At 44.4% G+C, this 57,671-nt stretch carries 50 protein-coding genes, 1 other RNA gene and 2 pseudogenes (2 of these 53 cut by a window edge); 29 read left to right on the plus strand and 24 right to left on the minus strand.

Features of this window, described 5'->3' with window-relative positions:
* Positions 1-479, minus strand: partial view of a DUF721 domain-containing protein gene (locus tag AAY47_RS05475; RefSeq protein WP_047767682.1) — the 5' portion only. It extends 58 nt beyond the left edge of the window; only the first 479 of its 537 coding nucleotides appear in the window; it begins with the start codon at positions 477-479; its stop codon lies beyond the left edge, outside the window.
* Between the two features lie 37 nt (positions 480-516).
* On the opposite strand from AAY47_RS05475, the gene secM reads away from it, so the two are divergent.
* Positions 517-1,071, plus strand: a complete 555-nt coding sequence (secM, locus tag AAY47_RS05480) for a secA translation cis-regulator SecM (RefSeq protein ID WP_047767684.1) — start codon at positions 517-519, stop codon at positions 1,069-1,071.
* 94 nt (positions 1,072-1,165) lie between these two features.
* Positions 1,166-3,874 carry a preprotein translocase subunit SecA gene (gene secA, locus AAY47_RS05485; RefSeq protein ID WP_047767686.1) on the plus strand — a complete coding sequence of 903 codons (2,709 nt, stop codon included), beginning with the start codon at positions 1,166-1,168 and terminating at the stop codon, positions 3,872-3,874.
* Between the two features lie 147 nt (positions 3,875-4,021).
* On the opposite strand, the gene AAY47_RS05490 is transcribed toward secA, so the two are convergent.
* A complete protein-coding gene (locus AAY47_RS05490) occupies positions 4,022-5,605 on the minus strand; it encodes an ATP-binding cassette domain-containing protein (RefSeq protein WP_047767688.1) in 1,584 nt (527 codons plus the stop codon).
* Positions 5,606-5,838: 233 nt separating this feature from the next.
* Between AAY47_RS05490 and mutT the strand changes: the two genes are divergently transcribed.
* The gene (gene mutT, locus AAY47_RS05495) at positions 5,839-6,243 is read left to right on the plus strand and encodes an 8-oxo-dGTP diphosphatase MutT (RefSeq protein ID WP_047767690.1); all 405 of its coding nucleotides are present in this window, start codon (positions 5,839-5,841) and stop codon (positions 6,241-6,243) included.
* Between the two features lie 89 nt (positions 6,244-6,332).
* Here the strand turns inward: mutT and yacG are convergent, their stop codons facing one another.
* The 6 genes from yacG to ppdD form a co-directional block, all read right to left on the minus strand.
* Entirely contained in the window at positions 6,333-6,524 is a 192-nt protein-coding gene (yacG, locus tag AAY47_RS05500) for a DNA gyrase inhibitor YacG (RefSeq protein ID WP_047767692.1), read from the minus strand.
* A gap of 75 nt (positions 6,525-6,599) precedes the next feature.
* Positions 6,600-7,358, minus strand: a complete 759-nt coding sequence (gene zapD, locus AAY47_RS05505) for a cell division protein ZapD (protein WP_047767694.1) — start codon at positions 7,356-7,358, stop codon at positions 6,600-6,602.
* The gene (gene coaE, locus AAY47_RS05510; protein WP_047767697.1) at positions 7,351-7,974 is read right to left on the minus strand and encodes a dephospho-CoA kinase; all 624 of its coding nucleotides are present in this window, start codon (positions 7,972-7,974) and stop codon (positions 7,351-7,353) included. The genes zapD and coaE overlap by 8 nt, the downstream gene beginning before the upstream one ends.
* A gap of 132 nt (positions 7,975-8,106) precedes the next feature.
* Positions 8,107-9,306 (minus strand): protein transport protein HofC, encoded by a 1,200-nt coding sequence (hofC, locus tag AAY47_RS05515; RefSeq protein WP_047767698.1) that lies wholly within the window; start codon positions 9,304-9,306, stop codon positions 8,107-8,109.
* Positions 9,303-10,802 carry a type II secretion system protein GspE gene (gene gspE / locus AAY47_RS05520; protein ID WP_047767699.1) on the minus strand — a complete coding sequence of 500 codons (1,500 nt, stop codon included), beginning with the start codon at positions 10,800-10,802 and terminating at the stop codon, positions 9,303-9,305. Before gspE ends, hofC begins: the two co-directional genes overlap by 4 nt.
* A 186-nt stretch (positions 10,803-10,988) precedes the next feature.
* The gene (ppdD, locus tag AAY47_RS05525) at positions 10,989-11,411 is read right to left on the minus strand and encodes a prepilin peptidase-dependent pilin (RefSeq protein WP_047767701.1); all 423 of its coding nucleotides are present in this window, start codon (positions 11,409-11,411) and stop codon (positions 10,989-10,991) included.
* 378 nt (positions 11,412-11,789) lie between these two features.
* On the opposite strand from ppdD, the gene ampD reads away from it, so the two are divergent.
* The 10 genes from ampD to AAY47_RS05575 all read left to right on the plus strand — a co-directional run bounded on the left by ampD (position 11,790) and on the right by AAY47_RS05575 (position 26,119).
* Positions 11,790-12,341, plus strand: a complete 552-nt coding sequence (ampD, locus tag AAY47_RS05530) for a 1,6-anhydro-N-acetylmuramyl-L-alanine amidase AmpD (protein WP_047767702.1) — start codon at positions 11,790-11,792, stop codon at positions 12,339-12,341.
* On the plus strand, positions 12,338-13,192 hold the full coding sequence (gene ampE / locus AAY47_RS05535; protein WP_047767704.1) for a beta-lactamase regulator AmpE: 855 nt from the start codon (positions 12,338-12,340) through the stop codon (positions 13,190-13,192). Before ampD ends, ampE begins: the two co-directional genes overlap by 4 nt.
* A gap of 526 nt (positions 13,193-13,718) precedes the next feature.
* Positions 13,719-14,483, plus strand: coding sequence for a pyruvate dehydrogenase complex transcriptional repressor PdhR (gene pdhR, locus AAY47_RS05540; RefSeq protein ID WP_047767706.1), 765 nt, complete (start codon positions 13,719-13,721; stop codon positions 14,481-14,483).
* Between the two features lie 238 nt (positions 14,484-14,721).
* Complete coding sequence (aceE, locus tag AAY47_RS05545) at positions 14,722-17,385, plus strand: pyruvate dehydrogenase (acetyl-transferring), homodimeric type (RefSeq protein WP_047767708.1); 2,664 nt, start codon at positions 14,722-14,724, stop codon at positions 17,383-17,385.
* A 13-nt stretch (positions 17,386-17,398) separates the two neighbouring features.
* Positions 17,399-18,967 carry a pyruvate dehydrogenase complex dihydrolipoyllysine-residue acetyltransferase gene (gene aceF, locus AAY47_RS05550; RefSeq protein ID WP_047767710.1) on the plus strand — a complete coding sequence of 523 codons (1,569 nt, stop codon included), beginning with the start codon at positions 17,399-17,401 and terminating at the stop codon, positions 18,965-18,967.
* 204 nt (positions 18,968-19,171) lie between these two features.
* Positions 19,172-20,599, plus strand: a complete 1,428-nt coding sequence (gene lpdA / locus AAY47_RS05555; protein ID WP_161803395.1) for a dihydrolipoyl dehydrogenase — start codon at positions 19,172-19,174, stop codon at positions 20,597-20,599.
* A 389-nt stretch (positions 20,600-20,988) separates the two neighbouring features.
* Positions 20,989-23,586: a bifunctional aconitate hydratase 2/2-methylisocitrate dehydratase gene (acnB, locus tag AAY47_RS05560; RefSeq protein WP_047767713.1), complete on the plus strand. Its 2,598-nt coding sequence runs from the start codon at positions 20,989-20,991 to the stop codon at positions 23,584-23,586.
* Positions 23,587-23,779: 193 nt separating this feature from the next.
* Complete coding sequence (locus AAY47_RS05565; RefSeq protein WP_047767715.1) at positions 23,780-24,151, plus strand: YacL family protein; 372 nt, start codon at positions 23,780-23,782, stop codon at positions 24,149-24,151.
* Positions 24,152-24,356: 205 nt separating this feature from the next.
* Entirely contained in the window at positions 24,357-25,229 is an 873-nt protein-coding gene (gene mscS, locus AAY47_RS05570; protein WP_047767717.1) for a small-conductance mechanosensitive channel MscS, read from the plus strand.
* 155 nt (positions 25,230-25,384) lie between these two features.
* Positions 25,385-26,119, plus strand: coding sequence for an oxidative stress defense protein (locus AAY47_RS05575; RefSeq protein ID WP_047767719.1), 735 nt, complete (start codon positions 25,385-25,387; stop codon positions 26,117-26,119).
* On the opposite strand, the gene AAY47_RS05580 is transcribed toward AAY47_RS05575, so the two are convergent.
* Positions 26,116-27,021, minus strand: a complete 906-nt coding sequence (locus tag AAY47_RS05580; protein ID WP_047767721.1) for a LysR family transcriptional regulator ArgP — start codon at positions 27,019-27,021, stop codon at positions 26,116-26,118. The genes AAY47_RS05575 and AAY47_RS05580 overlap by 4 nt on opposite strands.
* Before the next feature lie 163 nt (positions 27,022-27,184).
* Here AAY47_RS05580 and rpiA point away from each other — a divergent pair, with 163 nt between their 5' ends.
* Positions 27,185-27,844 carry a ribose-5-phosphate isomerase RpiA gene (rpiA, locus tag AAY47_RS05585; protein WP_047767723.1) on the plus strand — a complete coding sequence of 220 codons (660 nt, stop codon included), beginning with the start codon at positions 27,185-27,187 and terminating at the stop codon, positions 27,842-27,844.
* Positions 27,845-28,114: 270 nt separating this feature from the next.
* Positions 28,115-29,356, plus strand: coding sequence for a phosphoglycerate dehydrogenase (serA, locus tag AAY47_RS05590; protein ID WP_047767725.1), 1,242 nt, complete (start codon positions 28,115-28,117; stop codon positions 29,354-29,356).
* Between the two features lie 97 nt (positions 29,357-29,453).
* Here the strand turns inward: serA and AAY47_RS05595 are convergent, their stop codons facing one another.
* The 3 genes from AAY47_RS05595 to zapA all read right to left on the minus strand — a co-directional run bounded on the left by AAY47_RS05595 (position 29,454) and on the right by zapA (position 30,741).
* Complete coding sequence (locus AAY47_RS05595; protein ID WP_047767727.1) at positions 29,454-30,050, minus strand: 5-formyltetrahydrofolate cyclo-ligase; 597 nt, start codon at positions 30,048-30,050, stop codon at positions 29,454-29,456.
* A 54-nt stretch (positions 30,051-30,104) separates the two neighbouring features.
* A non-coding RNA gene (ssrS, locus tag AAY47_RS20455) (6S RNA) lies at positions 30,105-30,288 on the minus strand.
* Between the two features lie 147 nt (positions 30,289-30,435).
* Positions 30,436-30,741: a cell division protein ZapA gene (zapA, locus tag AAY47_RS05605; protein ID WP_047767729.1), complete on the minus strand. Its 306-nt coding sequence runs from the start codon at positions 30,739-30,741 to the stop codon at positions 30,436-30,438.
* A gap of 398 nt (positions 30,742-31,139) precedes the next feature.
* Here zapA and AAY47_RS05610 point away from each other — a divergent pair, with 398 nt between their 5' ends.
* From AAY47_RS05610 to gcvP, 7 genes are all read left to right on the plus strand, one after another.
* Positions 31,140-31,715 (plus strand): YecA family protein, encoded by a 576-nt coding sequence (locus AAY47_RS05610; protein ID WP_047767731.1) that lies wholly within the window; start codon positions 31,140-31,142, stop codon positions 31,713-31,715.
* Positions 31,716-31,797: 82 nt separating this feature from the next.
* Positions 31,798-33,114: a Xaa-Pro aminopeptidase gene (gene pepP, locus AAY47_RS05615; RefSeq protein WP_047767733.1), complete on the plus strand. Its 1,317-nt coding sequence runs from the start codon at positions 31,798-31,800 to the stop codon at positions 33,112-33,114.
* Positions 33,115-33,138: 24 nt separating this feature from the next.
* Positions 33,139-34,329 (plus strand): 2-octaprenyl-6-methoxyphenyl hydroxylase, encoded by a 1,191-nt coding sequence (gene ubiH, locus AAY47_RS05620; protein WP_047767734.1) that lies wholly within the window; start codon positions 33,139-33,141, stop codon positions 34,327-34,329.
* Between the two features lie 13 nt (positions 34,330-34,342).
* On the plus strand, positions 34,343-35,575 hold the full coding sequence (ubiI, locus tag AAY47_RS05625) for an FAD-dependent 2-octaprenylphenol hydroxylase (protein WP_047767735.1): 1,233 nt from the start codon (positions 34,343-34,345) through the stop codon (positions 35,573-35,575).
* Between the two features lie 373 nt (positions 35,576-35,948).
* Positions 35,949-37,046 carry a glycine cleavage system aminomethyltransferase GcvT gene (gcvT, locus tag AAY47_RS05630; protein WP_047767736.1) on the plus strand — a complete coding sequence of 366 codons (1,098 nt, stop codon included), beginning with the start codon at positions 35,949-35,951 and terminating at the stop codon, positions 37,044-37,046.
* A 22-nt stretch (positions 37,047-37,068) separates the two neighbouring features.
* Positions 37,069-37,461: a glycine cleavage system protein GcvH gene (gene gcvH, locus AAY47_RS05635; protein ID WP_047767737.1), complete on the plus strand. Its 393-nt coding sequence runs from the start codon at positions 37,069-37,071 to the stop codon at positions 37,459-37,461.
* Between the two features lie 140 nt (positions 37,462-37,601).
* Positions 37,602-40,478: an aminomethyl-transferring glycine dehydrogenase gene (gcvP, locus tag AAY47_RS05640; protein WP_047767738.1), complete on the plus strand. Its 2,877-nt coding sequence runs from the start codon at positions 37,602-37,604 to the stop codon at positions 40,476-40,478.
* Positions 40,479-40,537: 59 nt separating this feature from the next.
* Here the strand turns inward: gcvP and AAY47_RS05645 are convergent.
* The 3 genes and pseudogenes from AAY47_RS05645 to ygfZ all read right to left on the minus strand — a co-directional run.
* Positions 40,538-40,893 (minus strand): annotated as a pseudogene (locus AAY47_RS05645) (IS1 family transposase); the annotation flags it as partial.
* 188 nt (positions 40,894-41,081) lie between these two features.
* Positions 41,082-41,687, minus strand: a complete 606-nt coding sequence (locus AAY47_RS05650) for an HD domain-containing protein (RefSeq protein ID WP_047767741.1) — start codon at positions 41,685-41,687, stop codon at positions 41,082-41,084.
* A 16-nt stretch (positions 41,688-41,703) separates the two neighbouring features.
* Entirely contained in the window at positions 41,704-42,705 is a 1,002-nt protein-coding gene (ygfZ, locus tag AAY47_RS05655; RefSeq protein WP_047767743.1) for a tRNA-modifying protein YgfZ, read from the minus strand.
* 256 nt (positions 42,706-42,961) lie between these two features.
* Here ygfZ and sdhE point away from each other — a divergent pair, with 256 nt between their 5' ends.
* Complete coding sequence (sdhE, locus tag AAY47_RS05660; protein ID WP_047767745.1) at positions 42,962-43,228, plus strand: FAD assembly factor SdhE; 267 nt, start codon at positions 42,962-42,964, stop codon at positions 43,226-43,228.
* Complete coding sequence (locus AAY47_RS20460) at positions 43,209-43,649, plus strand: protein YgfX (RefSeq protein ID WP_047767748.1); 441 nt, start codon at positions 43,209-43,211, stop codon at positions 43,647-43,649. Before sdhE ends, AAY47_RS20460 begins: the two co-directional genes overlap by 20 nt.
* A 6-nt stretch (positions 43,650-43,655) precedes the next feature.
* On the opposite strand, the gene fldB is transcribed toward AAY47_RS20460, so the two are convergent.
* Positions 43,656-44,174, minus strand: coding sequence for a flavodoxin FldB (gene fldB, locus AAY47_RS05670; protein ID WP_047767838.1), 519 nt, complete (start codon positions 44,172-44,174; stop codon positions 43,656-43,658).
* Between the two features lie 191 nt (positions 44,175-44,365).
* On the opposite strand from fldB, the gene xerD reads away from it, so the two are divergent.
* From xerD to lysS, 5 genes are all read left to right on the plus strand, one after another.
* Entirely contained in the window at positions 44,366-45,256 is an 891-nt protein-coding gene (gene xerD, locus AAY47_RS05675; protein ID WP_235428298.1) for a site-specific tyrosine recombinase XerD, read from the plus strand.
* Positions 45,257-45,290: 34 nt separating this feature from the next.
* Positions 45,291-45,992: a bifunctional protein-disulfide isomerase/oxidoreductase DsbC gene (gene dsbC, locus AAY47_RS05680; RefSeq protein WP_047767750.1), complete on the plus strand. Its 702-nt coding sequence runs from the start codon at positions 45,291-45,293 to the stop codon at positions 45,990-45,992.
* Between the two features lie 71 nt (positions 45,993-46,063).
* Positions 46,064-47,797, plus strand: coding sequence for a single-stranded-DNA-specific exonuclease RecJ (gene recJ, locus AAY47_RS05685; protein ID WP_047767752.1), 1,734 nt, complete (start codon positions 46,064-46,066; stop codon positions 47,795-47,797).
* Positions 47,798-47,932: 135 nt separating this feature from the next.
* A protein-coding gene (gene prfB / locus AAY47_RS05690; RefSeq protein ID WP_152669769.1) for a peptide chain release factor 2 occupies positions 47,933-49,031 on the plus strand; the annotation gives its coding sequence in 2 pieces (ribosomal slippage) (positions 47,933-48,007 and positions 48,009-49,031; 1,098 coding nt in all).
* A gap of 9 nt (positions 49,032-49,040) precedes the next feature.
* On the plus strand, positions 49,041-50,561 hold the full coding sequence (lysS, locus tag AAY47_RS05695; protein WP_047767756.1) for a lysine--tRNA ligase: 1,521 nt from the start codon (positions 49,041-49,043) through the stop codon (positions 50,559-50,561).
* Positions 50,562-50,619: 58 nt separating this feature from the next.
* On the opposite strand, the pseudogene AAY47_RS21640 reads toward lysS, so the two are convergent.
* The 8 genes and pseudogenes from AAY47_RS21640 to cobA form a co-directional block, all read right to left on the minus strand.
* A pseudogene (locus tag AAY47_RS21640) lies at positions 50,620-50,718 on the minus strand (DUF817 domain-containing protein); the annotation flags it as partial.
* Between the two features lie 171 nt (positions 50,719-50,889).
* Positions 50,890-51,957 (minus strand): PfkB family carbohydrate kinase, encoded by a 1,068-nt coding sequence (locus AAY47_RS05700; RefSeq protein WP_047767758.1) that lies wholly within the window; start codon positions 51,955-51,957, stop codon positions 50,890-50,892.
* Between the two features lie 412 nt (positions 51,958-52,369).
* Complete coding sequence (locus AAY47_RS05705; protein WP_047767759.1) at positions 52,370-53,647, minus strand: insecticidal delta-endotoxin Cry8Ea1 family protein; 1,278 nt, start codon at positions 53,645-53,647, stop codon at positions 52,370-52,372.
* Between the two features lie 110 nt (positions 53,648-53,757).
* Positions 53,758-54,186 (minus strand): JHE-like toxin PirA, encoded by a 429-nt coding sequence (locus AAY47_RS05710; RefSeq protein ID WP_235428292.1) that lies wholly within the window; start codon positions 54,184-54,186, stop codon positions 53,758-53,760.
* Positions 54,187-54,587: 401 nt separating this feature from the next.
* Positions 54,588-54,989 carry a VOC family protein gene (locus tag AAY47_RS05720; protein WP_047767763.1) on the minus strand — a complete coding sequence of 134 codons (402 nt, stop codon included), beginning with the start codon at positions 54,987-54,989 and terminating at the stop codon, positions 54,588-54,590.
* Positions 54,990-55,138: 149 nt separating this feature from the next.
* Complete coding sequence (locus tag AAY47_RS05725) at positions 55,139-55,999, minus strand: GHMP kinase (RefSeq protein WP_047767765.1); 861 nt, start codon at positions 55,997-55,999, stop codon at positions 55,139-55,141.
* Positions 55,992-57,065 (minus strand): threonine-phosphate decarboxylase CobD, encoded by a 1,074-nt coding sequence (gene cobD / locus AAY47_RS05730; RefSeq protein WP_047767767.1) that lies wholly within the window; start codon positions 57,063-57,065, stop codon positions 55,992-55,994. The genes AAY47_RS05725 and cobD overlap by 8 nt, the downstream gene beginning before the upstream one ends.
* Positions 57,058-57,671, minus strand: the 3' portion of a protein-coding gene (gene cobA / locus AAY47_RS05735; protein WP_047767768.1) for a uroporphyrinogen-III C-methyltransferase. It continues 148 nt past the right edge of the window; only the last 614 of its 762 coding nucleotides appear in the window; its start codon lies off the right edge, out of view; it ends in the stop codon at positions 57,058-57,060. Before cobA ends, cobD begins: the two co-directional genes overlap by 8 nt.

Raw genomic sequence — 57,671 nt, forward strand, 5'->3', positions numbered from 1 at the left:
AGCCTCTTTTTCAATTTTTCAGGGCTATTTTCAGCCAACATCATTAATGTTTTTGCGCTTTCATGAGTGAGCTGGCGCTTTGGTAATTCCTGATTATCATTACTGGATGCTTTGGTTGATAATTTTGAGAATCTTTGTTCATTATTATCACACTTAACCATTAATGATGGGTTAATCCTGATGTCGATTGAGGATAAAGATGGTAGAATTTCGCTTCTCAATGTAGAGAGCAATACAGGAATTTCATAGCGCAGCCGGGTCATCCAGCTGGCATTTCCGGCTTCCAGTACCAGAATTTGTTTGCGATAATTAGCGACCCTGCACCACGGGTGCAATTGTGCAGGAAGCAAACTGAGAACGGCACGGTTGAGTTTCAGTAATGCGATGGCATGTTGTTGGATCATTTGAAGTGGGCTTTTTCCGACAGTTGCCGCGTCTTCAAACAGCTTATCCAGTGATTGTGGGCGGCTATCTCGCATAATAGGGGCAGTTCCAGTATTTATTAATGAAGGATTAATGAGTATTTTAAATCTTTGGCGACAATTTGGTAGGCGTTATTTTTGGTCTCACCTTTTACTGGGCATGGTTGCTACAGGAATTGGTGTTCCTACTGTTTTCGCTGGCGTGGCAGAAAGCCTGCATCATACAAATACTTCTTCTGCCCAGGGAAGCCGTCACCCGGCATTTTCCTCTTTTGATCACTTATTTGAATTACACTTACTCCAATTAAAAAGTGTCCAGCGCCAACCTGCTAATTATTTAAATTATTGGCAGCAACATGCCGTTCGTAATGTGATCCGTCAACTTTCTTTTGCTTTTTCGGTGGCAGAGCCAATCAAGTACGAAGGCGCAAAAGAAAGTACCCGGATTTCTTCTCCCTCCATGCAACGACTTATGCTGGATACGTTGCATGCCATGCTGACACAAGCACCAATGCCATTTGAAGAAATTATCTCAGATGTTGCGATGATTGATGCTGTGCTTCCTGATACCCATACTCCAGCTCTCTGGATCGCAAAAGTTCAGGGAATTAGGGCAGGGCCAACGCCCAATCATCTATTTCTGCTTTAATACTACCGGCTTATTTAACGTTAAGTTTAATAAGCTCATTTTTAAGAAATGATTGATTGGCTACAACAATAGCCCTATCTGAGATGTACTAATTATGCTGACTAAATTACTGACAAAAATTTTTGGTAGCCGCAATGACCGTACCTTGCGCCGTTTACGTAAAGTGGTTGATGAGATCAACCGTATGGAACCGGACTTTGAAAAACTCTCTGATGAAGAGTTGAAAGCGAAAACAGAGCAATTTCGTGCCCGTTTTAACGAGAGAGAATCACTGGATAAAATTCTGCCAGAAGCGTTTGCTACTGTGCGTGAAGCCAGTAAACGTGTATTTGGTATGCGCCACTTTGATGCGCAGTTATTGGGCGGGATGGTCTTGAATGAACGCTGCATAGCGGAAATGCGTACAGGTGAAGGTAAAACACTGACCGCAACATTACCGGCTTATCTTAATGCCCTAAGTGGTAAAGGTGTTCACATTGTTACCGTGAACGATTACCTGGCACAGCGCGATGCTGAAAATAACCGCCCGCTGTTTGAATTCCTTGGCTTAAGTGTCGGTATTAACTTACCGGGTATGCCATCACCGGCAAAACGTGAAGCTTATGCTGCGGATATCACATACGGTACTAACAATGAGTTTGGTTTTGACTATTTGCGCGACAATATGGCATTTAGCCCAGAAGAGCGAGTCCAACGCAAATTGCACTATGCATTGGTGGATGAAGTTGACTCGATTCTGATCGACGAAGCCCGTACACCCCTGATTATTTCAGGACCGGCGGAAGACAGTTCTGAGCTTTATATCAAAGTAGACAAGCTGATCCCGAAACTGGTTCGTCAGGAAAAAGAGGATTCAGAAGCCTTCCAGGGTGAAGGACATTTCTCTGTTGATGAAAAAACACGTCAAGTCAACCTGACAGAGCGTGGCCTGATATTGATTGAAGAGTTATTGGTGGATGCCAAATTGATGGATGAAGGCGAATCCTTGTATTCACCGACCAATATTATGCTGATGCACCATGTAACAGCGGCTCTGCGCGCTCACGCCCTGTTTACCCGCGATGTTGATTATATCGTCAAAGAGGGTGAAGTGATCATCGTTGATGAACATACCGGGCGTACCATGCAAGGGCGTCGTTGGTCTGATGGCTTGCACCAAGCTGTGGAAGCGAAAGAAGGTGTCGAGATCCAGAATGAAAACCAGACGCTGGCTTCAATCACATTCCAGAACTATTTCCGTATATACGAAAAACTGGCGGGGATGACAGGAACAGCGGATACGGAAGCGTTTGAATTCAGCTCCATTTATAAATTAGATACCATTGTTATTCCAACCAATCGCCCAATGATCCGTCAGGATTTACCGGATCTGGTCTATATGACAGAAGCGGAAAAAATTGAGGCAATCATTGAAGACATCAAAGCACGGACAAGCAGTGGTCAGCCTGTTTTGGTGGGGACAATCTCGATTGAGAAATCAGAACTTGTGGCTAACGCATTAACGCAAGCGGGTATTGCACATAACGTTCTGAACGCAAAATTTCATGCATTGGAAGCCGACATCATCGCGCAGGCTGGCCAGTCTGGTACAGTGACGATTGCAACCAACATGGCAGGACGTGGTACAGACATCATGTTGGGGGGCAGTTGGCAGGCGGAAGTCGCTAAATTGGAAGAGCCAACTGAAGCACAAATCGAGAAAATCAAGGCAGAATGGCAAGAACGCCATGATGCAGTATTGGCTGCGGGTGGCTTACATATTATTGGTACGGAGCGTCATGAATCACGGCGTATAGATAATCAGTTACGTGGTCGTGCGGGCCGTCAGGGTGATGCGGGTTCTTCACGTTTCTACCTATCAATGGAAGATTCCTTAATGCGCATTTTTGCTTCCGATCGTGTGACCGGTATGATGCGTAAACTGGGTATGCAGCCAGGGGAAGCCATTGAACACCCATGGGTGACGAAAGCGATTGCGAATGCTCAACGTAAAGTTGAGAGCCGTAACTTTGATATTCGTAAACAGTTGCTGGAATATGATGATGTTGCGAACGATCAGCGTCGGGCTATTTATGCTCAACGTAACGACTTGCTTGATGTGAGTGATGTCAGCGAAACCATCACCAGCATCCGCGAAGATGTCTTCAAGGTAACCATTGATGCTCATATTCCACCGCAATCACTGGAAGAAATGTGGGATATTGAAGGATTGCAAGAACGTTTAATCAACGATTTCGATTTGAATCTGCCAATCAAAGAGTGGTTGGACAAAGAGCCTGAATTGCACGAAGAAACATTGCGTGAACGTATTCTTGAAAAAGCGATCGAAATTTATAAGCAAAAAGAAGAAATTGTCAGTGCAGAAATGATGCGTAACTTTGAAAAAGGCATCATGTTGCAAACCCTGGACACATTGTGGAAAGAGCATTTGGCGGCGATGGATTACCTCCGCCAAGGCATTCACTTGCGTGGTTACGCCCAGAAAGATCCAAAACAGGAGTATAAACGCGAATCTTTTGCCATGTTTGCCAATATGCTGGAATCATTGAAATATGAAGTGATCAGTACCTTGAGCAAGGTCCAGGTTAGAATGCCGGAAGAAGTTGAGGCGCTTGAACAGCAGCGTCGTGAAGAAGCTGAACGTTTGGCAAAACAACAACATTTGAGCCATGAAGTTGAGCAGGGTGCGTTGATGTCAAAGGCCGAGGCTCAAATGGCAACGGGAGAGCGTAAAGTTGGACGCAATGATCCTTGCCCATGTGGTTCTGGCAAAAAATATAAGCATTGCCACGGTCGCTTATAAGTAGAGTGGGTTTATAAGCAAGAAAGCCGTGCCAATGGTGAATTCAGTTACCACTGGCACGGGTTAATTTATCGAAAACCCTTAGATCTTATTCTGCAAAAAAATTCTTCAATGGAACTTACTTAAGAAATAGATTTGAGGGTTTTGTCATAATATTAATTCCTGCATATTGCCTATATTTTCAATGAACTTATCGTCGTGAGAAATAAGTACCATTGCTCCTGTATAATCATGTAGCGCTTTTTGCAGTAGCTCACGAGATTCAATATCCAGATGGTTATCTGGTTCATCTAATAACAGCAGGGCAGGTGCATATGGCCCACAAAACAGGCAAGCCAGCGCGACTTTAAGTTGTTCTCCTCCACTGAGATAACCGACAGGTTTCAAGGCTTCCTCACCGCGTATACGCAATTGTGCCAACTGGGTACGGTAACGATCTTTTGTCCAGCCTGGTGACTGTAATTGAAAGTTATGTAACGCGGATTGGTTTTTATCAAGGAACGAAAAATGCTGATCCATCAGACTGTGTGACGGAGTGATACGACAGATACCCTGTTTCGGAACCCGTGAACCCGTCATTACCTTTAATAAAGTGGATTTTCCGCTACCATTTTTACCAGTGATAGCCAAGCGATCACCATTATTGATGGTTAAACTGATGGGCGTACCGGAGCCGAAAGGCAGAATGACATCCTGAAGATAGAGTAACGGAGAAGTGGCGGTTTGCGGAGTCGCAACAGCGATTGACAGCGGATCGATAATTTCGAGTTTTGTTCTGGCTTCTGTGGCTAATGAAGAGCTGTGTTGCAATCGCTCTTCATTCTGTTTTGCTATCCGTGATAATGTTGCTTCTGAGCGTCCTAATGCGTGATCAAGCAGGATCTTAGCCTGATTGGCATTTTTCCGCCGTTGCTTCCCCTGACTTTGCCTTTTGCTACTCTTTTCATGATCTTTTTGCTTATCACGTAAGGCTTGTTTTAGGCTTTTTTGGGTTTGATCCACTTCACGTTGAATGCCCAGCCGTAGTTGCTCTTTACTTTCCAGCCAGGTTTTCCATCCACCGATACTGCGGGATAACCCTAATCCGCTGAGTTCGTAAACAACCGATACATGCTGTAATAGTTGGGTATCATGGGTAACCAGCAGAACTCCGCCATCAAAAGCACTTAACCACTGACCCAGCCAAAAGCGGCCTTGTCGGTCAAGGTGATTGTTTGGTTCATCCAGGATCATAAAACCTGCGCTTTGACGTTTCAGCGCCAACAACCTGATCCGTGTTTGTTCTCCACCGCTCAAGGAATTAACCGGTTGATTTAATACGCCTGGATTGAGTTCACCTTCTGCCAGTAAAGACTCAGTTTGAAATTGCCAATCCCAGTTTCCTTCCATAGCATCAAAATCTGCTTCATCACCAACGCCAGCAAGGACACGTTCATTGGCGCTCATGATTTTGGTTAACCCCAGCATATCTGCGACATTACCGGAAAAAGGTGTTAAACCTTGTGACAAATAACCCACCCTACAAAAATGTTTTACACTACCTTCTGTGGGACGGATCTGTTGTGCCAGTATTGATGCCAGCCAGGATTTACCAATACCATTGCGCCCAACTAGCGCATATTTTTCTGTATTTAAGAATATATCGATACCAGAAAATAGCGACGTTGTTTCACCAGGAAATTGATAGGCGATTTGCCGTGCTTCGATCAATGATTGAACATCATTTAGCATAAACCGTGCTTCCTTAATGCTTAAAATAGTCGTTTTAATCTATTTGTAAGTTAATTTTTGACACTGTTTACAGTTTGTTTTCACATGATTTGTTTTTTCCAGAGAGGTAATTGGTAATTAAAAGCGATGACATTTTATTGCATGAAATACAGATTTGCAGCTTCAACTCATTCTAATGTAACCTGCAATGGATAGTGACTTAAGTTGAATAATAGACGGTAAGAAAAGCGATTATGGAAAAAAAACATCTGCATATTGCAGCAGGTATTATTAAAAATAGCAATGATGAAATTTTTATCACTCAGCGTAGGGCTGATTCACATATGGGCGGTTTTTGGGAGTTTCCCGGAGGAAAACGCGAACAGGGAGAAACATCCGAACAAGCATTGATCAGAGAATTAAAGGAAGAAGTTGGGATCACAGTAACGCACTGTGAATTAATTGATACCATCAAACATGATTTTCCTGATAGAAGTATTACCCTTGATTTTTTCCTGGTGGATGAATGGGAAAACGAGCCGTTTGGTAAAGAAGGGCAACCTTCCCGCTGGGTTTTACAATCAGAATTAATTGCTGATGAATTTCCTCCAGCAAACCGTAGTATTGTAGGCTTTCTAACCCAAAATAGTTCCTGCTAAAGGATTTTTAGTAAATTAGGGTAGTCAAATCATTCAATATAAGCGGCGCCAAATAAAACAGGCACCGCTATAACATATGTTACGTGATATTAAGGCTCTTCACTCCAGTTATCATTTTCTGGACTGTCACTTTGGCTTGCTATTCGTTTTTCTTCACTGGCCCATTCACCCAAGTCGATTAATTGGCAACGTTTACTGCAAAATGGGCGATGTGGACTAATTTCTCCCCATACTACTGTGTTGTCACACGTTGGACATTCGACAGTCAATACTTCAGACATAATACTTTCTCCCGCTTGATTTGAAGGTCATACCCTCCATTTTCACATCACAGCTTGAAATTTATTGGGCCTATGTTAACAGCAGGCCAATTCAAATGACAAATGGGCAGGTACAACACCATGTTCACTATCCATTGGTAAAAAACGGATAGCGAAACGTGTTTTGTAGCCGGAGACTTGTGGGTAAACCAATGTATCTGGCACCACGTCCAATTTTAATCTCAACAAATCGGCTTCATCAGCATTCCCCTGATAAAATCCGTTATGGCTGACTTTAGGGGTGAAAGCGGCGGAGTGGCGTATGAGTTCCAGAATGTTTTCTAAGGCTTGTTGTAACGGATTAAGGCTGTCCAGCCAGGCTGTGACGGATTTATCCCTGACAGATTGTGGTAAATGTAGCCACAGGTGCAATGTTGGCAGGTCAAAGCTACAACATCCTCCGGGAATGCTGAGACGTTGGCGTACCATGCTGATAATCCGATCTTCTTTGATAAATTGGTTAAGCCGTGGGGCTTGGTTCAAGGCTGTACTGCGTTCTTTAAGTTGCTCTGTCAAACTATGGATCATCGCCGTATCGGCATTCGGAGCGCTGAGCCATTGTTTTAATTTCGCTTGCTGGCGATCCAGCTCTTTCAATAGCTCAGAGCGGACTTCACCGCGTTCCATGATCTCAATTAATTCAGCAATTGTACGAAAAAACGAAAGGCTACTCGTCTGAGAATTCAGATGACGTTGTTTTTCCAACTGTTGTAGTGAAGACTCAATTCTCAACCATGAACGCATTTTTTCATTGAGTGGATGTTCAAAAATAATAGTGGATGGTGCATCACTCATTACGGTTTTCCTGTCTGACTGATTTTGCTTGTTTTAAATACTGTTGATGTAGCTCGACCACACGAGAGGTAAGATCTTGTTCACTGCTGTGGTTAACGATGACATCATCTGCCTTTTCCAGTCTGTCCTGACGGCTGGCCTGTGCAGCCAGAATATTTTCTACTTGCTCACGGCTTACTCCATCACGAGCCATGGTTCGGGTAATCTGTACTTCAACTGGGACATCAACAACTAAAACACGATCTGCCAAATGCATTAAATTGTTTTCAATGAGCAAAGGAACAACCCAGATGACATAGGGGGCAGTCACCTGGGTTAATTGCCGCTGTGTGTCTATTTGGATCAGTGGATGTAAAAGAGCATTGAGCCACTGTTTCTCTTCTGGGGCAGCGAAAATTTTTTGGCGTAACATTGCGCGATTAAGGCTACCATCGGGCGATAATATATTGGTCCCAAAGCGCGTGGTGATTGCTTGTAGTGCGGGGGTGCTAGGAGCGACAACTTCTCTGGCGATAATATCTGCATCAACAAGCGGGACACCAAGGGATGAAAATGCATTAGAGATAGTCGTCTTACCGCTACCAATTCCACCCGTAAGTGCAACAATATAAGTCATTCTATCCCTTTAAATATCTCTGATAGCATAATCGAATTGTAACTCAAGGGACGCTGATGGGCTATAAACAAACACGTACAATTCCTGCTTTGGCCGTCTTGGGAAAAGATAATGAAATATGTAATTACCTTGTTAAGTTAATATTGCACCTAATTGAAAAATAGGCAGGTACATAGCCAGCAATAATAAACCGACAATCAAGGCCATTATTAACATCAACAAAGGTTCTAATGATTGAACCAATCTATCAGCAAGGTTGATTGATTTTTCTTGATACCATTCTGCAAGATTGAATAAAAATAATTCTAATTCTCCTGATTCTTCACCTACCATGACAAATTGTTGGCATAGCGCAGGGAAATATGCTGTTTGTTTTAATGCGTCACTCATTGGTATGCCTTGTTGAATTTGCCTGTGCAGGTTTTTCACGCCAGCAATAAAAACAGGATGCTGAGTTGCTATGAGGGCACATTCAAGCCCCGCCATTAGTGTTAATCCCGCTTTCTGTGTCATAAACAGGATATGAAATATTTGATTAGTCTGTTGATAAATAGTGAGTTGCTTAAAAATAGGGAATCTCAGGAAGAGCATTTTTTCTTTTGCTTTAAAAATGGGAAAACGGTGACGTAGCCATAGATAACTGGTTAATAATATAAATATTATTAACAATAGTAATACGCCATGATGGATCAATAAATCAGATCCTGATAGAACCCACTGTGTTAACAAGGGCAGGGTGGCATTTAGCGAAGAATAGACTTGTCGGAATTCTGGCAGAACAAAGATCAACATCAGAATAATAACCAAAAAGCTCACAAAAGCGACTATCAAGGGATAGTGATAAGCCTTTTGAATTTTCTTCCCCAGCCTATTTTGCTGTTCCAACCGATTAATGATTAACTGGCAGCAGTTTTCAAGCTGGCCGGTTTGTTCTCCTACTGCGATAAGCTGACAGAACAAGGGAGAAAATAGCTTCGGATAGTGTTCGAGTGTGGTGGAGAATGCCTCTCCCTGACGAATTTTCTGAATTATATCCATCAATACACATCGCCAGAGAGCATATTTACACTCTTGCAGTAAAATAGTCAGTCCCTTGAGTAAAGGGATGCCTGAAGTCAGTAACGTACTTAACTGATGAATAAAATGCAGACGATAGGCAATTTCCTTTTTGCTGTAATAAATAATTTTTTTACATTTAATGGTATAGGGTTGAAGATCGAGATGGCTGAGGTATTGGAATACACTTTTTTTATTGTGCCCAATACTCTCCCCTGTTATGGCTTTTCCATGCTTGTTAATTGCCTGCCATTGGTAAATATATTCTATTTTCATACTGTCTCATGGCCTGTAATCTGATAAATCTCTTCAAGAGTGGTGATTCCTTTTTCCGCTAATGTCAGCCCTGCGGAAAAAAGCGTTGCATCTTGTTGTGAGGTAAGTAGATGTGGGAAGCTGGCGTTAGAACACTCAGACAGGGCTTGCTGGAGTTCAGGTTTGATTTCGAGAAATTCATAGATAGCAGTTCTGCCGTAATAGCCAGAAAAGCAGTGATCACAACCGACCGCATTCCATTTTTTTATAGATGCTGAACCAGTAATATTAGGGATCTCTGTGGATATACTGTCTTGTTGTCGGCAATGGGGGCAAAGCTTACGAACCAGTCGCTGAGCAATAATTAGTTTCACACATGAGGCTGTGGTATAGCCAGAAATTCCCAGATTATGCAGGCGAGATAACGTATCAATAGTGGAATTGGTATGCAGGGTTGATAAAACTAAGTGGCCTGTTTGAGCTGCTTTCATTGATATTTCAGCGGTTTCATTGTCACGGATCTCGCCAACCATAATAATATCGGGATCTTGGCGCAATAATGCTCTGAGAACTTTGGCGAAATCCAGACTAATTTTGTTATTAACTGGTGTTTGGTTGATGCCATTTAAAGGAATTTCGACAGGATCTTCGACACTACAGATATTCTTTTTCGCTTGGTTTAAATATTGCAGGCAGCTATACAATGTGACTGTCTTTCCGCTGCCAGTCGGCCCAGTGACTAAAATCATCCCTTGTGGAAAATGGAGTTTTTGTTGTAAAAGTTGTAATTGTGGTTCAGGCAATCCTAACTGTTCCAGAGATAGTTGATGTATGGTATTTAAAATACGCAGGACTATTTTTTCTCCATGTAGTGTGGGGAGTGTTGATATACGAATCGCATAACTGTTTTTGTTATCACTCCAGTCAAATTGCCCATCCTGAGGCTGGCGTTTTTCAGCGATATTGAGTTTTGCCATGATTTTTAAGCGAGCAGGAATACCCGTATTCATTTGAGGAGGAGGTGCCTGCATGGTATGTAATGTACCATCAACTCGAATACGTATTTGGTAACCACGTTGAGATGGTTCAAAATGAATATCTGAAGCTCTTTTTTGTATTGAAGTTAATATTGTCTGATTAACTAATTGAATAACGGGTGTGTCTATTTCTTCATCATGGAGATTGTTGGTTTGTATTGCATCATGATAATGAGTATGGTGGCTATCAAGGTGATTTATACGGTACGGTTCCTCTTCATCACTTTCTGAACAGTAATTTTTTGCTGACATTAATGAATTTTCTTGTGTCAACATCGATTCTATTTTTGCTTGTGGCCAAATATCTACATTAACGATTAAACCTGAAATAAATCTCAGTGCGGCAATGAAATCCTCATTAGGTGGTTTATTACAGGCAATTGTGATTGTATGGAAATCTTTTTTTATAATAATGGCCTGATGTCGTTGACACAGCTCTTTTATTTCTTTTTCCATTAAAAGGTGATCCTTATTTATCATTATCTTTATTCCTTTAATATTGGTGTGACTTATACTCGATAAACTTCAAATTGTAATCCGCAAGACGACGCGAGGCCTTATATCTCCCCGCTGCGCGGGAAAGAAAATATAACACGCATCTTGAAGTTGGATTGGTATAATGGTTTTCTCTTTAATTTAAAGCCTGTCAGGAATGAAAATAACTGTTTAAAATTTCAAGGTTTCCTGACATTTTAGTTTTAACGATTCATTTTCAGATTCACAAATCGCTTCCCATTGAGTGAACCCCGTCTTCGTATCCTGAATAGGTTTTAACGTGGCATGGAGTCCATTAAGGTTTTGCTGACCCACTATCGTTATCTCCCCCTCTTTTACTGAAATGGTGCTGATATAGCGGCTATTGTGGCCTGATGGAATGGAAGGGTGACCAGAGTGACAATTTTTATAATTTGCAGCCTCGAAGCGACACAGTTCCACACCTGATTTATAAGGCACAATAGCTTGTAGCATATCGGTTAATGCGGCTTTTTGGATATATCCCTGATAACTGGGAATGGCAATTGCGCCGAGAATAGACACAATAGCCATAACAACCATTACTTCAATTAAGGTAAATCCTTGTTGTTTCATTTTTTCTCCTTGTATACATATCTGGACTGATTGCCATGTTCAATAGCAGGCATACCCTTCATCTTTTAAGTTGCAATCTATTGGGTATCGGTGCCAATAATCATGGAGAAAAAAGAGAAAAATAAAATATGGTTAATAAAAATTATGAAGCAGGCTCGAAAAAATAACTTTATGTTACATTTTTTTGCACAAATTTTTCGAGTCTGCCCGTAAATAAGAAACCATCCGATATATTGGCCGATTGAAGGTGCTAACATGCTAACTAACTTGTTACACCTTATGCCATAGCATTACGCTTAATGAAGTTGATTGCTATTGGCCATACTGGAAGGGTGATTTGGGCAAGGTGATATTAAATATTAAGGGGGAGGTAAAAGAATGAAACTGCATGAAGGGTGGATTGATGGTGCGAGAAAGGTGATTTCCCCGCATTGTGATCTGCGCCCAGAAGAAGAAACACCCGCATTATTGGTTATTCATAACATCAGTTTACCTCCTGGCAAGTTTGGTGGCCCTTATATTGATCAATTATTTATGGGAACATTAGATCCTAAAGCCGATCCTTTTTTTGATGAAATTAAGCACTTACGTGTTTCTGCTCACTGCTTAATCCGGCGCGATGGTGAGGTTGTACAATATGTTCCTTTCAATAAAAGAGCTTGGCATGCTGGTGTTTCCTGCTACTGTGACCGTGAGAAATGTAATGATTTTTCGATAGGCATTGAACTGGAAGGCACAGATTATGAGGAATTTACTGAAATTCAGTACACTAAATTAGCGGAAGTTACTGAGTTGCTTATTAGCCAATATCCTGATATTCGTGACAATATTACAGGACACAGCGATATCGCACCGGGAAGGAAAACCGATCCTGGACCTTATTTTTATTGGGAACATTACCGTCAATTATTGCAGGAGCGAGTTGGATGACTCTCTTTATTCTATTGTTAATACTGGCATGGGAACGTGTTTTTAAGATGAGGGATCACTGGCAACTGGAACGCTATCTAGCCCCCGCTTTTGCCAGACTCAAATCACATTCACTATGGGGTAGTCTGGGCATGACCTTTCTGGTCGCTTTATTGACATGGAAGCTTATTGATATTTCTAGCTCTGTTGCTTTTGGTATGCTCGCGATTGTGCTGGGTATCATAATCAGTCTGTTATGTATTGGTGCAGGCAGGCTGCGGCATGATTACCGCGGATATCTTCAGGCTGTGCGCCAGGATGATTTTGGGCAGCAGAAAAAGTATCTTGCTCGTCTGACGATGATTCGGGGAATATTACCTGACACCACAAAAGAAGAGCGGTTGCGTGAGATACAAAATTCATTGATTTGGATAAATTTCCGTTATTATCTTGCCCCTATTTTTTGGTTGGCTGTCTTGGGTCAATTCGGTCCGGCGGTTTTGATGGGGTATGGTTGCCTGAGAGCTTATCAACGTTGGTTGGCCCAGCACGCAACGGCAGTGCAGAGAGCACAATCTGGCGTTGACGGGATACTGCATTGGCTGGATTGGCTTCCTGCACGGTTGGCAGGTATTACCTATGCTTTGTTAGGACATGGAGAGAGAGCCTTACCCGCCTGGATTGCATCACTCACTGATTTTCGGTCATCACAATACAAGGTAGTTAGTCAATTAGCACAATTCGCATTAAGTAAAGAACCCCGTCTTGACCCTATAGAAACACCTGTTGCTGCCGTAACGTTAGCGAAAAAAGCGACCTTTACTATTGTGATTATTGTCGCGCTGTTGACGATTTATGGCGCATTAGTTTGACACACAAGAGAGATAGAGGGCCAGGAAGCCCTTTATTTTTCTGCTGGGGAAATTTTAGGGATAGCGGCTTGAACTTACCAGTGGCATCGGGAACCGTTGTTTGAGTCTGGCTATTTTGATTGACTTATGAATTGTCTGTAATGATTTCCTCCTGAATTTCAATTCATATTTTTTGCATAATTCCGAGTTTTTATCTTGCTGTAACGTTTCATTTTGCTCATCTATGCGTTTAAAAAACGTTAAATCTCCCTGATATCTCCGATCTAAAAATCCTCTCTGGTTATAATTTTCTAATAATATTTAAAATATTTTGTTAAAATTTGCAGGTTTTTATGATTTAGCCCAAGGTCTTTATAGACAGCTAGTGAATACTTTGTTACTTTAAGACCCTGTATTCTAAATTGGTATTACCAATTGACTTTGACCTGTTAACTAGGATTTAATGGCTAAGATTTAGTCAGTAAGACTTAGCTGAGTCGGGCATAGTCCAAAGCAACATTTACTTATTGAATGGCTTACAGCAGATATGGCCTATAGCAAGATTCGCCAACCAAAGTTATCAGATGTGATTGAGCAGCGTCTTGAACAGCTCATTCTCGAAGGCTCTCTACGCCCGGGAGAAAAACTGCTGCCTGAGCGTGAGCTGGCAAAGCAGTTTGAAGTATCACGTCCTTCATTACGCGAAGCCATTCAAAAATTGGAAGCCAAAGGCTTTCTTTTCCGTCGTCAAGGGGGCGGAACTTTCGTGCAGAACAATCTGTGGCAAAGTTTCAGCGACCCACTTGCCCAACTTATTGCAGAGAATCAAGAATCCCAGTTCGATCTCCTTGAAGCCCGTCATGCGTTAGAGGGGATTGCAGCTTATTATGCCGCCCTTAGAGGAACTGATGAGGATTTCCAACGCATTGAGCAAAGCCATCTTGCCATTCAAGAAACACAACAACGTGGTGATGTGAATGCGGAATCTGATGCTGTCTTGCAATACCAACTTGTTGTCACGGAGGCTGCCCATAATGTGGTATTGCTGCATTTATTGCGCTGTATGATCCCAATGTTAGAACAAAATATCAGGCGCAATTTTGAAGTTATTTATACCCGTAAAGAAATGTTGGCAGCTGTTAGTAACCACAGGGCTGAAATTTTTCGCTCTATTATGGCGAGAGAACCGGAAAAAGCCCGTGAGGCTTCCCATCGTCATCTGGCCTTTATTGAAGAAGTTTTATTGGATCTGACTCGTGAACGTACTCGCCGTGAGCGTTCATTGAGGCGGCTCCAGCAACATCAGGAATAAGAGCCTGTCCCTTGGAACGTCATAGACAAATCAAATTCCCGAATGGGGCGGATTCTAACTTAACTGTACAGATTTGACTGCTGCGTTTGTACAGTTTGTCAACTCTTTTCAAGAGTTTTAGCAGCAATATACAGCAGGGCCTATCTTCCGGTCATAACAGGCAGTTTCGTCAAAAGGTATGACCAGAAGATAGGCTCCAATAACCATTAGAAAATAGATAACAGATAAGGAATACACCATGTCAGATATTTTGAAAAATGACGTGGATCCGATCGAAACTCGCGATTGGTTACAGGCGATCGAATCGGTCATCCGTGAAGAAGGTGTTGAACGTGCTCAGTTCTTGATTGATCAGGTTTTGAATGAAGCTCGTAAAGGTGGTGTTAACGTTGCTGCAGGTGCTGCAAGCCGCGATTACATCAACACTATTCCTGCTGAGAATGAGCCTGCTTACCCTGGCAACCTGGATTTAGAGCGCCGCATCCGCTCTGCTATTCGCTGGAATGCGGTGATGACCGTTCTGCGTGCATCTAAAAAAGATCTAGAGCTGGGTGGTCACATGGCTTCATTCCAGTCTTCCGCTACCGTTTATGACGTGTGTTTTAACCACTTCTTCCGCGCTCGTAACGAAAATGATGGCGGTGACCTGGTATACTTCCAGGGCCACATTTCCCCTGGCGTTTACGCACGTGCGTTCCTTGAAGGCCGTCTGACAGAAGAGCAGATGAACAACTTCCGTCAGGAAATCGGTGGTAATGGCCTGTCTTCTTACCCGCATCCAAAACTGATGCCTGACTTCTGGCAGTTCCCAACTGTTTCAATGGGTCTGGGACCAATTTCCGCTATTTATCAGGCTAAGTTTCTGAAATATCTGGAAAACCGTGGCCTGAAAGATACTTCTAAACAAACCGTTTACGCTTTCCTGGGCGACGGTGAGATGGATGAACCAGAATCTAAAGGTGCGATCACTATCGCAACTCGTGAAAAACTGGATAATCTGGTATTCGTCATCAACTGTAACTTGCAGCGTCTGGATGGCCCAGTAACCGGTAACGGTAAAATTGTTAACGAACTGGAAGGGATCTTCGAAGGTGCTGGCTGGCAGGTACTGAAAGTCCTGTGGGGTGAGCGTTGGGACGAACTGCTGCGTAAAGACACCAGTGGTAAACTGGTTCAATTAATGAACGAAACGCTGGACGGCGACTATCAGACATTCAAGTCTAAAGATGGTGCTTATGTTCGTGAACACTTCTTCGGTCGTTACCCGGAAACAGCTGCATTAGTCAAAGATATGACTGATGACGAAATTTGGGCTTTGAACCGTGGCGGTCACGATCCGAAGAAAGTTTACGCTGCACTGAAAAAAGCACAGGATACCACGGGCAAACCAACTGTAATCTTGGCTCAGACCATTAAAGGTTACGGTATGGGTGATACCGCCGAAGGTAAGAACATTGCTCACCAAGTTAAGAAAATGAACATGGAAGGCGTTCGTCAGTTCCGTGATCGTTTCAATGTGCCGGTATCTGATGAGCAGATCGAAAACTTGCCATACGTCAATTTCGATAAAGATTCTGAAGAATCTAAGTACCTGCATGAGCGTCGTAACGCACTGGGTGGTTATGTACCAAGCCGTCGCGTTAACTTTGACGAGAAACTGGAAATCCCAGCGCTGGAAGAATTCAGCTCGCTGCTGGAAGAACAATCCAAAGAAATTTCTACCACTATCGCTTTCGTTCGTGCACTGAACGTTATGCTGAAGAACAAGTCGATCAAAGATCGTCTGGTTCCAATTATTGCTGACGAAGCACGTACCTTCGGTATGGAAGGTCTGTTCCGTCAAATCGGTATCTACAGCCCTAATGGTCAGCAGTATACTCCGCAAGACCGTGAGCAAGTTGCATACTATAAAGAAGATGCAAAAGGCCAGATCCTGCAAGAAGGTATCAACGAGCTGGGTGCTGCTTCATCTTGGCTAGCTGCTGCAACTTCTTACAGCACCAATAACCTGCCAATGATCCCGTTCTACATCTACTACTCCATGTTCGGATTCCAGCGTATTGGTGACCTGTGTTGGGCAGCGGGTGACCAGCAAGCGCGTGGCTTCCTGGTTGGTGGTACTTCTGGTCGTACGACTCTGAACGGTGAAGGTTTGCAGCATGAAGATGGCCACAGCCATATTCAGTCCCTGACTATTCCTAACTGTATCTCTTATGATCCCGCATTCGCTTATGAAGTTGCTGTTATCATGCAAGATGGTCTGGAGCGTATGTATGGTGAGCAACAAGAAAATATCTACTACTACATCACCACGCTGAACGAAAACTACCACATGCCAGCCATGCCGGAAGGTGCTGAAGAAGGCATCCGTAAGGGTATCTACAAGCTGGAAAGCCTGGAAGGTGAAAAAGGTAAAGTGCAGTTGCTGGGGTCTGGCTCTATCCTGCGCCACGTTCGTGAAGCCGCGAAGATCCTGTCTGCTGAATACGGCATTGGTTCCGATGTATACAGCGTGACTTCCTTCACCGAACTGGCTCGTGATGGTCAGGATTGTGAGCGTTGGAACATGCTGCACCCATCAGAAGAAGCTCGTGTTCCTTATATTGCTCAGGTCATGAACGAAGCTCCGGCTGTTGCTTCTACTGACTACATGAAACTGTTTGCAGAGCAAGTCCGTAGCTTCGTTCCTGTAAGCGATTACCGTGTATTGGGCACTGACGGTTTTGGTCGTTCTGACAGTCGTGAAAATCTGCGTCATCACTTTGAAGTTGATGCTTCTTATGTGGTTGTTGCGGCTCTGGGTGAACTGGCTAAACGTGGCGAAGTTGATGTGAAAGTCGTTGAAGAAGCTATCAAGAAATACAACATCAACCCAGAAAAAGTTAACCCACGTCTGGCATAAGAGGTAAAGATTCATGTCTATCGAAATTAACGTGCCTGATATTGGTGCAGATGAAGTTGAAGTTACCGAGATTTTGGTGAAAGTAGGTGACACAGTAGAAGCAGAACAGTCACTGATTACGGTTGAAGGTGACAAAGCTTCTATGGAAGTTCCTTCTCCACAGGCGGGTGTAGTTAAAGAAATCAAAGTTGCCGTTGGCGACAAAGTTGCAACCGACAAGCTGATCATGATTTTTGAATCCGCAAACGGTACGGCAGAAGCTGCACCTGCACCGCAAGCGGCGGTAGCTCCAGCAGCGGTAGCAGTAGAAAGCAAAGAAGTGAATGTACCCGATATCGGTGGTGACGAAGTTGAAGTGACCGAAATCATGGTAAAAGTGGGTGATACTGTGACTGAGGAGCAGTCACTGATCACAGTTGAAGGTGACAAGGCCTCAATGGAAGTGCCTGCACCATTTGCGGGTACGGTGAAAGAGATCAAAATCGCGGCTGGCGATAAAGTGAAAACGGGTTCTCTGATCATGGTATTCGAGGTTGCGGGTGCGGCTTCAGCGCCAGCGCCAGCAGTCGCTCCGGCTCCTGCGGCTGAACCTGCGAAAGCAGCACCAGCGCCAGCAGCAAGCAAGCCAGCAGAAGGCAAAAATGAGTTTGCCGAAAATGACGCTTACGTTCACGCGACTCCAGTCATTCGTCGTCTGGCGCGTGAATTTGGCGTAAATCTGGCTAAAGTAAAAGGAACTGGCCGTAAGGGTCGCATCCTGCGCGAAGACGTTCAGGCTTATGTGAAAGAGGCGATCAAACGTGCAGAAGCAGCGCCTGCCGCTGCGGGTGGCGGTCTGCCAGGCATGCTGCCGTGGCCAAAAGTTGATTTCAGCAAATTTGGTGAAATCGAAGAAGTTGAAATGAGCCGTATCCAGAAAATTTCTGGTGCTAACCTCAGCCGTAACTGGGTCATGATCCCTCACGTTAATCTGTTCGATGAAGCGGATATCACTGAAGTTGAAGAGTTCCGTAAGCAACAGAACAAAGAAGCTGAAAAGAAACAGCTTGGCGTGAAAATCACTCCGCTGGTGTTTGTCATGAAAGCCGCTGCGAAAGCATTGGAAGCAATGCCTCGCTTTAACAGCTCCATTTCTGAAGATGGCCAGAAGCTGATCCTGAAAAAATATGTCAACATCGGTATTGCGGTTGATACACCTAACGGTTTGGTGGTTCCTGTATTCAAGGATGTCAACAAGAAAGGCATTATGGAACTGTCCAGAGAACTGGCTGAAGTTTCCAAGAAAGCACGTGCTGGTAAGCTGACTGCTTCCGACATGCAGGGTGGTTGCTTCACTATCTCCAGCCTGGGTGGTATCGGTACTACCGGCTTTGCACCCATTGTGAATGCGCCAGAAGTGGCCATCATGGGTCTGTCTCGTTCTTCCATGAAACCCGTCTGGAATGGCAAAGAATTCGTTCCGCGTCTGATTCTGCCTATGTCTCTGTCTTTCGACCACCGTGTGATCGACGGGGCAGATGGTGCACGTTTCATCACTTATATTAATCAATTGATGAGCGACATCCGCCGTTTGGTGATGTAATGCAAAGGCCGGTAAATATACCGGCCTGATAATGACTACCGTGACAGAGTTTTTCGTCTTGCATCTGGCAGGTTGGGATTTCTGTCACGTTAACGCGCTTTTCAGGTTATTTACAATTCTGTAAACTGCTCGCGGTGTGTACGTCCCGGTGGAATATGGTTTTTTTTTCGTCTGACCCGCCGGACAAACAATTAAGAGGTCATGATGAGTACTGAAATTAAAGCCCAGGTAGTGGTGCTTGGAGCAGGCCCGGCAGGGTATTCTGCTGCTTTCCGTTGTGCGGACTTAGGATTGGATACGGTTCTGGTTGAACGTTACTCCACTTTGGGGGGGGTTTGCCTGAATGTGGGTTGTATTCCATCTAAGGCTCTGCTGCATGTTGCTAAAGTGATTGAAGAAGCAAAAGCACTGGCACAGCATGGTATCGTGTTTGGTGAACCGCAAACTGATATTGATAAGATCCGTCTCTGGAAAGAAAAAGTTATTTCTCAGTTGACAGGGGGTCTGGGCGGCATGGCTAAGGGCCGTAAAGTTAACGTTGTTAACGGTGTTGGTAAATTCACCGGCGCTAACACTCTGGTGGTCGAAGGCGAGAACGGCGCAACAACGATTAATTTTGAGAATGCCATTATCGCAGCGGGTTCACGCCCAATTCAGCTACCATTCATTCCACATAATGATCCTCGTGTATGGGATTCTACCGATGCATTGGAACTGAAAACCGTTCCAGGACGCCTGTTAGTGATGGGCGGTGGTATTATCGGTCTGGAAATGGGGACTGTTTACCACGCTCTGGGTTCTCAGATCGATGTGGTAGAAATGTTCGACCAGGTGATCCCTGCGGCGGATAAAGACGTTGTTAAAGTGTTCACTAAACGCATCAGCAAGAAGTTCAACTTGATGCTGGAAACGAAAGTGACCGCAGTAGAAGCGAAAGAAGATGGCATCTACGTAACAATGGAAGGTAAGAAAGCACCGGCAGAGCCACAGCGTTATGATGCGGTTCTGGTTGCCATCGGTCGTGTACCGAACGGTAAACTGCTCGATGCTGGCAAAGCGGGCGTCGAAGTTGATGAACGTGGCTTTATCCGTGTGGATAAACAAATGCGCACTAACGTGCCTCACATCTTTGCTATCGGTGATATCGTTGGTCAGCCAATGCTGGCACACAAAGGTGTTCACGAAGGTCACGTTGCTGCTGAAGTTATTTCTGGTAAGAAACATTACTTCGATCCAAAAGTTATTCCATCCATTGCTTACACTGAGCCAGAAGTGGCATGGGTTGGCCTGACCGAGAAAGAAGCGAAAGAAAAAGGCATTAGCTACGAAACTGCGACTTTCCCATGGGCAGCCTCCGGTCGTGCAATTGCCTCTGACTGTTCAGATGGCATGACTAAACTGATTTTTGATAAAGAAAGTAACCGTATTATAGGTGGTGCCATTGTGGGTACTAACGGCGGTGAACTGCTGGGTGAAATCGGTCTGGCTATCGAAATGGGTTGTGATGCAGAAGATATCGCTCTGACTATCCACGCTCACCCAACCCTGTACGAATCAATTGGCATGGCTGCGGAAATTTACGAAGGCAGCATCACTGACTTGCCAAATCCTAAGGCAAAGAAAAAGAAATAATTCTTTAGATTTTGCAGTAGGTTAAAAAGAAATTTTAAACGGCTTTCAAACAGGAAAGCCGTTTTTATTTACAGATAGTTGCAGTAGAAGTTAAGGAATTTTCAGGCCAAAATAACAACATATAGCATTAAAAACTTTAATACTCTCTCCAGACTCATTTATCCAGAATTTTATTATGGTTTAATGTTGATTTTATGTGAATGAATTAACATGCTATTCAAATTTTGGTATGCTAAACGCCCGAATCTGGGCATAATTCTGATGTTATGCGAGCAAAATCCTCTGACCTTGCACCCTTAGTGATTGTTTTTAGATGATCATTTTCAATGATCGTTAGCGGGTGCTGACAGCCGGGTATATAAAATGACAATGAGAGCGAGGAGAAAGTCGTGCTAGAAGAATACCGCAAGCACGTAGCCGAGCGTGCAGCTCAAGGCATCGTCCCTAGGCCGTTAGACGCAGCTCAAGCAGCAGCGCTGGTCGAATTACTGAAGAACCCACCTAAAGGTGAAGAAGATTTCCTGGTAGATTTACTGACCCATCGTGTCCCTCCTGGTGTAGATGAAGCTGCTTATGTTAAAGCAGGTTTCCTCGCTGCCGTTGCTAAGGGGGAAACTGATTCTCCTTTGGTGACACAGGAAAAAGCCATTGAATTATTGGGAACCATGCAGGGTGGGTATAATATCCACGCTTTAATTGATGCCCTGGATGATGAAAAGTTGGCTCCGATTGCGGCGAAAGCACTTTCTCATACTTTGCTGATGTTCGACAGCTTCTACGATGTGGAAGAAAAAGTAAAAGCGGGTAATGTCCATGCCAAACAGATTATGCAATCGTGGGCAGATGCAAAATGGTTCCTTGGGCGTCCTGAATTAGCGGAAAAAATCACCGTTACCGTCTTTAAGGTCACGGGGGAAACCAACACCGATGATCTTTCTCCTGCTCCTGATGCGTGGTCACGCCCTGATATCCCCTTACATGCTTTGGCAATGCTCAAGAATGCCCGTGAAGGTATTGAGCCTGATCAAGCCGGTGTCGTAGGCCCGGTTAAGCAAATCGAAGCCCTGAGCAAGAAAGGCTATCCATTGGCCTACGTTGGGGATGTGGTGGGTACAGGCTCTTCCCGTAAATCGGCAACGAACTCCGTATTGTGGTTTATGGGGGAAGATATTCCGTTTGTCCCAAATAAACGTGGTGCCGGCGTGGTCTTGGGCGGAAAAATTGCCCCCATTTTCTTCAACACCATGGAAGATGCAGGGGCGTTGCCCATCGAAGTGGATGTTTCCAAACTGAATATGGGAGATGTGATTGATATCTATCCCTATAAAGGTGAAATCCGCCATCACGAATCCAATAAATTACTGGCTACTTTTGCCCTGAAAACCGATGTATTGATCGATGAAGTCCGTGCCGGTGGCCGTATTCCATTGATTATCGGTCGTGGTTTGACTGGCAAGGCGCGAGAATCACTGGGCTTACCACACAGTGATGTATTCCGTCAGGCAAAAGCGGTTGCGAAAAGCGATCGTGGCTTCTCACTGGCACAGAAAATGGTTGGCCGTGCCTGCGGTAAACGTGGTATCCGTCCGGGGGAATATTGTGAGCCTAAGATGACTTCTGTGGGTTCTCAGGATACCACGGGACCAATGACGCGGGATGAATTGAAAGATTTGGCCTGTCTGGGCTTCTCTGCGGATCTGGTCATGCAATCATTCTGCCATACGGCTGCCTATCCAAAACCGGTTGATGTGACGACACACCATACTTTGCCTGATTTCATTATGAACCGTGGTGGCGTATCGTTGCGTCCGGGAGATGGCATTATCCACTCATGGTTGAACCGCATGTTATTGCCGGATACGGTGGGTACAGGCGGAGATTCCCATACCCGTTTCCCGATTGGTATTTCTTTCCCGGCGGGTTCAGGTTTGGTGGCATTTGCTGCGGCAACAGGCGTCATGCCGTTGGATATGCCAGAATCTGTACTGGTTCGCTTTAAAGGAAAAATGCAGCCTGGAATCACGTTGCGTGATCTGGTTCATGCCATTCCTTATTATGCGATTCAGCAAGGTTTGCTGACCGTCGAGAAGAAAGGCAAGAAAAACATCTTCTCTGGTCGTATTCTTGAGATTGAAGGTTTGCCTGAACTCAAAGTCGAACAGGCATTCGAGTTGGCTGATGCGTCTGCCGAACGTTCTGCGGCAGGATGCACTATCAAGCTGGATAAAGAGCCAATCATTGAATACTTGCAATCGAACATTGTTTTGCTGAAATGGATGATTGCGGAAGGTTACGGTGATCGCCGGACATTGGAACGCCGTATTATCGGTATGGAAAACTGGCTGAATGATCCTCAATTGTTGGCAGCGGATGCAGATGCTGAATACGCAGCCGTTATTGAGATCGATCTGGTAGACATTAAAGAGCCTATTTTATGTGCACCTAATGATCCCGATGATGCACGTCTGTTATCTGATGTGGCTAACAGCAAAATTGACGAAGTATTCATTGGCTCTTGCATGACGAATATTGGTCATTTCCGTGCGGCGGGTAAATTACTGGATCAGCATAAAGGCCAGTTACCGACTCGCTTATGGGTTGCTCCTCCGACTAAGATGGACGCTGCTCAATTAACGGAAGAAGGTTATTACAGTGTTTTCGGCAAGAGCGGAGCACGCATTGAGATCCCGGGGTGTTCATTGTGTATGGGGAATCAGGCACGTGTGGCGGATGGTGCAACAGTGGTATCCACTTCCACCCGTAACTTCCCTAACCGCTTAGGTTCCGGTGCCAATGTTTACCTAGCTTCGGCGGAGTTGGCGGCTGTCGCTTCACTGTTGGGGCGCTTGCCAACGCCGGAAGAGTATTTGCAGTTCATGGATAAAGTCGATGAAAGCGCGGCCGATACTTATCGCTACCTCAATTTTGATCAATTGAATCAATACACAGAGAAAGCGGAAGACGTGATCTTCCAAACCGCAGTATAAAAAAGTATATTGCAATGTATGGGGAAGCAAATGCTTCCCCTTTTTTTGTTTTTCGGCCTATCGGTTTATAACAATTTCGTAGTAGTTTTTGTCTCAGTTTGTGGGCGGCTTCAGAGGTGGAAATGGCAGAACTGTTTAAAATCCAAATGGAATTATTTGGCATCTGTAAAAATAGTAGGTGAGGGGGTATGTGATGGAATATGAATTTATGCAGGATATTGCCGGCCAAGTAACAACATCCTTTTCAATGGATCATGAAGCCATTGGTCATTGGTTGAATGAAGAAGTGAAAGGCGATTTGCGTGTATTGGATAAAATCATTGTGGCCTTGCAAGAGATTAAAGGGAGTGAACGCCAGTGGCAGTTGGCGGGTCATGAATATACGCTATTAATGAGTGAAGATGAGATCATGATCAGGGCCAATCAACTTCAATTTGATACAGAGGTTATAGAAGAAGGAATGAGTTACTACGATAACGAGAGTCTGGCTTTTTGTGGGACAGATGATTTTATCAAGATGTTGGGAGACTACAGAGAATTTATTTTGCACAAAAATAAAACATAAGTGGCCGTGTTCAAGCCATGAAGGCTTTCTGCCATAATTTATATTCCACACATTCTTGTGTTGTGATAGTGGCTTTCTATTCTTTGAACGCAAAGTTTTTGGACAAAAAGCTATTTTTGAACGGGAGCCTATCTCTGCGAGTCGTGTTCGTTGTGAATAACGGCATTGAATGGAAATAGGCTCCAACAATCACGGTGGGCTTTGTATGGAAAAGATCAATCTGTCAAATGAGATTGATAAAGCGGCAAACTGGTTTACCAACAATCAGGATCTACTGATTCAGTATGTGGTAAACATCGTATCTGCCTTTTTGATCCTTATCGTTGGCTTATTTGTTGCCAAGTTGGTTAATAAAGCCATTAAGCGTGTTATGTCCCTACGTGGCATTGATGCCACCATTTCTGATTTTCTGGCCGCGATTATTCGTTACGCCATCATCGCGTTTACGATTATTGCTGTTCTTGGGAAATTGGGTATTCAGACTGCTTCTGTGATTGCAGTCATCGGTGCCGCAGGTTTAGCGGTAGGTCTGGCATTGCAAGGCTCACTGTCTAATTTTGCTGCCGGTGTTTTATTGGTGCTTTTCCGCCCACTGCGTACTGGCGAATATGTCAGCATTGGTGCCGTGGAAGGAACTGTCATGCAAGTACAGATTTTCTCGACAACATTGCGCACGGCAGATGGCCGTATCATTGTGATCCCTAACGGTAAGATTATCGCGGACAATATTATCAATATCAGCCGTGAACCAGATCGCCGTACCCAAATTATGGTAGGTGTTGCGTATGATGCGGATATTGATGAAGTGAAAAGAGTGTTGGATGATGTGATTCAGGAAGATAAACGCATTCAACATGAAAAAGGTGTCACTATTCGCCTGCATGAAATGGCACCTTCATCATTGAACTTTATTGTGCGTGTGTGGACCACCAATGGTGACGCCTGGAACGTCTATTGGGATTTGATGGAAAACTTTAAGCGTGCTTTGGATAGGCACAATATCGGCATTCCATTCCCGCAAATGGATGTTTATCTGCATCAGCAAAATGGTGTTTTACAGAAGAAGACGGACGAATAATCAAGATATCGTGGTGTGAGAATTTCTCACATCACCTTTCCTAATGATGTATTAGAATCATTCATTTTTACTAATTTTCTCTATAGATTACTTCTCTCTAGAGAGTGTGCTAATGTTTTTGAAAGCGCCTTATTCATGTAACTTTAGGAGGTTTTGTGAAACGTAGATCACTGGTATTGGCCGCAATGATGGCTTTAGGAAGCCTGCCTTGCATGACAGCTTCCGCTGCTGACTCACTCTCTATTCCACATATTTCCACCTCTGGTAACGCGATAGTTAAAGCGGCACCAGATATGGCTACTCTGGTAATCCATGTGAGTGAAACGCAAAAGGGTGCGGCAGAAGCAAAGAAAAAAGTCGATGAACGAGTGGCGAAATATTTTGATTTCCTGAAAAACAGTGGCATCGAAAAAAAAGATATTGATGCTGCTAATTTGCGCACCCAGCCAGAATATCAATATGAACAAAAGAGTGGAAAATCAAGTATTACAGGTTATCGGGCGTCGCGTTCAGTTGAAGTGCAAGTTAACAAGCTAGAGCAACTGAATGCCTTATTGGATGGTGCCCTGAAAGCAGGGCTGAATGAAATTAACTCGGTTCAGTTTGGTGTCAACAATCCGCAACGTTATCGCGATGAAGCCAGACAAAAAGCCATCGAGAATGCCATTCAACAGGCAACGACATTGGCAAAAGGGTTCAACAGTAAGTTAGGCCCTGTGTATAGCATTAATTATCGTGCGCCTGAAGCTGTGCCTATACCAATGAGTCGTCTGAAATACCAGGCTGATTTGTTGGCAGCGCCCGCTTCTGGCTCTGCCAGCGAAACTTACGAACCACAGAGCATAGAGTTTTCTGATCATGTTGATGCCGTTTTTGAATTACAGCGTTAATGAGCATCATCTTCCTGACGTAACATCTGGCGTCCTCGTTTTAGCAGGGCGTCAGTGACTTTTCTCATCGTTCCGCTTTCAGGGGCAAAACGATGCCAATAAAGCATACGACGTTGGCACAGCCCTGGTGTGAGATCGACTAACTCACCGGCTTTTAGCTCTTTGTCGATTTGCAAGTGTGGGATCATGCAACAAGTCGAACTTTGTTTTGCCAGTTGAACGAATGCTTCGGAAGAATTCACGATATGGCAGGGCACACTTCCCGGCGATAAATCGAAATTCTGTTGTAAAAATGCTTGATGCATATCATCTAAATGGTCAAATGCAACCGCAGGTGCTTTCAGTAATGCTGAACGCGTGACGCCATTCGGGAAAAAACGGTCTGCAAACGCCGGAGAGGCGACAAACAGGTAATCCAGAGCGCCTAATTTATCAACTAAGCAGCTTGGCAGAGGTTGAGACTGAATACTAATTGCCCCGACGACTTCACCACGCCGTAAACGCTCCTGAGTACGGGTTTCATCTTCTACTTGAATATTTAACCGAATAGGTAGATCAGACAAAACCGGATGGAGAGCCGGTAAAAGCCACGTTGCCAGGCTGTCTGCATTAACAGCAAGGGAAAGCAATAACGGGATCTCATTACTATTTTCATCACCCAGCCATTGTGCTTCCAGCATTTCCACCTGATGTAATAGCGCAAGCAACTTTTGCCCTTGCTCTGTCGGGTGGGGAGGAACAGTGCGTACCAATAGTGGCTGACCAAACATATTTTCTAATTGCTTGATTCTCTGGGATACCGCTGATTGAGTAATACAAAGTTTTTGCGCTGCCCGCTCGAAACCACGTTCTTTGATCACTGCGTCTAATGCTTGCAATGATCGGTAATCAGGACGTTTCATTGAAAATAAGATTCTCCGTGTTTGCACTTTTTGTGTTACAGCTCAATAAAAACCATTATGTGGCCTAACCAGCACTATGCCATATTTTTTCATGAGGTGAGCCAATATTGTTTATACTAGACGTCAGATTTTTCCTTGTAACTGATTATAGGCTGTGATCAATATGACTCAGGACGAACTGAAAAAAGCAGTAGGTTGGGCGGCATTGGAATACGTTAAACCAGGTACAATTGTCGGTGTGGGTACAGGTTCTACCGCCGCGCATTTTATTGATGCGTTAGGCACTATCAAAGATAAAATTGAAGGTACTGTGTCAAGTTCAGACGCATCGACTGAGAAATTGAAAAGTCTCGGTATTCCTGTGTTTGACTGCAATGAGGTTGACGCTTTGGATATTTACGTTGATGGTGCTGATGAAATTAATGGTCAAATGCAGATGATCAAAGGCGGCGGTGCAGCGTTGACCAGAGAAAAAATCATCGCGGCGGGTGCGAAGAAATTTATCTGTATTATTGATTCGTCTAAGCAAGTCGATGTGTTAGGCAAATTCCCTCTGCCAGTTGAAGTCATCCCAATGGCACGGGCTTATGTGGCTCGTGAGCTGGTGAAATTGGGCGGAACACCGGTTTATCGTGAAAACGTAGTCACTGACAATGGTAATCATATTCTGGATGTTCACAACCTCTCGATTGTTGATCCCATTGCGTTAGAAAATAAGATCAATGGGATCGCTGGCGTGGTGACAGTGGGCCTTTTTGCTAACCGGGGAGCAAACGTAGTACTGGTAGGGACTGCGGATGGCGTTAAGACGCTCACTGAATAAGCATTTATTGAGGGCAGAATAATCTGCTCTCAAAATATTTTTATTTTTATTCAAAACAGAAAATTTAGTGATATATATCACTTTTATGTCTAAAAAAACCGCAAAACTCTGCCTTTATCCCGTAACGAATTATTTTACTTTGCATAACAACTTATTTACTGTTGCTTATTCTGTGATATAAGCAATCGATTGTATTGCCGTTACTGTTTTTTTTGTTATTTTGGTGGCGTCGATATGCATTATGAAAGTAAGTACAACTAGGGCGGGCAAATGGTTAAGGTATCTTTAGAAAAGGACAAAATTAAATTTCTGCTGCTGGAAGGCGTTCACCAAAGCGCAGTAGATAGCCTGAAAGCGGCAGGGTACAGCAATATTGAATATCACAAAGGGGCATTAGAACCGGAAGAATTGAAAGCCGCGATCCGTGATGCCCGATTTGTCGGTATTCGTTCCCGCACCCAATTGACCGAAGAGATTTTCGCCGCAGCGGAAAAACTGGTTGCAGTTGGGTGTTTTTGTATTGGCACTAATCAGGTTGACCTGAAAGCGGCGGCAAAGCGCGGTATTCCGGTATTTAATGCGCCTTTTTCCAATACGCGTTCGGTCGCTGAAATGGTATTGGGTGAACTGTTGCTGCTGTTACGCCGTATTCCTGAGGCGAATGCCAAAGCCCACAATGGGGTATGGGATAAGCAAGCAAAAGGTTGCTACGAAGCGCGCGGAAAAAAATTAGGCATTATCGGTTACGGGCATATTGGTACACAGCTTGGCATTTTGGCGGAAAATATTGGCCTGAATGTCTATTTCTATGATATTGAAAATAAATTGCCATTAGGTAATGCACAGCAAGTTCATCATTTGTCTGAATTATTGAATATGAGTGATGTTGTGAGCCTACATGTTCCCGAAACTGCTTCAACCAAAAATATGATTGGCGCAGCAGAAATGGAATTGATGAAACCAGGTTCAATTCTGATCAACGCATCACGGGGTACGGTAATTGATATTGAAGCCCTCAGCAATGCGTTGGAAATCGGGCATCTTTCTGGTGCCGCGATTGACGTTTTTCCTCATGAACCCGCAACAAACAATGATCCCTTTATCTCACCATTGAGCCAGTTTGATAACGTACTGCTGACGCCACATATTGGGGGATCGACACAAGAGGCCCAGCAAAATATCGGTTATGAAGTTTCTGGTAAACTGGTCAAATATTCTGATAATGGTTCGACATTATCAGCGGTCAATTTTCCCGAAGTCTCGCTCCCTGTTCATGCCAAGGATACGAACCGATTACTGCATATCCATGAAAACCGCCCGGGTATCTTGACCAGTATTAACCAAGTGTTCACTGAGCAAGAAATCAATATTGATGCTCAATATCTGCGGACTGACAGCGGCATTGGTTATGTAGTAATTGATATCACGACGGAGAATCCAGCTCAGGCTGAATTGGTCTTGCAGAAACTGAAGGACTTGCCGGGCACGATCCGTTCTCGCTTGCTTTACTGAGATATGATTGCTCGTTAACAAGGATCGTGATTGATTAGAAAGTCAGGGGCTATTGAAGACACAATAGCTCCTGTTAATCACTGAGTAGAATCGTCGTTCATATCCATCGCCATACTTTTTCTGGGGTCATGATCTCTGGCAGAGGAATATCCCAACTCGCACTGGGTAGTTTCTCAACTAACTGAAAATTGTGGGCTAATCCAATCGGATAAAAATTCTGTTGTTGCCATTTTGCGAGAGTCCTATCGTAGAATCCCCCCCCCATCCCTAAGCGTTGCCCTGTACAATCGAAAGCGACCAAAGGAATAAACATGACATCAAGTTCAGCGATGGGTAAAACCTGCCGAACATCCAACTGAGGCTCTTCGATATTAAAGCGATTACGAATAAGAGGCATATCGGCGCAATAACGGAGAAACAGCAGGTGATTGCGGCTGAAAGGATGCAATATTGGCAAATAGACCTGTTTGTTTTGCTGCCAAAATTGTTGAATTAGCAGACGCGTATCTAATTCTCCATCAAAGGAGAGATAGAGGGCAATTTTATCAGCTTGCTGGATTTTAGGGTGCGCTATAGCCTGTTTAACGGCTTGTTGAGCAAATTGCGATTGTTGTTCAGGGGATAGATTTTGCCGTAGCTGCCGAATTTTTTTTCTAATGGAATTGCGCAGAGAAAAAGAGGGATCTGATTGCATGATACCTGCCTGTTAATTAACACAGCAAAGGATACAAAACAGATAAAGAATGAGAAGTTCTCCAAGATGCCGTTACAGGTGGTAACCCTTGAACCCTTGGTTCAAGGTGAACGTAGCGTCGTTGCTATTAGGCTTCTTGGTCTGACCAAGCATGCTCACAAGAAACGTAGCACCACATTCTATAGAGATGAAATATCGGCTCAGGGGACTTCCCTGCTCACGAACACCTCAGAGAAAATTTTTTGCTGCTTAAACCAACTAAATAGGCTTTAAGCAATGCTATGAAGCCTATTGTATGGAACTAAACGAAGAAAGCAACTGCTTATATTAATCTATAGTGACTACTGCCTGATTTATCAACAAGATTAAGTTGACGACTGGAGTATCAGGTCACTTTACCTTGCTCTAACAGTGCCTTTTCAATGGATTGCTGGAGCATTTTTATTTTTTGTTCCATATTGTAAGCATAGTCACGGGTTTTCATCTTCTCCTGTGCCAACTCGTGACAGACATTCAGTGCCACAATAAAAACCAGTTGCTCAGTGTTAGTGACTCTGGTGCGTTCTTTAAGGTTATGCAAACGCTGGTCAAGTTCCTCAGCAGCAGCTTGCAACGCTTCAACCTGCTCTGTTGGACAATTGACACGTAATGACCGCCCAAAAATCTGAATATCTACTGGTTGTGCAGACATGACACCTTCCTGATTTATTATTGTGCCGATACCTTGATGTTGATATATATCCCTTATTTCTCAAATTGCGGCTTTGTTGCCAGAGCTGTAATCTGAAATCTATTGGGTATAAAGTAAATTATGGTATAAAACAAGGCCGACACCAATCATTACCGTACAATACCAAAAGCCCCTTTTTCTTCCCTTCATCTTCAAGCCGCTGTTTTTGGGCAATGTTCACTTATCCCAGTCAATGAATTATAGATATAAAGTATCTATGTTTTGGGGATTCGTGCCCTTGCTATCAACGCGGCATCTCGAAATCGATTGGGGATATATCGGTGTGTGCTGTCTGGTATAGCGACTCCCCTTGATGGTAGCATAGCATGAACTTATATCGCCAACGATGATCAATATACATGTCTATACAAAACTCATTACCTAATTATCAATCATTTGATGAAATTTTGCATCAACAGTCCGTTGCCCTGACCGCCGCAGAAATACATGGCTTAATCAGTGGGTTACTATGCAGTGGAAATCACGAGAGTAGTTGGCAGACACTGGTGCATGATCTTGCGAATGATGGACTGGCATTTTCTCAGGTTTTGGCTCTGCCGCTGAAGGAATTGTACGAAACGACGTTTGAATTGCTGGATGACAGTAGTTTCTCGTTCCATCTGTTGCTTCCTGATGAAGAGGCGGGAGTTTTTGAATGCGCAGAAGCGTTGTCGGGATGGGTCAACCACTTTCTGCTCGGATTGGGCGTAGCCAATCCTAAATTGACAGAAAATCCAGAAATTCAGGAGATTATCACCGATTTACGTAACATCGGCATGTTGGGCTATGACGAAAACGAAGATCAGGAAGAGCTATCTCAAGCCCTTGAAGAAGTACTGGAATATGTCCGTGTTGCGGTTCAACTCTGTTATATCGCGTTTGCGACACCTAAAACCGTAGGCAGTGCAAAAAATGAAAAACCAACATTGCACTGATTGGCGGTATTCACCCTATAAATTTCAAGCCTTGGAAGATAAGGGGTATACCAACTAATAATATGGAATTGCAGGAGAGGGTATGACTAAACAAGAATATTTATCCCGTCGTCAGGCATTATTGTCAAAAATGGCCCCGGCCAGTGCGGCTATCATTTTTTCGGCCCCGCTTGCGACACGTAATTCAGATAGTGAATATCCCTACCGTCAGAACAGTGATTTTCTGTATCTGACCGGTTTCAGTGAACCGGAAGCGGTTCTGATACTGATCAAAAGCGATGAGACCCACAATCACAGTGTGTTATTTAATCGTGTTCGCGATTTGACGGCGGAAATTTGGTTTGGTCGTCGTCTTGGACAAGGCGCTGCACTGGAAAAATTGGGGGTGGATCGTGCCTTGCCATTTGGCGATCTCGATGAACAACTCTATTTATTGTTGAATGGCTTGGAAGTGGTTTATCACGCTCAGGGCGAATTTGAATACGCGGATAACCTCTTTTTTAGTGCTTTAGATAAATTGCGCAAAAACAGCCGCCGTAACTTCAAAGCGCCAACGGTCATCGCAGACTGGCGCCCGTGGCTGCACGAAATGCGTCTGTTTAAATCAGACGCTGAATTAGAAACCCTGCGCAAAGCCGGGGAAATCAGCGCACAGGCGCATATCAGGGCGATGCAGGCTTGCCGCCCTGGTATGTTTGAATATCAGCTTGAAGCTGAAATCCACTATGAATTTACCCGTCAAGGCGCACGTTACCCTGCTTATAACACCATTGTTGGCGCGGGAGATAATGCCTGTATCCTGCATTACACTGAAAATGAACGCCGTATGAAAGCGGGTGATTTGGTGTTGATCGATGCGGGATGTGAATATCAGGGATATGCAGGTGACATTACGCGGACATTTCCGGTAAATGGCCAGTTTACGCGCCCTCAACGTGAAATCTACGATATTGTGCTGGAAGCTATTAATTTTTCCCTTGAGCTATATAAGCCGGGGACCAGCATAAGCGAAGTTACCGGACAAGTCGTACGCATCATGGTGAAAGGGTTGGTAAAATTGGGAATTATGCATGGTGAAGTCGAACAATTGATCGAAACCAATGCTTACCGTCAATTTTTCATGCATGGTTTAAGTCACTGGTTGGGGCTGGATGTACATGATGTCGGCGATTACGGTGTTGACCGCGATCGTATTCTGGAACCTGGCATGGTGCTGACTGTAGAACCTGGACTTTACATTGCACCCGATGCGGATGTCCCGCCGGAATACCGGGGTATCGGTATTCGTATTGAAGATGACATTGTGATAACAGAAACAGGAAATGAAAACCTGACTGAGTCTGTCGTGAAAGATCCCGATGAGATAGAAGCTCTGATGGTACAGGCAAAGCACAGTTAAGGTTAACGTGATCAGGAAGTGATAATGAACGTGATTATTGTGGGCGGAGGAATGACAGGAGCGACATTGGCTCTGGCTATTGCTTCGTTGAGTCGGGGGCAATTGCAAGTCTCCTTGATTGAAGCAGCAGAACCTGCCAGAAAACATCCGGGTTTTGATGCAAGATCCATTGCTTTGGCTTATGGTACATGCCAGCGCTTGCATCAGGTCGGTATTTGGCCTGCATTACAACATTGTGTTACCCCAATCACTCACGTTCATGTCAGCGACCGCGGCAATAGTGGTTTCGTCAATATTTGCGCCAGTGACTATGACATTCCGGCATTAGGCAATGTGATTGAATTGCATGATGCCGGAATTCATCTTTTTGAGTTATTAAAACAATCTTCAAATATTAAACTTTACTGTCCGGCTAAAGTGAGTTCCGTAGAACGTTTAGACAGTTCTGTCGTGGTTTCGCTGAATAATGGTGAAAAACTGACAGGAGAACTGCTGGTCGCTGCGGATGGTAGCCATTCTGCGATAGCCCAGGCGTGTAATATACCCTTTCAACGGCGATCTTATGAGCAGACTGCCATTATTGCCAATGTTTTGACTTCCGAACATCCTCAAGGAAGGGCATTCGAGCGTTTTACCAAACATGGGCCATTGGCGTTGTTACCGATGTCGGAAGGGCGTAGTTCACTGGTATGGTGCCACCCACTGGAACAACAATCAGAAGTCAATAACTGGAACCAGCATGAATTCTGCCAACAGCTGCAAAAAGCATTTGGCTGGCGTTTGGGGAAAATGCGGGAAACCGGTCAACGGCATAGTTATCCATTGGCTTTATCGACCGCCAGCCGGCAAATTAGCCATCGTCTGGCGTTGGTCGGTAATGCTTCCCAAACCTTGCATCCGATCGCTGGGCAGGGTTTTAACTTGGGAATGCGTGATGTGATGGCTTTGGCACAAGTCATTTCAGTAGCGGCCACTGCTGGACAGGATATCGGCTCCTATAAAGTACTGGCACAGTATCAGCAACAGCGTCAGGCCGATCGTGACACCACGATTGGACTTACGGATGGGTTGGTCAGATTATTCGCCAATGACTATTTACCGTTAAAAATGGGACGTAATCTTGGCTTGATGACAATGGAAAGATTATCCCCGATGCAGGATCTATTTGCCCGTCAGACATTAGGTTGGGTTGCACAGTCACCATTGGCAGATTAAGAGGAAAGAAAAAATGCAATCATTTGATGTGGTGATCGCAGGGGGTGGAATGGTTGGCCTTGCGCTGGCTTGTGGTTTGCAAGATAGTGGTTTGCGTATTGCGATTGTAGAAGAGCACCCACCGACAACGCCATTTAGTGTCAATGATGAATATGCGTTACGTGTTTCGGCCATCAATGCAGCCAGTGAACGATTACTCACTCACCTTGGTGTCTGGCAAGATATTGTTGCAATGCGGGCCAGCCCTTATCAGGGAATGGCAGTTTGGGAGCGGGATAGCTTCGGGCGTATTCAATTTAATGCGGCGGAAAATGGCCTGACCCATCTGGGCCATATCGTCGAAAACTGTGTGATCCGGCAAGCACTCTGGCAACGTGCGGAAAATCTGCCCGATGTGATGATTTTCACCCCATCCTCTCTTAAGCATGTTGCCCGGGGAGAAAACGAAGCTTTCATCACGTTATCTGATGGAAGCATGCTGACTTCACGGTTGGTCGTTGGTGCAGACGGTGCCCATTCCTGGTTGCGTCAACATGCCGATATTCCACTGACTTTCTGGGATTATGAACACCATGCATTGGTCGCGACAATTCGGACTGAGGAGCCTCATGAAGGTGTTGCACGTCAGGTTTTCCACGGTGATGGAATATTGGCTTTCCTGCCACTGCCCGATCCTGACTTATGTTCGATTGTATGGTCACTACCGGCTGAATCTGCACAACAGCGCAAAACTATGGAATCGGCGCTGTTTAATCGGCAATTAAGCGCGACATTTGATATGCGTCTTGGTCAATGCAGACTGATCAGTGATCGACAAACTATCCCATTGACGGGGCGTTATGCCCGCAATTTTGCCGCTCATCGGTTGGCGCTCTTGGGCGATGCGGCACACACTATCCATCCACTGGCTGGTCAGGGCGTTAATCTTGGATTGATGGATGTGGCAGAACTGACAGGTGAATTGAGCCGCTTAAACCAGCAAGGCAAAGACATCGGTCAGTATCTCTATTTGGGACGTTATGAACGTCGCCGTAAACACAGTGCTGCGGTCATGCTTGCAGGTATGCAGGGTTTTCGTCAGCTATTTGATGGCAATAACCCGGCTAAAAAATTATTGCGTGGAATGGGATTAACACTGGCTGATCACTTACCGGGAATGAAGCCGCAATGGCTTCGTCATGCAATGGGACTCAATGACCTGCCTGATTGGTTGATCGCTCAAACCGCTTCGGTTGAAAAAATCTAATTCAGCCCATGAATTAGAATTAGTTTTTCTCATATCAGGCTAAGGTGTGTTGAGTCGATTTACTTCGCACTTTAGCCTTTTTTCAATCTAAAAAGATTGTTTTTTTGCCATTTGTTAAAAATTTTGAGTATTTTTGTGCAGTAAATCAGACAAAAATTCTGTATGGCAATACGTGCCTTTTCAGATGGCTACAGCAATGCAGCTAATTTATTTTATGGTTCATTTCCTGTTTCAGTGATAACTTCTGATCCCAAGGTATCGTTTGCGTGATTAACCGCTTCTTTGCTTCATGATCCAACACCTGCCGGTTAATGCGCCGTATGTTTTTTCAGGTCACGAATGTTTTCATGTCAAGAACGTAAAGAGGGAAATAATGTCAAAACACACCCCACTATATGATCAACATCTGGCATGCGGAGCACGCATGGTAGATTTTCATGGCTGGATGATGCCCCTGCACTATGGTTCACAAATTGACGAACATCATACAGTGCGTGCTGATGCTGGTATGTTCGACGTTTCCCATATGACCATTGTGGATCTACACGGTCCAGATTGCCGTGATTTTCTCCGTTATCTTCTGGCCAATGACATTGCCAAACTCACCGAACAGGGCAAAGCGCTATATACCGCAATGCTAAATGCATCTGGCGGCGTCATTGATGATCTGATTGTCTATTTTTTCACTGATAATGCTTATCGTATGGTTGTGAATTCGGCGACCCGCGAGAAAGATTTGGCCTGGATTTATCAACATGCTGAGAAATATGACGTTGAAATTACCGTGCGTGATGATTTGGCCTTGATTGCAGTCCAGGGACCAAACGCGCAAGCCAAAGTGCAATCCTTGCTAAGTGATGCGCAAAAACAAGCGGTAACGGGTATGAAACCTTTCTTTGGCGTCCAGTCGGGAAATCTGTTTATTGCAACGACGGGTTATACCGGCGAAGCAGGTTATGAAATTGCACTGCCCAAAGAACAAGCGGCAGACTTTTGGCAACAGTTATTGGCAGTAGGGGTAAATCCCACTGGATTAGGGGCGCGTGACACATTGCGTCTTGAAGCGGGCATGAACCTCTATGGTCAAGAAATGGATGAAACTGTTTCACCTCTGGCCGCCAACATGGGATGGACAATTGCCTGGAAACCGGAAGACCGTCACTTCATAGGTCGTGAAGCATTGGAAAGACAACGCGAAACCGTTACTGATCAGTTGGTTGGACTGGTCATGCGTGAAAAGGGAGTATTGCGTGGTGGCTTAACTGTCAACTTCACGGGTGATTCCGGTGAAATGCGTTCTGGCGTGATTACCAGTGGAACATTCTCCCCAACCTTAGGATTTAGTATAGCCCTTGCACGTGTACCGCAAGGTATTGGTGAACAGGCGGTTGTCCAGATCCGTAATCGTGAAATGCCCGTACAGGTTGTTAAACCGGGCTTTGTGCGGATGGGAAAACCACTTGTAGAGTGATAAAAACAAGGAGAAGGCAACGATGAGTCATGTACCAGCAGAATTGAAATATACCGAATCACATGAATGGGTTCGCTCGGAAGGCAATGGTGAATATACCGTAGGTATTACCGAACATGCCCAGAAGTTATTGGGAGATATGGTATTTGTTGATTTGCCTGAAATAGGCACAGAGGTAAATAGTGGTGATGATTGTGCTGTTGTAGAGTCAGTCAAAGCGGCCTCTGATATTTACGCACCAGTCAGCGGTAAGATTATCGCGGTTAACCCTGACCTGGAAAGTTCTCCCGAATTGGTGAACAGTGAACCCTATAACGAAGGTTGGCTGTTCCGCGTTAAAATAGCTGATGAGAGTGAACTCGCTAATTTGCTTGATGCCGAAAGTTATCGGTCACTCTTGGAAGAAGACGAGTAATTATTTTGAATCGCCCCATATCACATTGTGAATGGGGCTTTTTTTGGTCGTTTTTTATAGCCAATCGACTTCACGTGATAGACAACAAAACTGTCACTTGAAAGATAAAAGGCATAGCGAGTTTCAGGAAATTATCATCAATGACTCAGACATTAATCCAACTTGAATATCAAGGTGAATTCATTCGTCGCCACATTGGTTCTTCTGCTGAACAGCAAACAGAGATGCTGGCGATAGTAGGTGCAAATTCTCTAGAGGATCTGACCAATAAAATCGTTCCCCGTGATATCGCATTATCAGCGGTTCCTGCGGTTGGTGAAGGCGTGACTGAACAACAGGCTTTGGCTGAATTGAAAGCGATAGCGAGCCAGAACCAGCGTTATCAATCGTATATTGGTATGGGTTACTCACCCGCCATTCTTCCCCCCGTTATTTTGCGTAATTTGCTGGAAAATCCGGGCTGGTATACTGCATATACCCCTTATCAACCAGAAGTTTCTCAAGGCCGATTAGAAGCCTTGCTGAACTTTCAGCAAGTCACCATTGATCTGACAGGTTTAGATCTGGCCTCTGCTTCACTACTGGATGAAGCCACAGCAGCCGCAGAAGCGATGGCAATGGCAAAACGGATCAGCAAGCTGAAAAAGGCTGAACGTTTCTTTGTGGCCGATGATATTCATCCACAAACGTTGGATGTCGTACTTACCCGTGCCGAAACATTTGGATTTGAAGTCATTGTTGATAAAGCAGAAAAAGTACTGGAACTGGAAGGGATCTTTGGTGTTTTGCTGCAACAAACAGGCACGACGGGTGAAATCCATGATCACAGTGACCTGATTGCAACACTGAAAGAGCGTAAAATCATTGTCAGCGTTGCCGCAGATTTCATGGCATTGGTCATATTGGCCGCCCCGGGTAAACAAGGTGCTGATATTGTCTTTGGTTCTGCCCAGCGTTTTGGTGTACCGATGGGATATGGCGGCCCTCATGCCGCCTTCTTTGCCTGCAGAGATGAATTCAAACGCTCCATGCCGGGCCGTATTATCGGTGTTTCCCGTGATGCTGCGGGTAACCGGGCATTGCGCATGGCGATGCAAACCCGTGAACAGCATATTCGCCGTGAAAAAGCGAATTCCAATATTTGTACTTCGCAAGTTTTACTGGCCAATATTGCGGGCATGTACGCAGTTTATCACGGTCATGAAGGTTTGAAGCGCATTGCTAATCGTATTCACCGACTGACAGATATTCTGGCTGCGGGTTTGCAAAAGGCGGGTATCACACTACGTCATAAGACATGGTTTGATACATTAGCGATTGAAGTGTCAGATAAGGCTCAGGTACTGGCAAGAGCGGCTAAAGCACAGATTAACTTACGTACTGATATTCTTGGTGCTGTTGGTGTATCGTTGAGTGAAAAAACCCGCCGTGATGATTTGTTAACCTTGTATCAAGTGATAACAGGTTCTGATTCAGTCCTGGATATTGATGCTCTTGATCGTGAAGTTGCGACAGGCAGCCAATCTATCCCAGCCTCCATGTTGCGTAATGACGACATTTTAACCCATGATAATTTCCGTCGTTACCACAGTGAAACCGACATGATGCGTTATATGCACAGTCTGGAGCGTAAAGATCTGGCGCTGAATCAAGCCATGATCCCGCTGGGTTCATGTACCATGAAGCTGAATGCAGCCGCGGAGATCATGCCGATTACCTGGCCTGAATTTACCGATATGCATCCTTTCTGCCCACCAGAACAAGCGCAGGGTTATCACCAGATTATCAGCCAGCTTTCCCATTGGCTGGTATTGCTGACCGGATATGACGCATTCTGTATGCAGCCTAATTCGGGCGCACAAGGAGAATATGCTGGCTTGCTGGCAATTCGCCGCTATTACGCCAGCCGTGGAGAACAACATCGCCATATTTGCCTAATCCCAAGCTCTGCGCATGGCACAAACCCGGCTTCTGCTCATATGGCGGGTATGACGGTTATTGTTGTGAACTGTGATAAAGAAGGCAACATCGACCTGGCTGATTTGCGTGAAAAAGCAGCAAAACACAGTGACAATCTTGCTTGTATCATGGTGACTTACCCATCAACTCACGGTGTTTACGAAGAAACCATCCGTGAGATTTGTGACATTATTCACCAAAACGGGGGTCAGGTTTACCTTGATGGCGCCAACATGAACGCCCAAGTGGGGATTACGACACCTGGCTTTATTGGTGCCGATGTTTCGCACCTGAACCTGCATAAAACCTTCTGTATCCCACACGGCGGTGGTGGTCCAGGTATGGGACCGATTGGCGTGAAAAAACACCTTGCCCCATTTGTGCCGGGTCATTCTGTAGTGGAAATGGATGAAGTGACGACATTAGGTGCAGTATCCGCAGCGCCATTCGGCAGTGCCTCTATCCTGCCGATTAGTTGGATGTATATTCGCATGATGGGGGCACAAGGGCTGAAACAAGCCAGCCAGGTTGCGATCCTGAATGCCAACTACATTGCAAGCCGCCTGAAAGGTGCTTATGAGATCCTCTATACCGGACGTAATGGCTATGTTGCTCACGAATGTATTCTGGACATTCGCCCACTGAAAGAAGAATTCGGCATCAATGAGATGGATATCGCCAAGCGTCTGATTGACTATGGTTTCCATGCACCAACCATGTCATTCCCGGTTGCGGGAACCTTGATGGTTGAACCAACGGAATCAGAGAGCAAAGTTGAAATTGATCGGTTTATTGACGCAATGCTGGCAATTCGGCAGGAAATCAGCAAAGTGGCAAGCGGAGAATGGCCTTTGGGAGACAACCCATTGGTTAATGCGCCACACGTTCAGGCTGAACTGGTTTCTGATTGGGATCATGCATATAGCTGTGAAATTGCCGTTTTCCCAACAGCGGAAACAAAAGCCAATAAATACTGGCCGACGGTTAAACGCCTTGATGATGTTTACGGTGATCGCAATTTACATTGCTCTTGTGCACCGATTGAAGATTATCGTTAATCATAAATAAATTAACGAGACTCAACGAAAGCAGTGTCAGGAAATATGTCTGACACTGTTTTTTTATTCCCGACAAACGACCCCATTTCGTCCACTTCGCAGATAAGCTGGACTTCGACATTATCCAAAGGGAGTGTCGTTACGCATCGCGGTTGGAGTTTTTTAAAACGCGGACAACAGCATTAATACTGATATGTAATGCACGGGCAGTATCACGGATACCTGCATTGTTCATAGCAAGATCAACAACGTGTTCTTTTATGCCCGCCTGGCACGCCCGATAGGCGTATTCAAGTTGAAAGGTTCGTTTGCAAGAGAAACAGCGATAGCGTTGATGCCCTGCATCGCCTTTACCGTGTTTTTTAACGAATTCAACGTGTTGACAAAATCGACATTTTACCTCAGCCGTTGCCATTTAATCTCTCCGAAAAAATGGTGATTATACACAATCATCAACGGATTGAATACGTGACCTAAAATACCCAACAGGGAAATCTGACTAACGTCAGCTTTGCTTAAGAAAGGAGAGTAAGAAAGAATTTTAAAGCTGCCAGTTGTACCTGACAGCCTGATTGAGAAGATTAGAGGAGAAAAGGCGGAAAATTATTGCAACCAGCCTTTTTCTTTTGCTGCTTCCAATTGTGGCAGCAGGTATTTCCATAGTTCAGGATAACTTTCGGCAACAAAGTGGAGCAGGTTGTAAACTTGCTCAAAGCGAATATTATTCTCAACCCAGCTCTGTCCCTGGTTATGCAGGTTCATAAATACCGGCATAATTCTATCGAGCGTTTTAGCAAAACGCGCTTCCGGCGTGATGGCGTCTTCGTATTCGTGCCACAGTTCCAGAAAATATTTTCCCTGGGTTTCCGGCAGTAAGCCAAAAATACGGTTAGCTGCTTTCACTTCATGTTCGTGAATGGCTGCACGGGCAGCCAGATCAAACGCAATAACATCACCCGAATCGATCTCAACAATGTCATGAATCAAAGCCATCTGTACAACGCGGCTAATATCCACATCTCCGGCATAAGGCGCAAAGCCAATGACAGCAACAGCAAAATGCCAGCTATGTTCAGCAGAGTTTTCATGGCGCGTATTATTCAATAACTTCGTCTTGCGATGGACATATTTTAATTGATCCAGTTCCATAATAAACGCGATGACATCGGTGAAAGGGCCGAAATCAACAGGAGGTATAGCTAATGACATACAAAAACCTCAATAGTTATTTTTCTTCGTCTAGTGAATAAGGCAATGTTTGAATGGTGAGAACACTGCCCTCAACTTCACGGATACGGAATACACTCCCTGCTTCCATATCATTATTCATGACCACTTGGACCCAGATTGAACCATCAGCCAGTTTGACCGCCGCCAATACTGAACCGGTTCGCCGCCATTTATCACCCAATTGCCATTCCAAATCATCGCCAACGGCAGGCAGGGAAGCAGCATTACCTGCCAGCCAGTACATGGCTCGCTTATTTGCCCCACGATATTTGGCTCTGGCTACCATTTCCTGACCGGTATAACAGCCTTTCTTGAAGCTGATACCGTTTTCGATTGCCTGGAGGTTGGTTGCTTGTGGAATAAATTGTGCGCTGTTGGCGGCATCAATCACTGGGAACCCCGCTTCAATCTCCAGCGCCAACCATTGCTGGCTGTCATTCAGCTGCGATTGAAACTCTTTGACTAACGTTTCGGTTAATTTAGCGGCAGTTATTTTGTCTGTGACGATAAGGAAACGTTCTGCGGGAAGCGCTAAGTGGAGAAGGGTTGTGGTTTCGTGCTGAATAACAGGGGATTCGGTATCAGGCAGAGTTGGGAAGCGGGTTTTCAGCGCTCTCCGACTTCCTGTGCCGGCGATACCGAGCAAGATATTTTCCTCATCTTTGGCAAACGCCACCTTGGAAAATACCGCATACTTTTTCAATTCAGTTAATTGGGTTTCTAATAATGAACGGCGTTCAATATAGGCAAAACCTTCACCACGCTGAAACAGTCGTAAGTTACTCCACATCTTGCCTTTGGCGTCACAATGGGCAGTTAACACATGCTGGTTATCATTCAGGGAAGTCAGATCGGCTGTAATCTGACCTTGCAGATACTTTTTCGCATCAGCGCCAATGGCTGTCACGATCCCCCAGTCATCAAGGGAAATTAAAGTCAGTGGTAGTGTTGCAGAAGGAGATGGATCTTGTGCAGAAAACGGAGTTTGGTAAGTCATAGCAGCTCCTGCCAGTAAACTAACTAAGAAATAACGCTAATGGTAAAAGAGATGCGGTTTAATGCAAAGGGGTTATTCTTGTTATTTATCGATAAGGCATACAGGGTCAATTTGTTGCGATAGGCTTCGCATCTTGTCGATATATCTCGTGATTTCGCTGATGCAGATGATGAAAAACAGGCCAGAATCGTTAATAATCTTATTACCGTCTCAATGGCACGAATGAAAATGAAAATGATAAAGAGGCTTTTTAAACATGGACATTGATAATAAAGCACGTATTCACTGGGCATGTCGTCGTGGAATGCGTGAACTGGATATTTCTATCATGCCATTTTTTGAATATGAATATGATTCATTGGGTCATGATGACAAACGGATTTTCGTTCGTTTACTGGAGTGTCCAGATCCCGACCTTTTTAATTGGCTTATGAATCATGGACGGCCCGAAGATGATGAGCTTTACCATATGGTGAAATTGATCCAGAGCAGAAACCAAGCCCGTGGTCCTGTGGAACAATAAATTAAGGGAGTCTCGCCATACCCGCCTGTTTTCCACAGGCGTGCATGGTGTAGTTGCCATTGCTGCTTTGGTGGCACCCTGGCCGATTAACAGTGCTTATTTTTGGCTTCCGTTTTTCTGGTTTTCACTGTTTGCCATTATTATAAGCAGTTGGGCATGGAGCCAGAAAAATATCCGGCAGTGTCAGGGCCAGTTGGTACTGTTCGAAAGCAACAAAGTGCATTGGCAAAAAGCTGCCTGGCGTATCGCTCAACCACCGTGGTTCCATCGCTATGGTATGGTCGTTATGCTCCATGCATTTAGTGAGGCAGAAAATAGGCGCTACTCACCGCCAGTTCGGTTATGGATAGCATCAGATAGTATGTCGCCCGCGGCCTGGCGTCATTTGAATCAATTGATGCGCCAATATCCTGGACAGTGAGGATTACTAAAACAACGCGTCCATTTCCGCTAATATCTGCATGCACCATTCGCTTAAACGTTCATCTGTTTGTTCGAATTGGTTCACATCATCCAGAGCCAGCCCGACAAAATGTTTGCCATCTTCGGACAGCGGTTTCGGGCTGGTAAATTCATAACCATCGGTTGGCCAAAACCCGATAAACTGTACACCCGTTGGTAACAGATGGTGATACAGCATTCCCAATGCATCCAGAAACCACTCGCCATAATCGATCTGATCGCCCATTCCATACATGGCAACGATTTTTCCTGCCAGATCTAACGAAGGAAGTTGATCCCAGATAGTCAGCCAATCCTCCTGTAATTCGCCGAAGTCCCAGGTAGGGATACCGAGGATCAGGACAGAATATTCTTCCATCAAGCGGGGATCACAATCCTTGACATCATGTAGTTCGATCAGATCTTCACCGAGTATATCGCGTATTTTTTCTGCTACTATTTCTGTATAGCAGGTACTGGAGCCGTAAAAGAGACCAATTTTCATCATTATTTATCAGGGAATTTCGAATATCAGGATCGGTATTGTAACAGAATAATTGCTTTTTCAGGCATAATAGCCGATTGGAAGGTGCAGATAGGCAGACAGGAGGTGTTGTGCCAAAAAAACATAACCTATCAGACAATCATTCATCGGAAGATGATGTAATTAAACAGCATCCACCGGAACCACATCCACTGGCCAATCCCCTGATAGAGCAATTTCTCGATACCATCTGGCTGGAAAAAGATCTGGCCGAAAACACCCTGGTCTCTTATCGGCTTGATTTACAAGCCTTGAACAATTGGTTGGTGCATTATGGTCATGATTTACTTTCAGTGCAGTCGATAGAATTACAATCATTTTTGGCTGAACGAGTAGATGGCGGTTATAAAGCCAGTAGTTCAGCCCGCTTGCTGAGTGCCATGCGGCGGTTGTTTCAGTATCTATATCGTGAAAGAATGCGGGCAGATGATCCAACAGCACTATTATCTGCGCCTAAGTTGCCTAAACGTCTGCCCAAGGATTTAAGCGAAAAACAAGTTGAAAATTTGCTTAATGCGCCTTCGGTTGACCAACCCCTTGAATTGCGGGATAAAGCCATGCTGGAAGTGCTTTATGCTTGCGGATTGCGAGTGTCAGAACTGGTTGGCCTGACCTTATCTGATGTGAGCTTACGTCAGGGCGTGGTCAGAATTGTGGGTAAGGGAAATAAGGAAAGGTTGGTTCCTTTGGGAGAAGAGGCTGTTTATTGGCTGGAAAAATATCTGGAATATGGACGTCCGTGGTTATTGAATGGTTCTGTATCTGATGTATTTTTTCCCAGTAAGCGGGGAACGCAGATGACACGCCAGACGTTCTGGCACCGAATCAAACACTATGCCATATTGGCAAGCATTGATGTTGAACGCTTGTCACCCCATGTCTTACGCCATGCTTTTGCAACACATTTACTTAATCATGGTGCAGACTTACGTGTTGTGCAGATGTTATTAGGCCATAGTGACCTCTCCACAACCCAGATTTATACCCATGTAGCCACCGAACGTCTCAAAGTGCTGCATCAACAACATCACCCTCGTGGGTAGCTGCGAATGAGGTGAAAAAATAAAGGAACGAATAATGAAGAAGATCTCGTTTTGCCTTTCATTACTGTTGACGGCTGTTGCCAGCAATGCTTTCGCTGATGAGAGTGCTATCAATAACACACTGTCTAAAATGGGAATTAAGGCTGAAAGTATCACGCCATCCCCATTACCAAGTGTGAGTTCAATTTTAACTGAGCATGGCACTATTTATATATCTGATGATGGTAAATACCTGTTACAAGGGCCACTTTATGATATTAGTGGCAAAATACCCAAAAATATCAGTAACCAGGTTCTGGTTAAAAAATTGGAAGCTTTGAAAAATCAAATGATTATTTACAAAGCGCCAAAAGAAAAACATGTTGTTACTGTTTTTACTGATATTACCTGTGGTTATTGCCGTAAATTGCATGAGAGTATGCAAGAATACAACGAATTGGGGATTACTGTCCGTTACCTGGCGTTTCCTCGTCATGGCTTGCAACACCAATCAGCTAAAGATATGCAGTCTATTTGGTGCAGTGCAACCCCGAATAAGTCACTGAACGCTGCTTTTAAAGGCGAAAATGTCTCCCCAATTAAGGCATGTAAGACCGACATCGAAAAACAATATCAGCTGGGCTTACAGTTTGGCGTCCAGGGTACACCAGCGATTGTCCTAAAAAATGGCAAAGTACTCGGTGGGTACTTGTCACCCAAAGATTTGCAGGCTGAATTAGAGCATGACGGTGAATGATCGAAATCGTTCAGGCATTCCATTCAGTGAATACAAAAACGCGTGAATAAAAAATCAGTGAATAAGAAACTGTGAGTAGAGAAATACAACTCCGCCGCCGACCGGTGGCGGATCCTAACCATCTTCCCAAGGATATCCATCCATTATTGCGCCGTTTATATGCTATGCGTGGCATACTTCAAGCTGATGAACTGGAGCGTAGTGCAAAGGGACTTCTCAATTACCAGTCTCTCAATGGCATTGAGCAGGCAGTTGCCTTGTTGATCACTGCATTATATGAACATTGGCGTATTGTCATTGTTGGCGATTTTGATGCAGATGGGGCAACCAGTACCGCTTTGAGTATCCGCGCTTTGCGTGCCATGGGATATCGTAACCTTGATTATCTTGTGCCAAACCGTTTTGAAGATGGTTATGGATTAAGCGTTCAGGTGGTTGATGAAGTTGTCAAAAGAAGCGCAGATCTGATTATCACCGTGGATAATGGGATCTCATCCCATGATGGTGTCGCTGCGGCACATCAACATGGCATCAAGGTGATCGTCACTGATCACCATTTACCGGGCGAAATACTGCCCGCCGCAGATGCCATGATTAATCCTAATTTAGTTGACTGCGCTTTTCCTTCTAAGGCGTTAGCAGGGGTTGGTGTGGCATTTTATCTGATGTCTGCACTCAGGGCTGAATTGCGCAACCTGGCATGGTTTGAGCAACAAGGTATTCCATTACCTAATTTGGCAGAGCTGCTGGATTTAGTGGCATTGGGTACAGTGGCTGACGTGGTTCCTCTCGATACCAATAACCGCATTCTGGTATATCAAGGACTCAATCGCATTCGGGCAGGGCGTTGCTGTGCGGGAATACGGGCGCTGCTCGAAGTTTCCAAACGGGAAGCGACAAAATTGGCCGCCAGTGATTTGGGGTTCGCGTTGGGACCACGATTAAATGCCGCCGGACGTCTGGATGATATGTCCGTTGGGGTGGCGTTATTACTGGCCGATGACATGGCACAAGCCCGTCAGATTGCTTGTGAACTGGATGGCTTAAACCAAACCCGCCGGGAAATCGAACAAGGTATGCAGCAAGAGGCCTTGCTGATTTGCGATAAAATCGAGCGAACCCATACCCAGTTACCTTACGGATTAGCCATTTACCATCCCGAATGGCATCAGGGGGTGGTGGGTATTTTGGCCTCACGTATTAAAGAGCGTTTTCATCGTCCGGTTATTGCTTTTGCTCCGGCGGGCGATGGAACTTTGAAAGGCTCTGGGCGTTCCGTTAATGGCTTACATATGCGGGATGCACTTGAACGTCTTGATACTCTGTCCCCCGGACTGATGTTGAAATTTGGTGGTCATGCGATGGCCGCGGGATTGTCGATTGAACAAGACAAATTTGACCTCTTTCAGCACTCTTTTTCCGAACTGGTCGCAGACTGGATGGATATCGCCCAACTTGAAGGGGTAATCTGGAGCGACGGTGAATTAGCATTGGAAGAATTATCGCTGGAAATTGCTGAAATTCTGCGTGATGGCGGCCCGTGGGGGCAGGCATTTGCGGAACCGGTTTTTGACGGCAAATTCAAGCTACTGCAGCAGCGTATTGTGGGTGGAAAGCACTTGAAAGTCATGCTTGAACCATTAAATGGTGGGCCAATGTTAGATGGCATTGCATTTAATATTGATGTCAGTCGCTGGCCGGATAACAGTATCAAAACGGTAGAATTGGCTTATAAACTGGATATTAACGAATTTCGTGGTAAACGTGATGTTCAGCTTTTGATCCAGCATATTTGGCCCTGGTGAATGAACTTCGGTTTTCCAGTTGCATTTAAAAGATGAAGGCTATAAACCCCTTGATAGATCCGTTACAATACACGGTTCGAAAATATCCATGCGACCATCGTTTATTCATAATACACAACGTATAAGACACGAAATATGTTTGAAATTAATCCGGTAAAAAATCACATTCAGGACCTGTCTGAGCGGACAGCAGTTCTGAGGGGGTATCTTTGACTATGATGCCAAGAAAGAACGTTTAGAAGAAGTCAATGCTGAACTCGAACAGCCTGATGTCTGGAATGAACCGGAACGGGCACAGGCGTTGGGTAAAGAGCGTTCATCACTGGAAAGCATCGTAGAAACTATTGATCAGCTGACCCAGGGATTGGAAGATGTGAACGGCCTGCTGGAATTAGCCGTTGAAGCTGATGACGAAGAAACCTTCAATGAAGCCGTCGTTGAGTTGGAACAGCTGGAAGAGAAGTTAGGCCAACTTGAATTCCGGCGCATGTTTTCTGGTCAATATGACAGCGCAAACTGCTATCTGGATCTTCAGGCGGGATCTGGTGGCACAGAAGCACAGGATTGGGCCAGCATGTTGATGCGTATGTACCTGCGTTGGGCAGAATCCAGAGGCTTCAAGACAGAGATTATTGAAGAGTCTGATGGTGATGTTGCTGGTCTGAAATCTGCCACCATCAAGATCATGGGTGAATATGCTTACGGTTGGTTGCGTACAGAAACGGGCGTCCATCGTTTAGTACGTAAAAGTCCTTTTGATTCAGGTGGTCGCCGCCATACATCATTTAGCTCTGCCTTTATCTATCCAGAAGTGGATGATGATATTGATATCGAGATCAATCCGGCTGATCTACGTATTGATGTATATCGTGCCTCTGGTGCGGGTGGTCAGCACGTTAACAAAACCGAATCTGCAGTACGTATCACCCACGTACCGACGGGTGTTGTCACCCAATGTCAGACAGACCGTTCTCAGCATAAAAACAAAGACCAAGCGATGAAACAGTTGAAAGCGAAACTGTACGAATTGGAAATGCAGAAGAAGAATGCTGATAAACAAGTAATGGAAGATAACAAATCGGACATCGGTTGGGGCAGTCAGATTCGCTCTTACGTTTTGGATGATTCCCGCATTAAAGATTTGCGTACTGGTGTAGAAACCCGCAATACACAATCTGTGCTGGATGGGGATCTGGACAAATTCATTGAAGCAAGCTTAAAAGCTGGCCTATGAGGAACTCAAATGTCACAACAACAACAAGGCGCTGAACAGGCTCCTGATTTAAATAACGAACTGAAAACGCGCCGTGAAAAACTGGTTGCCTTGCGCAGCAATGGCATTGCTTTCCCAAATGATTTTCGTCGTGAAAACATTTCCGCAGATCTGCATGCCAAATATGATGACAAGACTAAGGAAGAACTGGAAGAGCTTGACATCGAAGTGACCGTTGCTGGTCGTATGATGACTCGTCGCATCATGGGTAAGGCCTCTTTTGCCACCCTGCAAGACATGGGGGGACGCATTCAGATCTACGTTTCCCGTGATGATCTGCCGGAGGGTATTTACAACACGCAGTTCAAGAAATGGGATTTGGGTGACATTTTAGGCGCACGCGGTAAGCTGTTCAAAACTCAAACGGGTGAGCTTTCTATCCATTGTACTGAGTTGCGCTTGCTGACTAAGGCATTGCGTCCACTGCCGGATAAATTCCACGGCTTGGCGGATCAGGAAACTCGCTATCGTCAGCGTTATTTGGATCTGATCTCGAACGATGAATCACGCAAGGCATTCCAGATCCGTTCCCGCGTGATGTCGGCATTACGCAGCTTCATGATCCAAAAAGGCTTTATGGAAGTTGAAACGCCGATGATGCAAGCGATCCCTGGGGGGGCAAGTGCGCGTCCATTCATTACGCACCATAACGCGCTGGATATTGACATGTACCTGCGCATTGCGCCAGAACTGTACCTGAAACGTTTGGTAGTCGGTGGTTTTGAGCGCGTTTTCGAAATCAACCGCAACTTCCGTAATGAAGGTGTTTCCCCGCGCCACAATCCAGAGTTCACTATGATGGAACTCTACATGGCTTACGCGGATTATCAGGATCTGATCGTACTGACCGAAGAACTGTTCCGTACCCTGACTCAAGAAGTACTGGGTACAACATCGGTGAAATACGGCGAACAGGCATTTGATTTTGGTCAGCCTTTTACCAAGATGACCATGAAAGAAGCGATTTGCAAATATCGTCCAGAAACCAACATGGCCGATCTGGATGATATGGACAAAGCGGTTGCTATAGCGAAATCCTTGGGCATTGATGTTGAAAAGGGCTGGGGCTTAGGCCGTGTTCAGTGTGAAATCTTTGAAGAAACAGCGGAAAGTCACCTGATCCAGCCGACATTCATTACAGAATATCCGGCAGAAGTTTCTCCGCTGGCACGCCGTAACGATGACAACCCATTCATTACGGATCGTTTTGAATTCTTCATCGGTGGCCGTGAAATTGGTAATGGCTTTTCGGAGCTGAACGACGCGGAAGATCAGGCCGAGCGCTTTGCAGAGCAGGTTCGCCAGAAAGATCAGGGTGATGACGAAGCGATGTTCTACGATGAAGACTATATTACTGCGTTGGAGCACGGCTTGCCGCCAACAGCAGGCTTAGGGATTGGTATCGACCGTATGGTGATGTTGTTTACTGACAGCCACACCATCCGTGATGTTATCCTGTTCCCGGCAATGCGTCCGCATACGCATAAATAATCATTTCTTGATTAAAACCAGTCAAACGCGCTGTCCGGCTAACCGGACAGCGCGTTTTTTAACGGGCAATTGCCACATTCGCTTTGATATGTTTAAGGTGAACAACAATCGTGAAGGTCACAACCACCAATAATGACCATGCCCCCCATTTTCCTGCAAAGTTGATATAAATTTCCAGTGCCACTAAATCCAGTTTCATCTACTCGATAAACGTCAAGTTGCAATCCGCAAGACGACGCGAGGCCTTATATTTCCCCGCTGCGCGGAGAAATATAACACGCATTCTAAAGTTGGATTGGTATATATCAAGTGGTTCTAATTTTGTCATTCAAAAATATATACGGTTCTTAGGAAGTATCTCAATATGTTCCGAAGAGAGTGTTAATGCTGAACATTGCTGTGCAAAGCGGATACTTTCTTTCAGTTCCATGCCTTCTAACCAGCAATGTACAAGGCCAGCCATCATGGCATCACCCGCGCCATTGGCATTAACAATATTGGTATTGATTGCACTTGAACATCCTGATGTATTATCCATTTCACTGTAATAAACACCTTCTGTATCCATACTCAAAATTAAGCGCTGGACGCCATGCTGATGAAACCAGTGTGCCGTATCAGCGGCATCTTTTTGGGTTTCAATTTTTATGCCACTAAGGATTTCTGCTTCAGTTCGATTGGGTTTTAAAGTATGAATATGCGATAGGAAATGGCGAATTTTGGATGCTTTGGATCTTGAAACCGTGTCAACAAAAATTGGGACATTACCGGAATGATTAAATAGCCATTTTAGGGCTTCTTCAGTTAAATTACAGTCAATAACTAACACGTTAGCATGCTGAATTAAAGATTTAGCTTGAGATAATAACGTAGGCGTTAATTTTTCCAGAATGCCCATATCATTAACAGTAACGACACACTTTCCATTTTCATCGATAACAGAATTGCAGATTGAAGTTTTTTCGCCATCTAATTTATAGAAATAGTTAACATTAACACCGGCCGATTTTGTATGATCAAACAGTGCGTTGCCGTTTGAATCGTTACCGATAACGGAAATTAAATAACTTTCATTTTTTAATAATGCAATATTTTGAGCGATATTTCTTCCTACACCCCCTGGTGTAGAAATAATTTTCCCTGGGTTGGAATCTTCATAAATTAATTTGGCTGAGGTATAGCTTGTTAAATCTATATTCGCTGCACCAATAGTCACAGTATAAACATCGTTAGATAAAATATACCCTTTGCCTTTAATATAACCTTTTTTACTTAGGTTCATAATATGCCCTGCAACACATGAGCGACTGATTCCGAGAATATCAGCAATTTCTTGTTGCTGAATGAAAGGATCACGCTTTAGAAGTTGCAATATCTGGTTTTCCCTTTTTGACATATCATACCTTTGGTTGTTTTTTTGCACTGATGTTTTATGTCATATCTGACAGACAGTAAAGGCTATTTTTATATTTCTTTCTCATTATGAGAATATGATCGTAAGATTGGTAAAGCCAGTAAATAACATAAAAATGTGATGTTTGTCTCGAATATTATGCTGAAAAATTGATGAAAATCAGGTAACTAAATACATCAAGTGAGTCAACTATATTTTATTCTGTTAGAATCTCTCTTAAAACAGTGTGTTGGATTGTTCTATGGAAACTGCAAACATATGTTTGGTTTTTATGATTTGTTGATTTTCATGGCGAGGTGAAACTGGAATATATGACGAGAAAAAACGGCCCCCGGCGACATAATTAGCTATGTAACCAGGGGCTTATTTACAACTCAAATTCTATTAGCCGGTATTATTTTTTATCAGCTAACATATGGTATGAAACGGCAATACCTGCGGCCTGACCAGCAAGTGAAGGTTCATCGCTGGCTAAGTACAGCCCTGCAATATAGTGGCCATCAACAGCGTATTTTCTGTATTTTGTCGCGTAGCGTTCACCGACTCTGAGTTGACGCCCATCACTTAACGTAAATAACGCCTCATCAACCGCGCCATTGCCCCATACTTCCAACCTTTCGATAACACTATCATTGAGTTCAATAGAACTCGTTTCTGATGTTACGGTGCCGAGTGTATAGGATGAATCGTTGGCAAATGTGATTTGAATACCACCCACTCTGGGGGCATTGCCGATTCTTCGTACATAGCCAAGCAATGATTTTATTTTATTGTATTTACCGTCGATTAAAGAGGGCTTGAAGGGTTCCTGCATTTGATCGTCTTCTGTCAGAGCCTGAATTCTCGTTTTGTTAGTAGGACGATCAAATACGGTTGAATAACTGATAGTTTTAGGATTAAAACCACTTTCCAGGCTATTATTTTGTAGATGTTCAATTAACTCAATACACTCTAAACCGTGTAATAAACAATACCCTCTTACAGACAATAAATTATTAGTGACACTCTCTGCTGTTGATGTATTTATGGCATTATTATATTCATTAGTATACATCGTATGAATATAGTTTCTGGCTCTGTCAACCAATGTGTCGATAAGTTGTTTTAACTCATTGACTTCAATATCGGTCAGCCCAATATCATTTTTCTTTTCTATCCCCATTTTCCAATAAGGGATCTGTAACATAACCGTGTTAGTGTACATCGGCAGGATCTGGTAGTTTGTTTTATTATCAAAAGACTTGAATCTTTCATCGATACTCACCAGATATCTAGCCAGGAACATATAGGCGTCATGGCTTTCCTGGCTGCCAGGCGAGGTTTCCAGCATGTATTGCACATGTTCCATTTTTCCTTTGATTTCTTGTATATCTCCATTAAGTATTCCTTTAATCGTTTGTAGAGCAGCATTCTCTATCATTTGCTCTACTTTTTGGAGGATTTGCTCCCAGGTATTATCTTTCTGTTGCGGCCAAAATAGCCCTAACAGGAAAGACATTGCGGAACCTACTCCTGGAATAAACCCTACGCCGCCAATAATGGCATCCTTTATTATTGATGACATATCCCATTCATAATCGGGGGTAGAGGTGGTATAAGGCACGATAAGCATGACGTCAGTGAGTACAGGCAATGTGTCATTTTCAGATACATTAATCGGTGTGGTATTCATAATTTTATTTTACCTTAGTTCCTTAGTTAAATAGTGCTTTAGTTAAATAGTGCTTTAGTTAGAGAATAATTAAATTAAACTCTATGAGTTATAAATGTTTTTTCATATTGTTACTTATTATATCCAGTAACAAAGGCGCGTTTATCGGTTTCGTTATAAATGACGACCTTGCTGTAATACACAGAGTTGCTCGGTGATTGTAATATGCCGTCTTCCCCGGCTTTCACTGTGATAGCAGAATATTCGAACCATTCTGATGTGAAAGAGTGAGACCAATAAAAAACGGCTCTAACTGATGATGCGGGGCCAGAATTGGCTACGTAATAATTGGGGCGGGTTTCGGGAATAATTGGCGTATCAATTCTTATTGCCTCAATAGAAGAGTGTGGCTCTATTGTCATATCCCTATAAGGATTGACGGTAAGAGGTTCTGATGCGGGTGTGTCTGTATTGTAAATGAGTGGTTCTGGGTTAGATGGGGTATTGTTTATGATTGTAATGTCACTACTACCACTTATATTTATATTGATTATGCTCATAAGGTATTATCCTATTTTAAATGTTGGTTAAAGTTTAATTTTGTGTTTATTTTTAAAGGGTTAATTTATTTTTGGTTTTTTCTATGATCCACAATATAATTGTGGGGATTTTCTCCTTGTGGTTGAAATTTGTTGTTATTTGGCATGAGTCATATATATGATGACTGCGGCCATTCTAAACACATTGATATGCAGGATAAAATATAAAAAATGTAAGTTTGATTTAAAAATTATACTGCTCATTGAAATAATGTTATACGCGATAAACTTCAAGTTGCCATCCGCAAGACGACGCGAGGCCTTATATTTCCCCGCTGCGCTGGGAAATATAACACGCACCTTGAAATTATATTGGTATAGCCCAATATAATTGGGCTAAGAGTAATATTTATTGATTAACTCTAAACAGTCGCGTTCTGATATAAATCCCAACGGTTCCCATAAATATCTTCAAAAACGACTACCATACCATATTCTTCCTGACGGGGTTCTTCACAGAAATGGACGCCATTTTCTTTCATTTTGTGATAATCACGCCAAAAGTCGTCAGTTTGCAGGAATAAGAACACCCGTCCACCACATTGGTTACCAATAAACGCTTCTTGCCTTTCATTAGAGGCTCTGGCCAGCAGTAAGTTACAGTCACTTTCAGGATTTGGGGTGACAACAACCCATCTTTTTCCTGGCTGTGGCGTATCTTCTACCAACGTAAATCCCAATTTATTAGTGTAATAATCGATAGCCCTATCATAATCATCTACAACGATAGCGACGTAACCCATACATTTTTTCTGTGTTCTCATGGTATTCCTGTTATTTTACAACTCAAAAAATTACACCATTCGGGTGCCTAATTTCACGTTTTTTCCTGGCTGGATAAGGACGGTTCCCTGTTCGTCACAAACGGTTGGGGAAATATAACACGCATCCTGAAGTTGGATTGGTATAGATTTCAGCGAATACCCCCCGCAATCAGTTTAACCTGGTGAATTTTCGGATAGTGCTCAGAAATCTTCTTTTGACACAGCCACCAGCGCAGGTAATTGACGTCATGGCGATGTGAATCGAATAACAGGCCAACGACACTGCCGCTATGGGCAACGTTCAGGCCATAGATACCCGTTTGCTCGACCAAATCCCGCAGTTGATCAAAACAGGGTTTCGGTAATATCGATTGGCTGGCAATAGCGCTTAATGTGCAAGCTTCCCCCAGGCGGTAATAGTCATGCCGTTGGTTCGCTGTATGAAATTGCCGCCAGGCTTGTTGGAATAAAGGGGCATTATCCCGCCATTGTGGATGATGATCCTGTTGGTGATATTCTTCTGTCAAAATAGTTTGTGGGCTTTCCAATAGTAAAATATCGATATCCGGTTGCCAGTCGAAGGGAATTTGAGTTTGGGCGGTGAGATGGTCAAACAAGGTTAATGGTTTGAAGATCGTGCTGTCAGTGGGTTCCAGTTTGACACAGAGTTGCGCAAGCTCGGTGCTTTCCAGTGACTTGCCCAATAATCTGGCAGTGGCCTGGGCGGTAGCGGCAATATCCGCTGTACTACTGGCCATGCCTTTGGCGATCGGAATGGTCGATTGATATTCAATCCGCAAGCCAGCAGTCAATTCTGGTGGCTCCTGCCAGTAATCCAGCAGTACATTGACCATCTGGCGCATACGTGGCCGTTCCTGGGGGATGGGAATACCTTCACTGACAGCAACACAACTGAACCAATTAATCGGGCAGGAGATTAACTTTTCCCCCCCAAACAACCACCCTTGCAGCAGTTCTCCGCAGGAAGCGGGACAAGCGGCTTCAGCCATAGGCAAAAACCTGTTGCATCGCTGCAATTAGGCGCTGATTTTCCCACTCACTGCGCACGGCTATACGATAGTAACGCTCGTCTAATCCGGCATAATTTTCACAATGGCGAATTAACAACCGACGTGTAAGTAAAGCATGCCATAAATCCAGATCGGGTTTATCACAGCGAAAGAACAGAAAATTAGCCGATGGCGGCCAGACAGTCAGTTCAGGGAAAGTTGAAAGCTGAGACGCGAGATAATGTTGCTGCGATGTCAGCCATTGATGTGTTGCAGCAATATAGTCATGTTCATCAAATAAAATCTCACCAACCCGTGCAGCAAAGGCATTCATTGACCACGGTTCACGTCGATTTTTCATCTCTGCAATCCCGGCCATATTTCCGCTGACTAAATAGCCTAAGCGTAATCCGGGAATGGCAAAGAATTTGGTCATTGAACGCAATACATAAAGATGTCTGGTGACCGTAACTTGCGGAATCAACCCGCGATTCTCAGGGAGAAAATCAATAAAGGATTCATCGACAATCAGCGAAATTCCTTGCTGTTCACAATATTCCACCAGTGATTGCATAAACGGGTTGTCCGGCATTAATCCGGTGGGATTATTGGGCGTAGCGATAAAAACACAATCGGGTTGAATTGTGGAAAGTGTATCCAACAGGCGTAAATCAGGTTGAAACCCGGCGTCCTCTGTTAGTGGATAGTCGATAATTTCTGTGCCAATTTGCTGCAAGGCTCGTCGATATTCAGCAAATCCCGGGATAAGCAGCAAGGCCCGTTTGGGATTGAGATAACGGGTGATGGCATAGATCAGTTCTGTTGCACCATTGCCGGCTATTACTGAGTTGTAATCGCATTGATGGGTCTCTGCGATCGCCTGATGCAAGCGGCGATATTCCACATCTGGGTACTTTTCGATGTCAGCAAGACTATTTTTGATCAACGCCTTAACCCGTTCTGGCGCCCCTAACGGATTGATATTGGCACTGAAATCAATCAGCTCATTAGCTGGAAGGCCATATTGTTGGGCAATGCCGATGATATTGCCGCCATGTTCACTCATGGATTGCTCCATCAGTGGGAGAGAAGGAGAGCCTTGTCCCTAAATTGACGACATCACCAACCACAATCAGTGCGGGTGCGTGCAGATCCTGTTCTTCTGCTTTTGCAGCCAGCGTTTCCAGTGTGCCTATAACACTCTTTTGTTTGGGGTGGCTGGCGTACATGATCACCGCCGCAGGGGTTGTGGGGGATTTGCCATATAGCATCAACTGTTGGCAGATCTCCATCAGGCGGGTCATCCCCATGAGAATAACCAATGTTCCTTCCAATTGGGCAAGTATCTCCCAATTCTGTTGTTCGTTACCTTGAGAAGTGTGTCCGGTCACAACGTGGAAACTCGATGCATAATTGCGGTGGGTGACGGGAATGCCGGCATAGGCCAGTCCACCAATTGAGGCACTGATCCCCGGAATGACTTCAAATTTAATGCCATGTTGTGCCAGCACTTCCGCTTCTTCTCCGCCGCGCCCGAAAACATAGGGATCGCCGCCTTTTAAGCGAACAACCCGTTTTCCCGCCTGTGCATGCCTGACCAGAATTTGATTAATCTCTTCTTGTGGGATGGGATGGTAATCATGTTCTTTGCCAACATTGATAATTTCACAGT

Source organism: Xenorhabdus griffiniae, from assembly GCF_001028135.1.
GTDB classification, from domain to species: Bacteria; Pseudomonadota; Gammaproteobacteria; order Enterobacterales; family Enterobacteriaceae; genus Xenorhabdus; species Xenorhabdus bakwenae.

Coding starts and splice junctions, on each gene's coding strand:
- secM (WP_047767684.1), top strand. CDS start 517: ATGAGTATTTTAAATCTTTGGCGACAATTTGGTAGGCGTTATTTTTGG.
- secA (WP_047767686.1), top strand. CDS start 1,166: ATGCTGACTAAATTACTGACAAAAATTTTTGGTAGCCGCAATGACCGT.
- AAY47_RS05490 (WP_047767688.1), bottom strand. CDS start 5,605: ATGCTAAATGATGTTCAATCATTGATCGAAGCACGGCAAATCGCCTAT.
- mutT (WP_047767690.1), top strand. CDS start 5,839: ATGGAAAAAAAACATCTGCATATTGCAGCAGGTATTATTAAAAATAGC.
- yacG (WP_047767692.1), bottom strand. CDS start 6,524: ATGTCTGAAGTATTGACTGTCGAATGTCCAACGTGTGACAACACAGTA.
- zapD (WP_047767694.1), bottom strand. CDS start 7,358: ATGAGTGATGCACCATCCACTATTATTTTTGAACATCCACTCAATGAA.
- coaE (WP_047767697.1), bottom strand. CDS start 7,974: ATGACTTATATTGTTGCACTTACGGGTGGAATTGGTAGCGGTAAGACG.
- hofC (WP_047767698.1), bottom strand. CDS start 9,306: ATGAAAATAGAATATATTTACCAATGGCAGGCAATTAACAAGCATGGA.
- gspE (WP_047767699.1), bottom strand. CDS start 10,802: ATGATAAATAAGGATCACCTTTTAATGGAAAAAGAAATAAAAGAGCTG.
- ppdD (WP_047767701.1), bottom strand. CDS start 11,411: ATGAAACAACAAGGATTTACCTTAATTGAAGTAATGGTTGTTATGGCT.
- ampD (WP_047767702.1), top strand. CDS start 11,790: ATGAAACTGCATGAAGGGTGGATTGATGGTGCGAGAAAGGTGATTTCC.
- ampE (WP_047767704.1), top strand. CDS start 12,338: ATGACTCTCTTTATTCTATTGTTAATACTGGCATGGGAACGTGTTTTT.
- pdhR (WP_047767706.1), top strand. CDS start 13,719: ATGGCCTATAGCAAGATTCGCCAACCAAAGTTATCAGATGTGATTGAG.
- aceE (WP_047767708.1), top strand. CDS start 14,722: ATGTCAGATATTTTGAAAAATGACGTGGATCCGATCGAAACTCGCGAT.
- aceF (WP_047767710.1), top strand. CDS start 17,399: ATGTCTATCGAAATTAACGTGCCTGATATTGGTGCAGATGAAGTTGAA.
- lpdA (WP_161803395.1), top strand. CDS start 19,172: ATGAGTACTGAAATTAAAGCCCAGGTAGTGGTGCTTGGAGCAGGCCCG.
- AAY47_RS05565 (WP_047767715.1), top strand. CDS start 23,780: ATGGAATATGAATTTATGCAGGATATTGCCGGCCAAGTAACAACATCC.
- mscS (WP_047767717.1), top strand. CDS start 24,357: ATGGAAAAGATCAATCTGTCAAATGAGATTGATAAAGCGGCAAACTGG.
- AAY47_RS05580 (WP_047767721.1), bottom strand. CDS start 27,021: ATGAAACGTCCTGATTACCGATCATTGCAAGCATTAGACGCAGTGATC.
- rpiA (WP_047767723.1), top strand. CDS start 27,185: ATGACTCAGGACGAACTGAAAAAAGCAGTAGGTTGGGCGGCATTGGAA.
- serA (WP_047767725.1), top strand. CDS start 28,115: ATGGTTAAGGTATCTTTAGAAAAGGACAAAATTAAATTTCTGCTGCTG.
- AAY47_RS05595 (WP_047767727.1), bottom strand. CDS start 30,050: ATGCAATCAGATCCCTCTTTTTCTCTGCGCAATTCCATTAGAAAAAAA.
- zapA (WP_047767729.1), bottom strand. CDS start 30,741: ATGTCTGCACAACCAGTAGATATTCAGATTTTTGGGCGGTCATTACGT.
- AAY47_RS05610 (WP_047767731.1), top strand. CDS start 31,140: ATGTCTATACAAAACTCATTACCTAATTATCAATCATTTGATGAAATT.
- pepP (WP_047767733.1), top strand. CDS start 31,798: ATGACTAAACAAGAATATTTATCCCGTCGTCAGGCATTATTGTCAAAA.
- ubiH (WP_047767734.1), top strand. CDS start 33,139: ATGAACGTGATTATTGTGGGCGGAGGAATGACAGGAGCGACATTGGCT.
- ubiI (WP_047767735.1), top strand. CDS start 34,343: ATGCAATCATTTGATGTGGTGATCGCAGGGGGTGGAATGGTTGGCCTT.
- gcvT (WP_047767736.1), top strand. CDS start 35,949: ATGTCAAAACACACCCCACTATATGATCAACATCTGGCATGCGGAGCA.
- gcvH (WP_047767737.1), top strand. CDS start 37,069: ATGAGTCATGTACCAGCAGAATTGAAATATACCGAATCACATGAATGG.
- gcvP (WP_047767738.1), top strand. CDS start 37,602: ATGACTCAGACATTAATCCAACTTGAATATCAAGGTGAATTCATTCGT.
- AAY47_RS05650 (WP_047767741.1), bottom strand. CDS start 41,687: ATGTCATTAGCTATACCTCCTGTTGATTTCGGCCCTTTCACCGATGTC.
- ygfZ (WP_047767743.1), bottom strand. CDS start 42,705: ATGACTTACCAAACTCCGTTTTCTGCACAAGATCCATCTCCTTCTGCA.
- sdhE (WP_047767745.1), top strand. CDS start 42,962: ATGGACATTGATAATAAAGCACGTATTCACTGGGCATGTCGTCGTGGA.
- fldB (WP_047767838.1), bottom strand. CDS start 44,174: ATGAAAATTGGTCTCTTTTACGGCTCCAGTACCTGCTATACAGAAATA.
- dsbC (WP_047767750.1), top strand. CDS start 45,291: ATGAAGAAGATCTCGTTTTGCCTTTCATTACTGTTGACGGCTGTTGCC.
- lysS (WP_047767756.1), top strand. CDS start 49,041: ATGTCACAACAACAACAAGGCGCTGAACAGGCTCCTGATTTAAATAAC.
- AAY47_RS05700 (WP_047767758.1), bottom strand. CDS start 51,957: ATGTCAAAAAGGGAAAACCAGATATTGCAACTTCTAAAGCGTGATCCT.
- AAY47_RS05705 (WP_047767759.1), bottom strand. CDS start 53,647: ATGAATACCACACCGATTAATGTATCTGAAAATGACACATTGCCTGTA.
- AAY47_RS05710 (WP_235428292.1), bottom strand. CDS start 54,186: ATGAGCATAATCAATATAAATATAAGTGGTAGTAGTGACATTACAATC.
- AAY47_RS05720 (WP_047767763.1), bottom strand. CDS start 54,989: ATGAGAACACAGAAAAAATGTATGGGTTACGTCGCTATCGTTGTAGAT.
- AAY47_RS05725 (WP_047767765.1), bottom strand. CDS start 55,999: ATGGCTGAAGCCGCTTGTCCCGCTTCCTGCGGAGAACTGCTGCAAGGG.
- cobD (WP_047767767.1), bottom strand. CDS start 57,065: ATGAGTGAACATGGCGGCAATATCATCGGCATTGCCCAACAATATGGC.